Genomic DNA, 57,671 nt, shown 5'->3' on the forward strand with positions numbered 1-57,671 from the left:
TATCTTCCTGCCTTTCCCTTAAGGCCGGTATCTGAATTTCCACCGTATTGATCCTGTAATATAAATCCTGACGGAAACGGTTTTCAGCAACAGCTTTTTTAAGATTTTCATTGGTCGCAAAAATAAACCGGACATCCAGCATCCGTTCTTTTGACTCTCCCAGTCTTGAGAGCTTTCTGTTTTGAATCAGGCTCAATAATTTGGTCTGGAGCTGAAGAGGCAGGTTTCCGATTTCATCAAGAAAGACGGTTCCATTCTGGGCATTTTCAATTTTACCGGCATAATCCTGATACAGCGTCTGTGAAGGCCCCTTTTTTATATCCGAACAATTCAGATTCAAAAAGACTTTCCGAAATACTTCCGAGGTCAATATGTACAAAAGGCTGGTTTTTCCTTTCCGATTGTTCATGAATAGATTCTGCCAGTACATATTTTCCCGTACCATTTTCTCCCAACAACAGGACATTGGCATCTGTAGGAGCTACCTTTTTAATTTGTTCAAGCACTTGCTGCATTCGTGGCGAATGGCTTTCCAGCTGGTATTGTTTGCTTTTCTGGCTCACATTTTCCCACTGGTTGAGCTTTCTGTTTTTCCGGGAGATATCTACAGCCAGATTCACGGAAGCATACAATTTTTCATTATTCCACGGCTTAAGGATAAAGTCTGAGGCTCCTGTCTTTAAGGCTTCCACTGCCAGTTCCACTTCGCCATAAGCCGTCATCAGAATAATGGGAAGTTGGGGCTCCAGTGTTTTGATTTCGTGCATCCAGTACAAGCCGTCCTGTCCGCTCTCAAACCCTTTTCTGAAGTTCATGTCCAAAACGACGGCGTCTACCTGATGTCTTGCCATGAATTGTAGTATTTCAGAAGGTTTGCTCAGGCAACTGACCTCCGTAAAGAACTTTTTCAGCCACACTCTTGCGGAGAACAAAATATCTTCATCATCATCAACAATCAGGATATGGGCTTCTTTTTTTTCGCATGCTAGTCTATTGAATGTATTAAAAGTGTCCGTTTTCGTACAAAAAGTGTCCGATAATGAACAGTTACTTGCTTATTGATAAAAACATTATTCCAGATTTTCAAGGACTTACAGATTTATATTTTCCTGGCATCTGTCTTGTGTAATCTATTGTAACAAAATGAGTTATCTTTAATATGGATACGAAAATAGTAAAAAAGAAATCGAAATTAAAATTTGTTTTAGCCGGATTAATCCTATTGTTGGTTATATGGGTTTTCGGCCTGTATTTTACCCGACAGAAAAAAACGTATAATGTTTCTTCTGAGAGCATCCAGATTGATGAGGTGACGCAAGGAAAATTTGAAGATATGCTGATGATGACGGCCCAGACTCAATCTCTTAATTCTTCACTGGTGAATGTTTTGGAAGGTGGAGTCGTCAAGGAGGTTTTTGCAGAAGACGGACAAATGCTCACTAAGGGAGTGCCCATCGCAAGGGTATACAATCCTAACACAGAGTTCAGCTATATGAATCAGGAAACAGGAATTATGCAACAGATCAGCCAGATGAGAACCACACTTCTGGAGCTCAAAAACCAGGAACTGATCCAGGACAAGGATTTGCTGCAGGCGCAGAATGATTACAATACGGCACTTCAGAATTTTAATCTTCAAAAAAGACTTTATGATGCAGAGATCGGAAAAAAGACAGAGTATGATATCAGTGTGCAGAACCTTGCCTATCAGAAACAGCGGAAATCCATCATCGAAAAAGGTTTTTCAACAGAAAAAAATTCACGCGCTTCCCAAATGTCAGTGATCAACAGTTCAATAGGGCAGATGGAGAAAAGTCTGCAGATTTTACGTTCCAACAAAAACAATTTCCTGATTATGGCGCCGGCTTCGGGAAGGCTTTCATCATTTGCCATTTCATTAGGTGAAAACCTGACGACCGGACAAAGTATTGGGAAAATAGATCTGATGGGCGGGTACAAACTGGTCGCAAAAGTAGATGAATATTATATCAATAAACTTCTGAACGGAATCAAAGGAACCCTTGATAATGAACAAAAGCATTATGAAGTGGTCATTACCAAAATTTTGCCGGAAGTGAAGGACGGGCAGTTTCTGATAGAACTTAATTTTACCGGAGAAAAGCCGGAGAACCTGAAGATAGGAATGACTTTCGGCCTGAAATTAAAACTCTCTGCAGATACACAAAGTAGGATGATTCCCAAAGGAAATTTTTTCAAAGAAACCAATGGAAAATGGATCTTTGTAGTCAATGCAAATAAAGCCGGGAAACGAAACATCAGCCTTGGAAGAGAAAATCCGTTGTATTATGAAGTCGTTTCAGGATTAAAGACCGGAGAAAAAGTGATTACATCAGACTATTCTGACCTGAAGAAATATGAAATTCTTGATATTAAAAAGTAAAAAGATGAATATTTTTAACCTTTTATTATTACCATAAAAAGTATAATCAATGATAACATTCAATAGATATTACCATGATCAATATAGATAAACTTTCAAAAATTTATACAGCAGAAGATGTGCAGACGCACGCACTGCATGAAGTCAGTCTGAGCATTAAAGAAGGAGAGTTCCTGGCCATAATGGGGCCTTCAGGTTGCGGAAAATCCACTTTTCTTAATATTCTGGGACTGCTGGATACCGCTTCAATGGGATCATATCAATTTGAAGAAACCCAAATGATAGGATTAAGTGAAAAAGGAAATCGGAAATCCGAAAAAAGTATATCGGATTTATTTTTCAGAACTTTAATCTGATTGATGAATTAACCGTTTATGAAAATATTGAACTTCCCCTGATTTACAACGGAATTTCTTCTTCGGAAAGAAAAAGAAGAGTAGGAGAAATCATGGAAAAGATCAATATTGCTCACCGGGCCAAACATTATCCTCAACAACTGTCAGGAGGACAGCAGCAAAGAGCAGCGGTTGCAAGAGCTTTAGTGACAAAACCCAGGCTGATCCTTGCCGATGAACCGACAGGAAATCTGGACAGTTCCAATGGGAATGAAGTCATGAATCTCCTGGCAGAGCTTCACAGAGAAGGTTCCACGATTGTGATGGTGACCCATTCCTCGTACGACGCAGGCTTTGCATCAAGGATTATCAATATGAAAGACGGACAAATTTTTAATGAAGAATATGCTTCCCAGCGAAAAGATGTATTTGCAAAAGCCGATGCGGGAGCATTTGAATAGTTCTGCATCGTTTCGTTACCTATCATTAACTGTAATACTACCATTATGCTGACCAACTGGCTTACAATCGCCTTCATCAATTATAAAAAGAACGGGTTGTCTACCCTGATCAATCTGTTCGGGCTTACCATAGGCCTTACAGGATTTATGCTGATCCTGATGCATTGGAATGATGAGGAATCTTATGAAAAATGGAATCCGAAAAAAGATCAGATCTATGCTTTTCAGTCCTTTTATAAAAGAACAAACTTTTACGGGGATAATATCTCTTACCCACTTGCCTTTAATGCATTGAAGACCATTCCGGAAGTGCAGGATTTTGTTATTTTTAACGGTTCGGACATAGGCGTCAAGATGACCACAAAATATACGACAACCTTTCAGCAGGGAGGTTTTACTTCATCAGAAAGTTTCCTTACCTTCTTTCCTTTTAAAATTATCTCAGGACGTGCAAAAGATGCCTTGAAATCAGATACCTCCATTATCATTTCCAGACAGGCTGCGATGAAATTATTCGGAACAACCAACGCTGTCGGTGAGTCGTTAAAATTTGATGATAAAAATTATATCGTTACCGCGGTCTATGAACTCCCTGAAGGTAACAGTCAGATTAAGCCTCAATTTGTTTTCAAGCCTGTGGAAGGGTTCAAACATGATAAAGAGCAATGGAATAACTTCAACTACGGATGTTTTTTCATGCTTAAAAAGGAGCTGCCCCTGCGAATTTTGAAAATAAATTTAAGGATATCCTTATGCTGAGATCAAGTATAGATGCCAGGGGAACGGGAATGACTACAGCTCAGTTTTCTGATCTTCACGGGCCGAATAGTGTACAGCTGATCCCATTGGATCAACTTAAGCTTCATGCAAAAGCATCATGGTTTGGGGCAGGAGATTTCAGAACGATTATGATCCTATTTTCCCTGTCTGTCCTGATTGTTATCCTGTCTGCCATTAATTTTATCAACCTGAAAACGGCTGAAGCTTCACAGAGAGCAAAAGAAGTTGGCGTTAGAAAAGCGATCGGAGGAACAAAACTGTCCCTGATGCTTCAGTTTTTTCTGGAGACGTTTATCATTTGTTTATTGTCCTACTTCCTGTCTCTGGCACTTACAGAACTTTTACTTCCTGCTTTTAATCAATTTTTCAACAAAGAAATAGAGCTGAAAGATTGGCATATTTATCTGTATTCTTTGACCATGGTCATTGTAGTTACTTTATTATCCGGGTTAATTCCTGCTTTCTATCTTTCAAATTTTAAAACCATCGAAACGCTGAAAGGCAATTTCTCCCGAAGCAAACACGGTGTCTGGCTCAGAAACGGAATTCTTACGCTACAGCTCGTTATTTCCTCATTTTTCATCATTGGAGGTCTCATTGTACATACGCAGGTAAAATATATGATGAACAAGGACCTTGGGTTTAACGGAAATCAGATCATGATGATTAATTTCAATGAATCCACTCCAAAAGCCTGGCTGAAATATGAAAGGCTTAAAACTGAAATTTTGAAAATCAATGGAGTAGAAGACGTTTCTTTCGGGGAATCGGTTGCAGGAACCGGACAGAAGCAGTTCAAATATGGATTATGAACAACAGAGCATCAATGCAGAAAATAGCGCTATGGATTATAACTACCTCCAGTTTCTGGATGTGAAGTTACTGAAAGGACGCTGGCTCAATCCTCATTTGGCATCAGATACAATGAATACAGTTATTGTCAATGAGGCATTTGTTAAAAAGTTTGGATGGACTGATGAACAGATGTTTCAGCGTGAAATAAAGCCCGGATTTGATGAAGGAAAAAAATATAAGGTTGTGGGAATTGTTAAAGATTTTAATCTAAGAAGTCTTAAATACCAGGTAGAACCTATCATGTTTTTTCATTACAAACAATCTTCCTGGAAGAGATTTAATGTATACAATATTCAGGTTAAAATAAAGGCTGATGATATCGAAGGAACAGTGGCAAAGCTAAAAAAATTCTGGCAGACTTCCGCCGAGCCGGGATATCCTATTGATTACTATTTTCTCAATCAGAAGTTTGCAAAGACTTTTGAAATGTACCAAAAACAACAGACTTTGTTTACTATTCTGAATGCCATGGTATTGATGGTGGCTTTATTGGGACTTTTTGCCCTTTCTTCTCTGATGATCGAGCAAAAGCTGAAAGATGTAGCTATTCGAAAAACATTAGGCGCTTCAGATCGTATTCTTGTTTTCGGGCTGACCCGCCAGTTTCTTTGGATCGCTGTAATCGCTGTTTTGATAAGTATCCCGATCAGTTATTTCCTGATGAACGAATGGCTGAAAGATTTTGCCTACAGAATTGATATGCCGGCCTGGCCTTTTGTCATAAGCTTTGTGTTATTACTGGTATTGACATTTGCGGTTGTAAGCATCAAAGCGTATAAAGCCACAAAAGTAGATCTTGTGAAATATCTGAAGTACGAGTAATCGTATTCTTCGTAATAAGTATGTTTAAATTTACCTACCAAAATCACAAAGTCTTTGTTTTCTAAACACTTTATCGGTGTATCTCTTTTATGTTTTTATAAGAAGGTTATACAGCAATAATGTAAAATTTTTTAAATCAGAACGTATTCATGAAAAATTTAATTTTTCTGTTGTTTGTTGGCTTCTTTCCGGCCCAGCAAACATGGAACCTGCAACAATGTCTGGACTACGCATCAACCCATCATCCGTTGATTAAACAGGCAACAGTGACCGTTACAAAAAATGATCAGATGGTCAAAAGCTCAAAAGGAATGCTATTGCCTTCCGCAGAAGCAGGAGTGAGACGTGACTACAGTTTCGGATCTTCCATCAACCAGACCAGTAATCAGAGGGAAGCTTTGAATACACAATATGACCAGTTCTATGCCCAGGCAGATTGGGGGCTTTTCAACTGGAAGAATATCCTGAATATTTCGCTTTCAAGACTGAATAAAGAAACCAGTGCCTATCAGCTTAAACAGGCTCGGAATAAGGTGAAACTAGATGTTGTTCAGAAATTTTTTGCCTACCAGAACAGCAAAAGTTTACTTGAAGTACTGGAAACCCAGATTTCCGGGATAAAGGATCAGATCCTGAGAACCGAAAAGGAAGTAGAGATCGGAAATCGTCCTAAAAGCGATGTATATGATATTAAAGCCAATCTCGGGACATTGCAGGAGCAGTGGGTGTCGGCTAAAAATCAACGTGACCAGACGAAAATTAATCTGATCAACGCGTTGTCAGTTACCCATGATTCTCTGGATTTTATCATGAATGATGAAAGTCTTTCCGACGCAGAATTCAATGATCCTGATTTTACTCAAAAATTACTGCATAAAAATCCTGCATATCAGGCAGCAATAGCGGAAATGAAGGCACAGGAAAAAAGAGAAGATATTGCAAAAGCAGGCTATCTACCAACCTTAGACGGCAGATACAGATGGTCGACCTTTTATAATAAAGTACTTGGAAAAGACAATGTATCAGACAAAAGCTTCTCGGATCAGTTTGCCCAGAACAAAAATCATTTTTTGTCTTTAGGGATAAGTATTCCTGTTTTTAATAAGCTGCAGGTGAAAACCAATGTGGAAATAGCAAAACTGAATGTTATCAGTTCCCGGTATGACAGGGATCTGATCATAAATGACCTTACGCAAAGTATCAATTCGATCAGGGCACAGTTTTTAAATGCCCGGGAAAAATATAATCTGCTGGATTCCAATTTTGAGAATCAGAGACTCTCATTTCAGAAATCTGAGGAAAAATACAGGGAAGGGCTTATTGATGCCTATGCCTTTTTTGTAGTCCGGAACGGCTGGCTTCAGGCCAATTATAATCTGATCAGCAGCAAAAATGATCTGATCCAGCAGAAAGAACTCCTGAAAATACTGGAATCAGGATTGTAAAGTCAATTTATTCGTACAACTCCAGTGAGTCGTCTTCATTCCGGTGAAGGCGGCTTTTTTATGCTCTGAAACACTACACGGTTTATCCATAAAAAAGGTTATTTCGGAAAATCCAAAATAACCTTGTATCGTATAGCTTCTACTTTTTTATTGAATCACAAAGCTTTGTACGCTCTGTGTATGAGCCGAGAAATATCCCAAAGCCCCATTGCTGATATTGCTGGGAGGGTTGGCAGGAGTAACCCCACCTCCAGGACCCGACATATCCAACAGAGCACTGTAAAAAGTGAAAATATTATTATCAATGCTTTGCATCTCAACATGGATAGTATCTCCGGCCTTCACTTCATGATCTGCATCGTCATTATCATCATTGGGAAGGATGAGAGGACGCTGGTTAAGCATTCCGTTATTAAGGTTGTCTGAAAACACGTTAATATATTTTTTCGACAAATTATTGATCGTGTAAGAAAACAGATAACGGTTCCCTAATACCGCCGGGTCAGTAAAAATAGGCAAAAGGGTATAACTCGTTTTACTTCCGAACTGGAAAGAATCCTGTGCAAGGCCTTCAAAATCTACAGGCTGTGGCATAGTGCTCTGAGCGGTGTACTGCTGGCCTTCGGCTTGTACTTTCAATGTATAGGTTCTTCCTGCTGCTCCTACAAATGTTGTAGTTTGATACCGGCCATTTCCCATATACTGTAAAATCTCGGTCTGGCCGGTATTATCACTTAAAATAACCTGTGCCCCTTCCACGGCAGGATACTGATTCTGTTGTGTAAATGCTACGGATTTGGTAATTCTGACGATGTAAGGACCTGCCTGATCCGTTACATTTCCTTCAATCACTATTTTTCCGCTCTGATCATCAAGATCGAGGTCGATTTCTTTCTGGCATGAGGTCATTAAAAACAGCGATAATATAATATAAAAAGTATTTTTCATGATTTAAAATTTGAAATTGTAAGTGATGTTTGGTACCCAACGGAATAATGAAGTCTGCATAGCACGTGTAGTTCCCGGATTGTTCGGGTTATCTTCGAAAGTAATGGTGTAGGCATTTTCACGGCCATACAGATTGTAAATTCCGAAAGTCCATGATCCGCGGAAGCGCTTATTGGAAGAAGGTTCGTAGGTAGCACTTAGATCCATTCTGTGGTAAGCCGGCATCCTGTCTGCATTTCGGGTGCTGTATTGGAAAACAGTTTGTCCGTTTAACTGATACTTTCCGGTAGGGAAGGTTACAGCATTTCCTGTACTGTAAACAAATAATCCTGAGAAAGACCATTTGGGATTCAGCTGATAAGTAGCAACAATAGAGAGATCATGGGTTTTGTCCATTCTTGCATTATACCATTGGTTATCATTAATTCCGTTTATTTTTCGCTCAGTTTTGGATAAGGTATAAGAAATCCAGCCGGTTAATTTTCCGCTTTTCTTTTTAGCAATAAGTTCCAGTCCGTAGGCTCTTCCTTTCCCGAAAAGCAATTCACTTTCTACATCTGCAGCCGTATCAAAGGTAATCTGGGCTCCGTTTTTGAAATCAATCTGATTTTGCATTGATTTATAATAGACCTCAGCATTCACCTCATAATTGTTGTTGTTGAAATTTCTGCTGAACCCCAGACTCACCTGGTCGGCGATCTCAGGCTTTACCGTTAAGCTGCTGCCAATCCACTGATCAGTAGGGTTTCCACTGCTTGAGTTGCTCAAAAGATGCAGGTTTTGAGTATTACGGGAATATCCTGCTTTGATGCTGCTTACTTCATTGATTCTGTAGTTGGCGGTAATTCTCGGCTCAATATTCACATAGGTTTTTCCAAATTTTCCTTTTTCAATATACCGGCTGTCGGTAAGAACTCCGTTGTTATAGGTGTTGAAAGTGTCACCACCTAAAATACTAAACATTGAAAGCCTCGCTCCATAATTCACGGTCAGCTTTTCCGTCGCTTTAAAATCATCATTAATATACAGGGCATTTTCCCATGATTTTCTGGTATTTCTAGGAAAACTGCTCACGCTGGTTCCTGATGCGCTGCTTGGTGTAATCGTATGATAAATAGATTGCAGACCAAAACGAACGGAATGTTTATTTCCTGCAAACCATGTGAAATCCTGCTTAAGGTTCCAGTCCTGTATTTTTGAATTTAAACCGAAATTATTGTCATTACTTTTCAGACTGACTTTGTAATCGTAGTTGCTGTAAATAAATGAAGTGTTGGAAAACAACTTACTGTTGATAATACTGTTCCATCTCAGAGTGGCTGTTGTATTTCCCCAGTCTGTTGAGAAAGTATTCCCCAATCCCAGTACGTCCCTTCCGAAATATCCTGACAGGTAAAGGCGGTTATTTTCATTGAGCTGGTAATTGGCCTTCAGGTTCAGGTCATAAAAATATAATTTGTTGTCTTTATAATCATTGGAAGTCTTTAAGAACAAGTCAGCATACGTTCTTCTCCCTGAAACAATGAAAGAAGATTTTTCCTTTTGAATAGGACCTTCCACACTTAGCCTGCTGCTGATAAGACCGATTCCTCCATTGATGTTATAATCCTGATTATTTCCGTCTTTCATCTTTACATCCAGTACAGAGGAAAGACGCCCTCCGTATTGGGCAGGGCTGTTTCCCTTGATGATACTGACATCCTTTAAAGCATCACTGTTGAACGTGCTGAAGAAACCAAGCAAATGAGAAGCATTATATACAGGAGCTTCATCCAGTAAGATCAGGTTCTGATCGGTGGCACCACCTCTTACACTGAAGCCGCTGCTTCCCTCACCATTACTTTTAATACCCGGTAAAAGCTGAATCGTCTTCATCACATCTTTTTCTCCGAATAAAACAGGAAGTTTTTCAATATTTTTAATGCTTAATGTCTCTGTTCCCATTTGGGCAGAGGTTAAATTTTTATCCTTTTTAATGCCGGTTATCACCACTTCATCAATAGATTTTGAAATCTGCTCCTGTGGCAGAAGCGGAAGGTCCATTTTTATATTCTGATCAACTTTGATCTGCTGTTCAAAATCTTTATAACCAGGATTGGAAATGATCAGGGTATAATTGCCTTCCGGCAATGACAAAGAATAAAATCCATATTCATTGGCAACGACATTAATCGAGGGATCTTCACTTACTTTTACAGCAACCCCGATCAGGAGCTCGCCATTTTTTTTATCTTTTATGGTTCCGCTTACAGAATAGGTTTGCTGGGCAAGCACAAAAGTACTGAAACAGAGCGCAGCAGTGGCTGCGGTGATTTTTAAAAAGGATGTTTGCATTAGTTTTGTTTAAAGTAGTAGATCTCTTTTATAATAATTGTAGATTTTATTATCGGATTAGTTGGAAGGATGAGTGATTAGTTACATTAAAAAGCCTTAATAATGAAATAAATAAATGGAATGATTTTTAATAATGGAAAATATTCTTCAAACTTCAGGAAGCAAAGATAATAGAACTTATGCTAATCATATTACTTATTTAGAATATTTGTTCTAAAAATAAATAAAATATTAAAATAGCCTCTTTGATTCCTTATTAAGTTATATTTTTGATCCATTAAATTTCAAACCATGAAAGCTACAGCTCGTTTATATATTGCCATGACCTTAGGAATGGCCGGAAATTTTACTTTCGGCCAGTATAATGTGGAAATAACCAAAGAAATTTCCCGGGTGGAATCAGGATTAATGCCCGTTACCCGTTTTGAAGGCAATCCCCTCTGGACCTTAGAGTCGCGGATGAAACATTATAATATTCCCGGATTAAGCATTGCTGTAATTAAAAACTCGAAAATAATCTGGAGTAAAGCGTATGGGGTGGCAGATGTAGAATCTAAAACTCCTGTAAACACAAAAACTTTGTTTCAGGCTGCCTCGATGAGCAAACCCGTGAGTGCCTACGCTGCACTAAAAGAAGTGGAGAACGGAAAAATAAATCCGGATGCTGATGTAAATTCTTATCTGACTTCCTGGAAGATTCCTGAAAACTCATTAACCCAAGAGAAAAAAATCGGGCTTTACAATATACTCAGCCATACTGCGGGCTTTACGGTACACGGATTTGGTGGTTATGAAGCAGGCAAATCACTTCCCACACTGATTCAGGTGCTGAAGGGAGAAGCTCCTGCCAATTCTTCTCCGGTTGTGGTTGACCAGCTTCCGGGAACTTCATTACGCTATTCCGGTGGTGGATATTCTGTGATGCAGCAGATGCTGATCGATATTGAAAGAAAAAGCTTTCCTGCCATCATGCAGGAAAAAGTGCTCGGACCTCTGGATATGAAAAACAGTACTTTTGCGCAACCTTTACCGGAAAATCAATCACAATGGGCAGCTACAGCCTATACTATGGGCGGAGAAAGAGTGAAGGGGAAGTATCATATCTATCCCGAAATGGCCGCAGCCGGATTATGGACGACCGCGGAAGATCTGTCTAAATTTGTAATTGATATTCAAAATACTTTAAGCAATAAAAGTCATAGAGTCATCAGTCAAAAAATGGCAGAAAAATTTACAACCTCTTTTATTGATCCGTCAGTAGGACTGGGTATTTTCCTGGAAAAAAAAGGAGAACAGGTTTATTTTAGTCATAACGGGTGGAATGAAGGCTTTTCCAGCAGATTTATTGGCAATAAGACCAACGGCGACGGAATTGTCGTTTTGATCAATACCAATAAACCTGAATTTATTGAAGAACTGATCAGGTCTGTAGCATTGGTCTACCAATGGCCGGATTACGTAGGGCCTGCCTTTAAGACATTACCCATGACGGAAGAAGATTTCAGCAACAGTGTAGGGAGATATCAGTTCAATCAGTATGGATTAAATAGAATTTACCGTAAAGATGGTAAACTTTGGTTGACAATTAATGATTTAGACGGACCCATGGAACTTTTGAAGGTTGGAAAAAATACATATGCTTCGGAAAACTGGAGTTTTACATCGGAAATTGTAAAAGATCCTCAAACCGGAAAATCTGAAATGGTCAATCTTTTACCGGACAAAACCATCCGGTCAAAAAACCCAAGGATGAGCGATGAAGAAAAAATACCTTTGGAAATGATTTTAGAAGGTAGTTTTGATCAGGGATTAGAAGCATTCCGTAGTGCAAAACGCAAAAATCCGGACCATTATTTTCTTTCGGAAGATTATCTGAACAATGCCGGGTATTCTTTACTTGGACAAAATAAACTGAACCAGTCGATAGATATTTTCAGAGTGAACAGCCTTTTATATCCGGATAGCCAGAATGTATATGACAGTTTAGGAGAAGCTTATCTGAAAGCAGGACAAAAGGATAAAGCCAGATATTATTATCAGAAAGCACTGGAGATCAATCCGGCCAATGCAGATGCCCTAAGGATTTTAAAAATATTACAATAAAAGCAATAGATTTCATTAGATAAATTTAAAAAAATGATTGATCATGTTGTTGAGAATATGGACGATTGAAGAAATTGAAACTGAAATTTTAAAAGCAAAAAAGGGAAGACAAAATTTTCCAAGAACCCTTGAATTCCCTTTTTCTGAACGCTATAAAAATATAGTAACCCAGATTAAAAGCACAGAAATTTCTTCTGAAACGATTATATATGATTCAGTGGAAGCTGCCAATGAAAATAAAGACTTTCATTGGCCGGATCATTGGTGTTTTGCAGAAAACGGGCAGGGTGACCGTTGGCTTTTGAATGGCAGTAACTTTGTGTTTTTTTATAACCACGATGATGATGAACGCTTAGAGCCTATGTACATCACTTTTGAACAATGGTTACAGATGGCCTTTGTTATCCGTCAGCTGGATGAATATTGTAATGAATCTGAAACTTTAGAAGAGTCTGTCAAACAAAGATTTTATGAAGTGTTACATACTATCCATCCTCGACTAAGTGAAAATTTTCCGTTTTCAGTATCATAAGTCTTTAAAGCTTGTAAAGTCTTCTGAAATGGACTATTTTTGAAGAAACAGCACATTTTAAAACCAAATACTATTTCTCTTTCATCCCGGAATACAGAATGGAACTTTTACAGAAGTTTTCTACGATAAAAAGAGGAAAGGCTACATTTGTTCAGAACGTAATAGATAAAATGATCATGAATTTAGAAGAACTGGAACAGAAATATAATTTTAAATATCCCGACCTCTACAAACGTCTGCATAATGATAATATGCTGGATTGGGGAGAATCCTGTCCGGATTGGTATCTGACCGCATTACCAACACTGAAGAAAAAACCACCTTTACTCTTATTCGGAAACGATATTGAAATCTGGAAGGATCAACAATTTGTTGAAGCCGCCATACAGGAGATGTCGGAGGAGGATGATTACAGAAACATTCATGAAAATTATAAATTTGTCCCGTTTGCCAAAAATGGAGCAGGGGATTTATATGTTTTTCAGTATGATTTGGAAGATAATGGTGAAGTGCCGGTAAGTTTTATTCCTCACGATGAAGAAGAAGGTGAGGTGCTGGCCAAGAACTTTCAGGATTTTATTTTTCGTCAGCTTCTGGAAGCTGTGACAGAAATTGATGAAGATTCTATGTTTTATGAAGAGGAAGAAGAAGAGCTGAAACAGAATTTATTCAGTCAGTTAAAAACTCACGAGCCTTACCTTAGTTCCGGACAGATAGAGATACTGCATACGATTTATCAGCGTGATATCTTCGAATATACTTACAAAGTTCCGAATGGACATATTTTCGAGGCAGAAGGATTGGTGACTTTTGATGAGGTGGACGATATTATAAACCGTGAAATGGCTTTTGATTATCAGAATAAGAAGTTTAATTATACGACATGCTGGATCAGTTAAGAGCTCATATTGAAAAAATTGTTCCCCTGGACGATCAGGAGTTTGAACTCATGACTGCTTTTTTTACGTATAAAAAGTTTAAAAAACATCAGTTTTTAACACAGGAAGGAGAACCTGTAACCTACAATTATTTTGTGGTGAAAGGTCTTTTAAAGCTCGTCTATACAGATGATATGGGAAAAGAACATATTGTAGCCTTTGCGATGGAAGACTGGTGGGAAACAGATTTTCCGGCCTTTTATCAGCAAACCAAGGCAACAATGTCACTGCTGGCAGTAGAGGATACCGAAGTATTATGCATTTCTCTGCAGGATTATAAAAAATTGTGTGCAGCCCTTCCCAAAATTGAACATTTTTTCCTGGAGAAAGCATATATGGGATTTATTGCTGCGCAACAACGTATCATTTCAACGATGACGACGGGAATTAAAGAAAGATACGAACAGCTGCTTCAAAAATATCCTTCTTTAATTCAACGGGTTCCTAAAACCCTTCTTGCTGCTTACCTCGGAGTTTCAAGAGAAACATTGAGCCGTTTATCCCTGTAAATAGTGACTCCAGTCACTCCATAATCGTGACCCGGATCACATGGGTTTGTTATCCCTGTTCTGCAACTTTGCAGTCTAATGTATAACAAATTCAATACAATGGAAAAAAGAACCATCAACCCATGGCAATGGCAAAATGAGCGAAGTTATTCTCAGGCTGTTGAAGTGAGAAATGTAGAAAGTACCTTATACTGTTCAGGGCAGGCGGCCATTGATCCTGACGGAACCTCAAGCGATAAGGATATGAAGTCTCAGCTGCAACAGGCTATTGCTAACCTTGAAGAAGTAGTCATTACTTCAGGATATGAATGCAAAGGAATTGTACGGCTCAATATCTATACAACCTCAACTCAGGAGCTGTGGCCTCATTTCCCGATTCTTCAGGAATGGATAAAAAACATCAGATGACACAGGCCGTCACCATGCTTGAAGTAAAAAGTTTATTTGAAACCTTAACGGTAGAATTGGAAGCAACGGTTGTAAAATAAACGGCAGATTCAATAGATAAAAAACCTCCAAATTCCTGGAGGTTTTTTTTATTGCTAAGAATAAATCGATTATTTTGATTTTTATTTAAATTGTTATTTTAACATAATTGCTTCAATATCTATTGTTTTTTAATTTATTAATAAGTAAATTTATTTTTTTTAATCATTTTTATTGTATTTATTGATTGGTTGTTGCTTATTTTTAATTTTTTATAAATAAATATTTTAATTTACAATAAATTAATTCAGTTTATAGTGAATTTTATTATATTTGTTAATACATAAATAATTATTTCAAGTCAAATGATGAGCATTATTGAAATAATTTAAGCAAAATGCATTTTTATTTTTATGAAATTTCACCAAATTTATTATTATGAAGAGAACTCTTACCTATTTTTTAATGCTTGTAACAGGCAATTTTTTTCTTTCGAACGCGCAAGTTGGTATTCAGACTTCTAACCCTCAGGGAGTCTTTAATATTGATGCAGCCAAAGACAATCCTGCTACCGGAGCACCTTCAGCTGCGCAACAGGCCAATGATGTAGCGGTTACCGCTACAGGAAACATGGGAATTGGTACCACAGTTCCCACCAACAAGCTTCATGTCAATGGTACCGATCCTTTACGTTTACAGGGGGTTGGCACCGGAAATACTACAACAGACCCTCTTGTGGTAATTGATGGTACCGGTGTGATAAAAAGTATTGGAACCTTAGGTGCTCTTTCTATTCCCAATCCTGCTGTATTCCGATTAGAAACTGCACAGGCCAATTTCTTACAGGCACAAGGTGCCGGGGGATCACAGGTCGTACCTATGTCTGTCGTTAAAAATAGTATTCCGGGAATGACTTATAATGCTGTTACAAGTACTATTACTTTTCCGGCAGGAACCTACCAGATTACTTTTGTTTATGAAGCAATTCATAATATAACAGGATGTACCATCAGTTCTTATTTTATAGATTTCCCTCTTAATGCTACGACTACCAGAATTCACAATACAGCGTCACATTCGGAAGGAGCACTTTCTAATCATGGTGGAACAATTACCTACGCCACAACTCTTCCTGCCAACAGGGCCTGGACGATCACTCTTGGAAGAGGGCAATCCGGTAACTGCGGAGGAGCAGGGATGAACCTGGCTGCTATTTCTACCCAATTACTGGTTTTCCGGATCGGAGATTAATTGTATTTAACTTTACTTATCAGGCATTTTCATATCTCATCTCAACGAGAAATTCTAATAACACAAATAGTATCAAAACACCGGCATCCGTCGGTGTTTTATGATATATCAATAGCATCGATTGTATTATTCTAAAGAGAAACCTTTTTCAGCATTATGGGTTTTCCTACATTTATACTGATTAATTTGTAATGATTACATCAATGAATATTCAACTTTTTTCAAAAAATGCGCTGGTAGGAGGAGCTACCCAGGGAATAGGTGCCGGAATTGCCATTGAGCTGGCAAAATGCGGAGCGAATGTTACCGTCATGTCCCGTAACGAAGCTAAGCTTAAGAACTTTACTGCTGAACTTCCCGTTATTCATCCGGAGCAGAAACACAAATACCTTGTGGTCGATTTTTCGGACTTTGACAACTATAAAAAAATTATAAAGGAGTACTTTGAAAGTCATCCGGTTGATATTCTGGTCAACAATACCAATGGCCCCGAACCTGGATTGGCAACAGAAAAAGATGTGGAGGATTATCAAAAAGCATTTGATCTTCTTTTTAAAACCGTGTGCGAAACTACTTTACTGGCCTTACCTCACATGATGGAACAGAATAACGGAAGAATTATCAACGTTTCTTCATTGTCAGTAAAAGAACCTATCAACAACCTGGCGTTGTCAAACTCCATCCGGTCAGCTGTAATGGCCTGGGCAAAAACTTTATCGAATGAAGTAGCAAAACATAATATTACCGTCAATAATATTTTAACCGGATATTTTGATACGGACCGCATCAAAAAATTAGTGAGTAATGAATCACAGCAGACAGGTACTTCCGAGGAAGATATCAGGAAAGCCAGAGAAAATAAAATTCCGATGAAGCGATTGGGAAAACCTGAAGAATACGGTCATCTGGTGGCCTTTCTGGCCTCAGAATATTCATCCTATCTTACAGGAGCAAGTATTCCGCTGGATGGTGGATTGAATAATACGTACTAAAAGATTCATTGTATTTAAAAGGCTCCCGAATTTCGCCGGGAGCTTTGTCATTTCTTGTACAATTAAGATATTTTATTGTCTTCATGTAATAACTCCGGTCCGTCAGTTGTCTTACGAGTACTATTGGAAAATATTATATGAAAAAATGGTCTTTTAAAAAATGGAACACTGTACTTGGGTGGTTCCTCTTTTTCATTGCTTTGATTACCTATTTCTCTACCATAGAACATTCACTGAGTTTCTGGGATTGTGGAGAGTATATTTCTTCGGCTGTAAAGCTTGAGGTTACGCATGCTCCGGGAGCTGCTTTGTTTCAGATTGTGGGTGCCGCAGCAAGTATCCTTGCGCTGGGAAACAGCGGCAATCATGCCATAGTGATTAATGCGATGTCAGCCCTTTTCAGTGCGTTGACTGTTGTCTTTTTGTTTTGGACGATCACTCATTTTTTAAGGAGGATTTTACATAAGGATTTTGAGGAGCTTACCCGGCAGCAGGAGATTTCAATTCTGTTGGCAGGAGTCATCGGTTCTTTATGCTTTACTTTTTCCGATACTTTCTGGTTCTCAGCAGTAGAAGGAGAGGTGTATTCCATGGCATCCCTGTTTATTGCTATTTTATTATGGCTGATTACCAAATGGGAAAATGAATATCAAGCGGTGGATAATGAAAGATGGATTATTTTAATTTTCTTTATCATCGGGCTTTCTGTAGGGGTGCATATGATGTGTATGCTGGCGATTCCTGCCGTATGTCTGGTGTATTATGCCCGTAAATATCAGTTTTCATGGAAGTCTTTTATGTGGGCCAATGTGATTACCCTTGGTATATTGGCACTGGTATTTAAAATAATTTTCCCTTTGATCATGACAATGTTCGGGAATCTGGAAATCTTCTTTGTGAACGGATTGGGACTGCCTTTTCATTCAGGAACCATGATGGCGTTTGTACTGATGGCTGTCATTTCCTTCCTTTTGATCAGATATGCGGGAAAAACCAAAAGAAATATTTATCAAACTGTCGTTTTATCAGTGGTATACATGATGATAGGTTTTTCGTGCTGGATGGTGATTCCTATCCGGGCTAATGCCAATCCGCCCATGAATCTTAATGATCCTGATACGGCAATCGGTATGAGAGATTATTACAATAGAGTGCAATATGGAGACTGGCCAACAATCTACGGACAGAATTATACTGCATCCCTTGATGCCAAAGGAATTGAGAAAAATGAAGACGGAAGTTATAAGACAGAGAAAACAGTGGATATGTACGAAAAGGATGAAAAAACGGGAACGTACAGAAAGACAGGAGAAAGCTTTAACTATATATTCAATAAATCTCACATAAGCTTTATGCCCAGGATGTTCAATGAAGATAAAGAGGTGATGGCTAATTATATTGCAATGTACGGAGCTCCTGATTTTACCTTCAATTATGATAACCAGGAAGTGGCGGATAATCCTGAGGCTCAAAAAATATTTAATGAATTAAGGGCAAAGTATGAAGATGATTCTATTACGGTAGCAGATTATCTTAAAGTAAAGCCCTACGATCTGATCAATGTCCAGAAACCTTCGTTCCGTCAGAATATGGATTATTTTATCTCATTCCAGAACGGATATTATTTTGTAAGGTACCTGATGTGGAACTTTGTCGGAAGGCAAAATGATCTTCAGGGCCATATGGAAAACACGCAAGGGAACTGGATTTCCGGATTTTCTTTTATTGATAACGCTTTGTGGGGAAACCAGGAAACTATGCCGTCTAAATTTAAAAACGAAAGTACGGTGAAATTCTTCTTCCTCCCTCTGATTCTGGGACTGATCGGATTCTTTTTCCAATTGAACAGGGATTTTGGAAGATTTTATGCTTTGCTTTCTCTTTTTATTGTAACCAGTGTAGGCATTGTTTTTTATACAGGGGTAAAACCTTTTGAAGTAAGAGAAAGGGATTACGCAATGGTGGGTTCATTTTATGCCTTTGCCATTTGGATCGGTTTGGGTGCAGGAGCCATCCTATGGTTTCTTCAGTCTACAATAAAATCAAATGCAGCCTCCGTCATTTTAGGGCTTGTGCTATTAGGAATTCCCTTTATGATGGGATTCCAGAATTATACTTCACATGACAGAAGCCGTAAGACTGCAGCGTATGATTATGCTTATTCAGTGCTGAAATCTTTACCAAAAAATGATATTATTTTTATTTATGGAGATAACGATACCTTTCCGGTGTGGGGAATCCAGGAGACAGAAAGATTCCGGGATGATGTAAAAACAGTTAATTTTACCTTACTGGCAATGCCCTGGAGTATCGATCAGGTAAAAAGGAGAACGTACAATGCACATGGCATTCCGGGAGAGCTGACCCATGAAGATTACAGAGATGGAATCAATGAGCAGGTGTATTTAATGAAAAAAGAAGATTGGGAAGGTCTTTTTGCAATGGTAAAAGATCAGGGAGCACCCGACACTTCTTTTCAGGACTTCAGGAAATTCCTGACGCAGGATTCTTTAACGCTGAAGGAAGCAATGGATTTTATAAAATTAAAATCTCCTGAGAAAGATGAGTTGCTGAAAATGTACTTCGGAGAAGAAAAATATGAAAGATTTAATATTCTTCCGGTCAGTAAATTTGTACTGCCTGTCAATAAAGAAAATGCTGTAAAGTCAGGGATCATCAGCAGAGCAGACCTTTCGAAGGCTGTAGATCATATCACCATTTCATACAAAGGAAACAGGTTTCTCAAAAATAACCTTATGATGATGGATATGTTGGCTAATTTTGACTGGAAACGTCCTGTCAGTTTTTCGTCCGGTGGCATGTATGAAGGTGAAAATACCTTTTACCTTGATGAATATCTGCAATTCGACGGTTTCAGCTACAGGCTCGTTCCCATCCATACTCCTCAGGCTCCGGACGGTGACAGGGGAAGGGTAGATGCAAACTCCCTTTATCAGATCGTTAAAAATTTCAGATGGGGCAATTTTAAGGATCAGACTATTTACTATGATGAAACGGCAACATCCAATATCATAGGCTACAGGATGTCTGCGAGCAGAGCTGCTTCAGCATTGGTTGCCAACGGACAGAAAGATAAAGCTGTTGAATTGCTGGATCTTGTGGACAGAGAAATTCCTGCTGAAAAATACAACGATCCGCGCTCATTAAGCATGATTGTTTCCGGATATATTCTGGCGGGTAAGGAGCAAAAGGGGCTTCAGCTGGCAGAAGTTCTTAAAAAGAGATTTTTAAAGAATATGATTATTATATAATGCTTTCACCTCAATATCAGAAGGCTGCCCGAAAACAGATAAGAACATTACCTATGGAATATGCCCTGGTTGTTTCCGCTGTTACTGACTCATATAATAAACTGAATCAAAAAGAGAAAGCCTATACGTATCTTGTGCAATCCATAGAACCGATCGATAAAAAATTCAATGTTTTTGTGAAAGGCCTCCAGCAGATGGGAAAAGAGAAAGCCATGGAAGAATCTGAAAATGTGCAGAAAATTGCACCTTTTTATCAGTATTTATTTGATATTATGGAGCCTTTTGATTCTACCTATTCAAGGCAGAAAGAAAATGAGATCACAACCGCCATTATAAAAGCTACACAATGATGGAGTAGTGTTTGTATTAAAAATAAAAAGGTCTTCAGGTATTTGTCTGAAGACCTTTTTCGTATACATCATTTCCAGAATTCATCATCATAAGTATCCGTTTCTTCGGTATGAATGTGGCTGAGCTCTTTTCCGATCCTGCTTAAAGTTTCATGACTTAGTTTTTCCTCCAAATGAGGAAACCAATGGCGTTCTTCAAAACGGATGTGCTGATCAAGAAGATCTGCAAAATCTGAAAAGAGGTTCAGGTCTTCCGAGCTTTCAATCTGAGAAACCAATACTTTCAGTTGGGTATGTTCCGATTGGATCCGGGAAGAGTATTCGTCTTTCAGATAGGGAAAGAGAATTTGCTCTTCCTCCCTGAAATGCTCTTCCAGATGGTTTTTCCAAAAGTAAACGATATAATTTTTAATCCTGTCCGGTTTTACTTTGTTCCTGATTCCCTGCCTGATTTTCCAGCTGCAAAGCAACCCGAAGTGGTGATCACGGGAAAGCAGGACTATATTTTCGTTGCGTTTCATGATTTTATGATTTAAAAATTAAAATAGCAAAGCTTTTGAAGAATCAGTAAACCTTACAGCTTCTGAAAATCTGTAAGGCTTACAATGATGGGTTACCGTTTTTCTTTTAAAGACCATCCCAACTTCAGTCCGATGATAAAGATGACCAGAAGTAATTCTCCGGCGGCTAGTAAAATATCTCCCGGTACCCGCATCCATCTTAAGAAATGCATAATGTCTGTTTGCATAAATTCAGCAGAACGCGCGTACCAATATCCTTCTTTAATAGAGGCAACAGATTGCATAATGCCTATGGGAAGAAGGCTTATAGTGACCATCACCAGTAAACCGATATTAATAAGCCAGAAAGCCCATCCGATAAGTCTGTCATTCCATTGACGGTCAGGATATAATCCCCTTAAAACAAACAGCATCAGTCCGATTCCTAAAATGCCATAGACCCCGAATAAAGCGGCATGGCCATGCACAGCAGTAGTGTTCAGTCCCTGAATATAATATAAGGCAATAGGAGGGTTGATGGCAAATCCGAAGATTCCTGCACCCAGAAAATTCCAGAAACACATTGCAATAAAGCAGTAAATGGGCCATTTATATGCCTGAATCCATTTTGTAGATTTACTAAGCTGATAATTCTGGTAAGCCTCATATCCAATCAAAACAAGCGGAACAATTTCCAACGCACTGAAGGTTGCACCCAATGCCAGTACAGCGGTGGGGGTGGCGCTGAAATACAAATGATGGAACGTTCCTAAAATACCTCCGCCCAGAAAAATGATCGTAGAGAAAAGAACAGCATGCGTAGCCGATTTTAATCTTAATAATCCTAATCTGGTAAATAAGAAGGCTGCCACTACCGTTGCAAAAACTTCAAAGAAGCCCTCTACCCAAAGGTGAACAACCCACCATCTCCAGTATTCAGCAATCGCCATGTGTGTTTGTCTTCCATACATCAGGCCTGCGCCGTAAAACATCGCAATAGCAACGGAAGAAAGTGTGAACAGGAGAAGTAAATGACGGTCACCATCTCTGCGCTTTAAAGCAGGAAGAAGAGCTCTGACCATTAAAACCAGCCAGATAACCAGTCCGATAAGCAATAGAATCTGCCAGATTCTCCCCAGTTCCACATATTCATATCCCTGATGTCCCCAAAGGAAATTGTCTACAAGTCCCAGCTTTTGCATTACACCCAGCCACTGGCCCGTCAAAGATCCTAAGACAACAATCAATAAGGCACCGAATAATATATTGACACCGAGCTTCTGGTATTTCGGCTCATATCCTGACACTGCAGGGGCAATGTATAAACCTGTTGCCAGCCATGAAGTGGCGATCCAGAATATAGCCAGCTGCACGTGCCAGCTTCGGGAAACCGATTGCGGAAGAAACTCATCCAAAGGAATTCCGTAAAACCCGCTTCCTTCCACTCCGTAATGTGCCGTGACCACACCGGCCATCATCTGAACCAGGATCAGTAAAGCAACGACCCAGACGTATTTCAGAGTCGCTTTCATCGAAGGAGTAGGTTTCATATTCCGTAACGGGTCTTCAAGGGGAAGTACCTCACTGATTTCTTCTTCTTTATTTCTTGCATGGTAAAAAACCAGAAGGCCAACGCTGGCAAGCAGCAAAAGTATACTGAATCCGGACCATATGTGAAGAGACGGAGGCGGAACATTACCGACAGATTCATCATGAGGCCAGTTATTGGTATAGGTTACATCATCCCCCGGCCGTTCTGTACTACATACCCAGGTGCTCCACGCAAAAAATGCATTCATTTTAACCATCCTTTCCGGATCTTTAATCGTATTCCCGGGAATTGCATACTGATCACGAAGTTCAGCCATGGATGGATCATTCATGAAGAGTTTTGCGTAATATTGAGACAGCTGCTTCTGTACTTCGGCCCTTTCAGGGGAAAACACGATTTCATTATTGCTTTCATTGAAAGTATTGGTACGAAGCTCTCTTTTCAGCAGTACCTGATATTTTGCCTGTTCTTCATCGGGAAGATCCCGGTATATCTTACCCTCTTTTTTGCCAGTTCCTGAAGCAGAAGAACAGATTCGCGGTGGAGGTAATCTGCAGTCCAGTCAGGTGCAATATAGGCGCCGTGGCCCCATATACTTCCTACGGTTTGCCCTCCGATCGATTGCCATACATTCTGGCCATCTTTTATATCCTGTCCGGTAGCAAGCAGAGTACCGTCAGTACTTACGATTTTTGCGGGGATAGGAGGAACTTTTCTGTAGATTTCAGTGCCATAGAATATAAGGACTGCAAAAGAGCCGATCATGACTACTGCCAGCCATATCCAAAGTTTTTTAGGTGTCATTCTGATCATTTTTTAGGATTCAACAGCCAATTCTTTTTCCAGTCGGATCGCTTTTGGGAACAGGATATTATTCTCAAGATGAATGTGTTTGTGAAGGTCATTTTCAAAATCCTGAAGCATGGCAAAAGCAACTTTGTAGGTGTTGCAGGCGTCTGCAGGAGGAAGATATTCATTGGTGATTTCTGCAATTTTTCTGAAGCGGTCTCCTTCTACGGTATGATCATGTTCCATCATATGAACCGGATTTTCCACTGTTCCGAAAACCGGATGCGGCAAGGGTTGTCCTGATATTTTTGCCGTCACCATATTTTTAATGAAAGGAAACAGGATGAGTTCTTCTTTTTTCATATGGGCAGCCAGATCACGGGCAGATTCATCAAATAAATTTTTAACTTCAAATAATTCAGGATGCCTGCCTCCGTGAACTTTACACAATTTATCCAGAAAAGCCTGTAAAACAGAGGTTTTTTCTTCCACATAACGGTGATGTGTTTTCTCGATATAATCTGTCAGCAGATCCAGCGGCCAGCTGTTGAAGTCTATGAAAGAGCCTTCGTTTTTCGGAAGGGCTTCCAGTTCTTCATAGATTTTTTCAGGATCGGTTTTTTTGTTGTGGCATGCCTCTTCTATTGTTCTTCCGCCTTTACAGCAGAAATCTATACCATGTTTCTTAAAAATAGCAGCGGATCTGAAATCTTCAGCTACCATATTTCCGATAAAGTCTGTTTTTGTGTTCATAATATAATACTTTTTTGTCTTTTATTATTTTAAATTTTTTTATTTACTTTTTAAGTGAAAGAATATATTTTACCATTTGTTGAGCATCGTCTTTACTTAATCCTTCGTGAGGAGTCATGGGAATATCACCCCAATTTCCTTTTCCTCCTTCAATAATTTTTTGTGCCAGCCGTTCAATATCTGCCTTTGTATATTTTGAAGCTACATCCTGATAAGAAGGTCCGATTAATTTGGAATCTATTTTATGACAGGCAAGACAGTCGGCTCCTTCGATGAGCTTGAAACCCGGATCATTAGAAGCATTTGTCGTAACAATAGGCTCAAGAAGAGGAGCGGGTTGTTTGACAGGTTGCTCTGTAGAAGGTAGCGGGATGGGAATAGGTGTTGTTTCATTTTTGCCGGAACATGATAAAGCCATCGTCAATACTCCCAATATCATTGCTGTATTTATAAGTTGTGTTTTCATAAGGAATGCAGTTAATGAGTTATATTTTTCGTGTAAGAATGGTTATTTTCAGTATCCGCTATATGTTTTTTGAATTGTGAAATAATAGCAATGAGCACGAGAGCAGTCTTTGCTGATTCTGCATAAATAAAATAATCATGAACGGGAGTGGGCGGCAGAGCCCTGCCTGAGGAAAGCAAATCAACCCGGTTACCAAGTACGGGCAGCATCCAATACTGTTGTAACGAAAGGAGAATCAGGAATACAATAATGATCAGAAAATCAAATTTTGTATAATTTTTATAGCTGATCATCATAAAAGCTAATATTAAAAACAAAAAGAGGTTCTGTATTTTTGTAGAAACTCCGAACATCAGTTTTCCCAGTCCCAAAGCTGTTGTAAGGGCCATTCCCTGCACCTGAAATTTCAACGGTGTTTCTAAAAAACTAACCGTCATCAACATCCCGGCCATGAGGCTTAGCAAGCAAAGGACAATAGGATTTTTGAGAGATAATTTCATTTTTATTTATTTAATATATTAAGACCTTTTTATCTTTTATTTGATCAAATTTTTTTAACGCTTCAAATAGGTCAGCTGTAAATCAAGATTATCGACAAATTCCTGAATTTTTGAATTTTCCAACATTTCACGAAGATTATCCCTGATGCTTTTAAACTGATCATGAAGAGGGCACGGGTGGGTTTCAGAGCATTGTTCCAGCCCCAGGCCGCAACCTGAAAATAATTTGTCCCCGTCAACTTCCCTTACAATGTCAGCAATCGATACATTCAGATTGTTCTGATCCATATAAAATCCGCCATTGGGCCCTTTAGCAGACTGTACAAATCCTTTTCTGCTTAAATCCTGTAAAATTTTTGCAATGAAATATTCAGGAGAGCTGATACTTTTTGAAATGTCTTTGATTCCCACTCTGCTGCCGTTTTTAGATTGCTGGGCGATATAAATCAAGGCTCTTAACGCGTATTCGCAAGTTTTGGAAAACATTTTCTATTTATTTAACATGACAAATATATAAACTTTTTTTTAATAAAAGATAAAAAACTCTTTTATTTTTTTTGATCTTTGATAAACGTCATATAATAGTTCTGTTCACTGATTTAGTTAACACCGCTATTCTTAAATGCCTTACTGCTTTTCCTCAGATCTGATGGCCTCGACTGGGTAAACTGGCTAAAGGTATCACTGAAAGCACTGATAGAACTATATCCTACGTCATCAGCAATTTCATTGATTGATTTGTCTGTATTTAACAATAGTTCAATAGCTTTTATAATTCTCAATGTTTTTAAATACTGGAGGAAAGAAATATCCATATCAGATTTGAATAAACGGGACAGGGACCTTTCACTTAAACCGAACCTGGCGCTTACATTAGCCAGTGTGTGGATCTCTCCGATATTCCATTCCAGATAAGATACGATTTTCATCATCTGCTTATTGTGGGTGGCAGGAAGAATAATTGGCAGAGGTTGTTGGTGGGTTTTGGGAAGAATTTTCTTTAAAGCAACTAAAAATTCAAAATTTTCATCTTCTGCAGTCACATGTTTTTCATCCCATATTTCTGTATATTTTATCATTTGAATGAGGAGTTCTGAGGCAGGATAAATTCCGAGTCTGCTGTAAAACGGGTCAGAAATATCATCATATGCATAGAAATACAAAGACCTAAGGACGGTTGCAGAATGACCTATTTCCAGAATATGCTCCATTCCCTGTGGAATCCAGAAAAAATGCCTGGCAGGAACTACATAGGTTCGGTTATCAATCGTAATATAAGCGATACCGCCTTCTACATAGCTTAGCTGCCCCTTCGTATGCTTATGAAAAGGAATGAGTTTTTCTGATTTTTCGTGCATGACAAAGACACTTTTATCATGCTGGTCAATATGTGGAAGTGCAGCAATTAATCCCATACAATCATTAAAAATATTACCGGATTGCAAAGATAATCATTTGGCCGGAATCATGTAAAACTTGACTATTTTAGATAAATATATTTTCGGGATTGAGGATAAATTTGCAGTGCAATAATTCGAAAAATTCAGATGAAAATTTATCTCACCGGACTGCTGCTGCTGGGCACAACCTATAGCATATCAGCTCAGACAGGCAGTCTCCGAAATGATACCATTCGACTCTCCCTAAAAGACGCATGGCAAAGAGCTGAAGAAAACAGCCGTCATATTAAAATCAAAATATTCAGTGCAGACATCGCAGAAGCCGAAGTAAAAGACGCAAAAAGGGAAAGACTGCCGGAAATCGGTGTGAAAGGATCCATAGAGAAAGCTTCCAATATCCCGATTTATGAAAACGGAATTTTTTCCAAGCCGGTACAGCACGAGGTCATCCACACCCTTTACAGAGCAGGAGCAGATTTTTACCTGAATATTTATGAAGGGAATAAATTAAATCTTAAAATCAAAGAAAACCAGACCCTGGAAAAAATTAAGACCATTCAAAAAGAGCAATCGGTTTCGGACATTCACTACAAAACAGCAAGCCTATATCTTGAATTGCAGAAAACTTTAATTTTCAGGAACCTTATTCAACAGGATATTGCCGATCAGAAAACGCAGCTCAAGGAAATACAGGCTTTATATAAAAATGGGGTAGTCCTGAAGACCGATGTTTTGAGGGTGGAACTTGAACTTTCTAAACGGAAAATGGCACTGACCACCATTGAAAATGATATTCTCATCGCCATGCAGAAACTGAATATTATCCTGGGGATTCCGGATGATGAAATCGTTATTCCCGAAGCTCCTTATGATCAGTGGGATGAGAATATAACCTATAAAGACTATCTTAAACTGGCTTTGGAACATTCTTTCGATTACCATGTTTCTGAGCAGCAGACCGCGTTGAGTAAAATCAAACTGAAACAGGTGAAGGCAAATGTAAGTCCTAAAATCGGCTTATATGGTGAATTTTACTATGCCAATCCACAAATCTTCCTGTATCCTTATAATCCGGATTGGTATTCGCTGGGAATCGTGGGACTGAAAGCTTCCTTTTCTATATCCTCACTGTATCACAATACTCAAAAAGTAAAAGCTGCTGCTTTAGAGTTTGAAAAAGAAGAAGAAACTCATAAAGATACTGAGGATAAAGTGAGACAACAGGTGAAGGAAGCGTATCTGCGATACCGCGAAGCACTTGAGCAGATTAAAGTTGCGGAAACCAATGTAGCCCAGGCTAAAGAAAATGCCCGCATCACAAAAAATACCTACTTCAGCCAGACTTCTTTGATTACCGATTTATTGGATGCTGATATACAGCTTCTCCAGACAAAATTTGAATTGGAAGCCGCCAGGATCATGGCTCAAAACAACTATTATTTATTACAGAACATAACAGGTACTTTATAAAACAATGAAAAAAAAATATACTCCAACCGATCGGTTAATTACCAAAATTACAGGATGGATCTCAGTTCTTATCGTTGCTGCATTGGCAGTCTGGGGCGGTTTTAGCCTTAAAAATTATTCAAAATATGAGCAAACCAATGATGCGCAGGTTCAGGAATACGTAAATCCGATCATCTCAAGAGCCGGAGGATTCATTGTGGAGGTTAAATTTGAAGAAAATCAGGAAGTAAAAAAAGGAGATACTCTTTTGATTATTGATAACCGTGAATATGTTCTTCAGCAGAAGCAAACGCAGGCGGCCCTTCAGAAAGCCCGTGCAGAACTAAAAGTCCTGGAAAGTACTACCGGTACTACCGAGAAGCAAGCGGCTTCAGCACAGGCTCAGGTAGCAGCTAATAAAGCAAAGGTCTGGAAACAAAAGCTTGATTATGACAGGTATGAGAAATTATATAATGAAGAATCAGCAACCAAACAAAGACTTGAAGATGTAAAAGCCACATTGGATGTGAACGAGAGTGATTATAGATCTTCCCAGGATACGTACGCAGCATCGGTCTCTAAAATACATGATATACAGGCTGAAAAAACGGTTGTAATGGCTGAAATAGCCAGATTGGAAGCGTTGTTGGACCGTCATAAACTCGATGTAAGTTATACCGCTGTCACGGCAGCATATGATGGAAGAATGGGAAGAAGAACAGTGGAAGTGGGGCAGATGATTGAAGCGGGCGAGACCCTTGCTTTTATCGTGAACAATGAGACGGATAAATGGGTGGTTGCCAATTATAAGGAGACGCAAATCAAAGATATGCATATTGGGGATCGTGTAAAAATTATAGCTGATTCTTACCCGGACAAAGAGTTTCAGGGAACAATTATTTCGCTGTCACCGGCAACAGGATCAAGTTTCTCCTTACTTCCACCTGATAATTCTACCGGAAATTATGTAAAGATTGTACAGCGTATCCCGGTAAGAATAAGGGTAGACGGGAAAAGAAATGAAATTGATGTTCTGAAAGTGGGCATGAATGTCAATGTATATGCGAATAAAAAGCATTCCAATGGCTAGAAAACTTCCGATCTTTAAACGATGGGTTCCTGAGTGGCTGGTCAAGATCATTCTTTTTTCCATGACCTTACCCGGGATTATAATTTTTTCCTGCCGCTTTCCAATATGAATGCTGCTGCAGGATATTATGGATGTGAACCTGCTGATATTCAGTTTGCAGTAGCATTATTCTATGCAGGTTATGTGGGATTCTACAGCCTGGAAAGAAGATTTTTTAGTTTTCTTGCGGCTAAAGAATATTTTCTCATTTTTACAACGCTCCAGATTGTAGCATGTCTGATCTGTTATTATACCAGCGAAATCTACATCCTTTTTCCTGTACGTTTTCTTCAGGGAATACTGTTTGCAGGGAATGTCAACCTTTCCCTCACACTCATGTTTACGCGGCTAAGCAGTGAAAGGGGACGGGAGATAAGTTTTTCAGTATTCTTCGGGATTCTGCTTTGTGCATTGCCTTTTAATAACCTGATTACAGCAGACCTTATCGATTCGTTTAATTTTAATATTGTATATAAGACCGCTATTTTTTCCTATTTGCCGGGGCTTATTTTTCTTATGCTTACCATGAGTAACTACAGGCCCCATGCAAGATTTCCGCTTTATAAACTGGACTGGCAAAGTTTTGTGCTCTATGGTATTATGTTAGTTTTGGTGGGGTACATTACGATTTTTGGACAGGAATATTATTGGTTGGAAGATGTCCGGATTCAGGGGAGCGTGGTCGCGATAATTGTATTGAGTGCTATTTCAGTCATTCGCCAGTATGCACATAAGAGGCCTTATATTGATCTGCGTGTTTTCAGGTACCGGAATTTTAAAGTTGGATTACTGATCCTTTTTATCATGTATATATGTCGTTTTGCTTCAGGAATTACCAATAATTACTTTGCTGGCGAATTGCATCTGGATCCTTTCCATATTTCATATATCAATATTTTTAATATTTCAGGGCTTGTGCTTGGAGTAATTGTAGCCTGTTGTATGGTATTACAAAAGAAGAAGATACAATATATCTGGGTGCCGGGGTTTTTAATGCTGCTTGCATTCCATGCTTTGATGTATTATTCTTTTGATATTCAGGCTAATGAGTTTAATTATTATATTCCGCTATTCGTTCAGGGACTGGGAGTAGGCTTACTTATGGTTCCTACCATTATTTTTATTATTTCATCGGTTCCGGCATCGATCGGACCCTCAGCGGCAGCTACAGCTTTGGCTATACGGTATCTGGGTTTCTGTATCAGTATTGCTCTTATCAATTATTATGAGCTTTTTGAAAAAAGCCGTCACTATAATGCCTTTCAGGATCACCTGACTGCGGCAGATCCGGAAGTAAAAAATTTTCTTCATCAGCAAACCGCGAAACTAATGGCCAAAGGAATGTCTGAAGATCACGCCGTAAAAGCGGCCCATAAAATTTTGGTAGCAAAGATTAATATTCAGGATCATGTACGTTTTGCCATGGATTATTATGAAATGATGGTCTGGCTTCTTTTTGCCTCTCTCTTGCTGATTATTATTTTTCCGTATCTGAATCGGACAGTTCTTTATTTGAAGTCCAGAAGGTTATCTCCTGCGTAAATTGACTGTACAAAAAGTACAATCATGATACTTACAAACAAAATTAAAAAGTATAGCTGATTCAGCTTGTTTTATAGTTAGAGTGGTGGGGCTGCTTCAGAAGGCAGCCTCTTTTTTTGCTCAGCTATAACAGCAATAATAGAGTTTCAACAATCTTCGTAGAACACAGATTGGAATTCATTCGTTTGTCATCGGAAAAGGGTAGCTTTTAACCTGATGTTCATAACGATCCTGGCCGAAATAGTATAATTTTTGTCATTGCGGACAAATCGCTTTCTCAGTACATTTGTACTTATATGAATCAGGTTATGAAGAATACTGAAAAGAATATGGGTAAGAGAAATATAGTCCTTCTTGTATTGCCTCAGGTACAATTGCTGGATATTGCAGGACCATGTGATGTGTTTACTTCTGCCACCCGTTTTCTTGGTAATGATCAGGCCGGATATAATGTTTTTATGGTATCGGGTACTTCTGAGAAAATACTGTATTCTAGCTCAGGAATGCCCCTACACTGCAGTCATTCCATCTATGATATCGATTTTCCCATCGATACCTTGTTAGTAGGAGGTACAACCCTTGATATATTGGATGAAATACATACTGATCTTTATAATTACCTGCAAAATACTGTAACAGCAGTACGACGTATAGGATCTGTATGCGTCGGGGCTTTTATTCTGGCTAAAGCAGGATTGTTACATGGCAAACAGGTGACTACCCACTGGAAATATGCAGATGCTCTGCAGAAATCTTATCCCGAGCTGGATGTTAATATTAATCCTTTTTTTATTAAAGATCAGAATACATATACTTCGGGAGGAGTATCTTCAGGTATAGACCTGGCCCTGGCATTAGTAAAAGAAGATTTTGGAATATCCCTGGCTTCTGAAATTGGCCGCCATCTTGTTTTACACTTGAAGAGACCGGGGTTACAATCCCAGTTTGGTCATCTTTTACCTGATTACGAGATGATGACTTCCTTTACCAGAGAAATCAGGGATCTGCTCAAAGATAAACTCAGCCGGACAATTACGATAGAATACATGGCACAGGCAGTGCATATGAGTGTCCGGAATTTTTCCCGGGTATTTTTAAAAGAATCCGGAATGACACCGGGTAAGTTTCTTGAAAAAATGCGACTGGATCAGGCGAAAGACCTGCTGGAATACACAGATATGGGAATCGATATGATCGCAGGTAAGTGTGGATTGGGAAGTGCCGTTTCCCTTCGACGTCTGTTTTTAAAGCACCTTTCAGTTTCCCCGGCACAATATCGGAAAGCCTTTAACGGAACAGACTAATTACTTTCCCCTTTGACGGACGTTAAAATTGCTGATCATCAATTATCAGCACGGAAAAGTATGGCCTTATACCAGAATTATAAACTTAATAATATAATATATCATGATGAAACACACAGAGAGTAAACAAACAATGAACGTGGCTTTTTTAATTTATAACCAGGTTGAAGTTCTTGATCTGAATGGACCCCTCGATGTTTTTGTGAAAGCAAATGTATTGTATCCGGACTGTTATACCTGTTATACGGTAGGAAAAACCAAAGATCCTGTTTATGCAGAAGGAAATACGATGTCTATTATCCCTGGTTACGATATAGAATCATCCCCCAGGCCTGATATGGTCGTCATTCCGGGAACTAATCCTGAGCAGGTAATGCAATATCTTCAGGATGATGATTTTCAAAATACGGTTTTGAAGTGGGTGAAAGACCAGTACAATGCAGGAACTGTTGTTTTCACTGTCTGTACGGGAAGTATGCTGCTGTCAAAAACAGGAATTCTCAATAATTATGATATTACAACCCATAGTATGCTTCTGGATGCCCTGGAAGAGCACAATCCTCAGACTCATGTTCAAAGAGGTGTCCGGTATGTGGATCAGGGACAATTAATTACAACGGCGGGTATTACAGCGGGAATAGATGCTGCTCTTTATTTAATCGGAAAGCACCATGGACAGCAGGTCGCAGATAAAATTGTGGAACTTTTTGAATATCGGCAAGCGTAGATAGGAGGTCTTGACCGCAAGAATCTAGATAATCTGTTGCTCCTGATATATTGTTTCCGGCGGCTGAAAGCCGCCGGAAACAATTATTTTCTGAAATATTACATTACACCATTTTCAAGAATAGAAAAAGACTGATCAACGCAGTTGATTTCTGCTAATTTTCCATAGGGAAGTGTAAAAGTAGGACAGGTATGGCCAAAATCCATGCGGGTAATGACGGGCAGATCATACAATCCTTCCTCATCGAGTACTTTTAAAATTTCCTTTTCATACTCATCTGCATACAAGTTGTCATAAGGTCTTCCGAAAATAATTCCTTTTGCATTTTTGAGAATGCCTGTTGCAGCATAATTTCGGAGCCAATATCTTACAAAATCCGGTTGCGGCTTTCCTTCCGATGTTTCAAAAAAGAGAATACAACCTTTCCAGATTTCCGGGTCCGGCCAATATTCCGTTCCTTTCAGCATTTCCAGAACCTCCATACATCCTCCGATTAACGGACCCTGCACAATTGAGGTCCCTCTGAGAAAACGCCATCCTGTAGGTGGAGTTAATCTTCTTTTTACTTCCTGTAGCGAAGGGTCGAACCAATCAAGAAATTCAGTTGTCCATCCTTCCTGATTCGGTTGAATCAGTCCAATTACAGAAGATGAAAAAAGTGTCCTTTTAATGTCACTGATCTGATAATCATGCATTGACACATTCTCTGCAAACCCTACTAACAGGGAAGTACCATAAAAAGAGCTTAAGCCTGCTTTTAAACAAATAAAATGAGTAATGGTACTATCAGAAAAGCCCAGAAATATTTTAGGATTATTTCTGATAATATCAAGATCAATATAGGGAAGCATCCGGATGCTGTCATCACCGCCAATATTTGAAATAATTGCTTTTACAGAAGGGTCCGAAAAGGCTTCCATAAGGTCGTTAGCCCTGGCTTCGGGATTATTATATATCCACTGGGCGGGTTGTAAGGCATGTTGGGTTTCGGTAACTTCAAGATTAAAAATCTTATTCAGTCTCTCTTTACCCTTCTGGTATCTGTAGGGTAAATCACCGGCAGCTCCCCAGGACATGGAAATAGTAGCAACTTTATCACCGGATGATAATTTTTTTGGAGTTATAAGCTTCATGTGAACAGAAATGGAAAAATTATAATTAAACTGCTGAAATACTACATCGTGCAAAGTATTTAAGCACCCTTTTTCAAAAATAGAACATCTTCTGAAAAAATACAATGTTTAATCAATAAAAAGCAAAAATAAATCACCTCCGTTACACTGTAAAAGTCTTTATAGAAGGGAGAAATTAAAGAATAGCGTTCTTAGAAAAAAAAATATGAAATGTAATTAATTTATAAACAGGCTTTTGCTGGTTTTGTCGTAAAAAATATGATAAAAAAGCCCCGGAAAACTTGGAATTAAAGATGGTTTTACTATCTTTGCAATGCCTTAAACAAAGGGATTTACTTGAAAAAGTAAGTGGCCGACTCGGTAGCTCAGCTGGTAGAGCAATACACTTTTAATGTATGGGTCCTGGGTTCGAATCCCAGCCGGGTCACAGACCAAAAGAATCACTGTAACAGTGGTTCTTTTTTTGTTTTATACCGACTTTTTTAATGCTGTAGTGGTAGGAAAAGCCAGAAAGTCGCTGATAAGACCTATCCTCTAAAATGCAGAAGACAAATACAGCAAAGGATTTTTATTCCGGAATATTAACAACAGTCCTGTATATTTGTCTATCAGATATGAAAATTGAGTTTCCCATGAAGTTTGTACACCAGATTGACCCTCTGAAGTTTGTCTTATTTAATCTTGAAAATTGTCCGGACCATTACTTTCAAAATGCTGAAAGGTCAGGTTTTTTTGAGATCATATGGTTTAAAGATACAAAGGAAGATGGTGAAAATGATTCTATGTATCTCATACCTTTGTATCGGCGGGAAACATTGGAAATTAAGAATAAACAAGGCTGTCTGATTGCTTTTAAAAGAGAGTATCTTGAAGAGGATGATAAAGAATTTGCGTTGGATGTGTTTAACCTCTTTAATATACACGGTCAATCTACTCATTTCCGGATAGCAAATGAAGTAGCAGACTCACTCCGGCATATACAAATATTGATGGAGAAGGAATATAATAATACCAAAGGGACTTATCTGATCCTTAAATCACTCTTGAAAGTCTTTCTGTTAAATCTCATTCGGATGAACCAAAACTATTTTCTTCATCAGGATATTAATCAGAAACGGGTGTATCAGTTTATTATGTTGATGGACGAATATTATACAACAGAACGGAAGGCAAGCTTTTACTCTTCTAAAATGGGAATCAGTGAAAAGAGAATCAACCAGATACTCAAGGAAAAAATGCATAAAACAATTACCCAGTTATTGCATGACCGTCTTATTTTAGAGGTTGACAGGATGTTGATGGCCGGCAATATGACCATCAAAGAAATTGCTTTTCGCCTTAATTTTGATGATCCTGCCTATTTTTCCCGTTTTTATAAAAAACAAACAGGACAGACTCCTGAAGACTTTAAAAAACAAATTGCTAATTAACAGCCTATACCTTTACCCGTAAACATTTCCGGATTGTCCAGATCGATTAGCAGATAGTACAACTAAAATGGAAAAGAGGTCATTTAAATTTGTATCAGGATTTATAGACAGATAGCAGGAAATAGAGAGATTAATCTCAAATATTTTTCCTATCGGCCTTTACTTTAAATCCTACAGATAAATAAATGACTCATTATGGAATTGACAAAGGAAATTGAAAAACTGATGTTTAAGGATATAGATGACCTTCTATCCCCTAAACCAATATCTCTTGAAACAGGTATTAAAAGATTAGACAACGGAATGCTGCACGTTGCGATGAGAAATCTCATGCATCAGTGCAATGGAAAAATGCTCGATTGGTGGTTTACCTACTTTGAAACAACGGCAGATTTAAAACTGTGGCATCCCCGTGATCATATAGAACATGGAGGTTGGGACAGCAAATGGATCAAAAACAAAAATTATGTAGGAGCCACAATACATGCCACGGAATCTCTCGGAGATATTCCTCCCGTACCTGCAACGATAAAATTTCATCACCCTGCAGAAATCTTTGATCCTGTTGTTTTAGAACAGGCATTTATTAATGAAAGTGTAAGCGCGGTTGTGTATGCAAGAATTGGTTTTGGCGAAAACACACCGACAGATCATAATGGTGATCCTCTGGACGGATACATGTTTCACGTCATGAGAGATACCCCACACGGAGGAGTACTGAGAAGCCATTTCTTTCTTGGAGCTCTAACCGCAGGTACTGATCAGCAGCTGCCCGATGAAGTTGGATTTGGATTAATGGAACATTGCTATAGTGAGTTTACCTATCTCTCCCAAATCCTTCCTTCACTTTATTACGCAGAAAACCAAAATGGAGATCAAGCACCTCTTGTCTGGTAATTTTCTTCCTGATTCATTTTTAAATTGAATGTAACGGTACGCAGACTAATTTGCATACCGTTTTTTAGGAAAATATTTCATAAACAGATACTTAAATATTGCAAAATTGCAAGCTTCCAAATAAAACAGGATAACAGCTTTCTATTCCTCTATAAATAAAGTGGAAAATTTTAAATAAAAATGGAGAAAAAACTTGGAATTAAAAGAATAATTTCTATCTTTGCAGTCCCTTAAACAAAGGGATTTGCTAGAAAAAGTAAGTGGCCGACTCGGTAGCTCAGCTGGTAGAGCAATACACTTTTAATGTATGGGTCCTGGGTTCGAATCCCAGCCGGGTCACAGACAAAAAGAATCACTGTTATAGTGATTCTTTTTTTGTTTGTAATAGAATGTAAAGAGGACATAGATCTGTATTTCTGATGTGATAACGTCTTAAAATGTATCCTCTTTTGAATATTGCATCAAAATACCGGTGGAAGAGTCTTTTTTCATAACTTCTTCAAATCCGGTTTTTTTGTAAAAATGATACGCTCTTTCATTATCAGGAGTAACTTCCAGAAAAATAACAATATTATTACATCGCTTTCTGGCCTCTTTGATTGTAGAATGAATCAATTCATATGCAACATTTTTGCCCTGAAATTCTTTTTTAACATACATCTGATAAATTCCTCCGGTATGATCTTTATTCTTAACAAATGTGCATATCCCAATAAGGTGGCGGACTGAAAAGGCTCCGTAAACAAATCTGTCGGTTGTCTGCGTTTCAATATCGTTTTCCAATCTGAATTTTTTGGTTTCCAAGGCTTCCTGATAAGTGGCCCCAAAAGCTTCCGGAAATGTTTTCAGACTTTCCAGACGGATTTCTCTATAGATTTTACTTTCAGTAGGTAAAAGATGGCGATATTGAAGACTTGCGATCATAATGTTGCGTATACAAAGATTTGACTTTTGATTGAGATAGAAGTATTTGTATGAAAAATTTATATAAGACTAATGCCATAAATTAATTTTATTAATGCTTTATCTCATAAAGTGGATGTATTGTATTTTTTAAATATTAATACTGTTTTATATCTAATGAGTGCCATATTTATGTATATTTATAACATAAATTATCGGAAAATGTAATTTATTTGGAGATTGTTTTACCAAAAGAATGTCCAGTTTGAGATGGAACAGTACAATGTGACAATTAGTGAAAATAAATATATCAATGCAAGGATCATTAAAAAAATTACAATCTATACACTATCTATAGGATTGTTCTTATTAGTGATCTCCTGCAATGAAAAATCTCAGGATAAAGAAAGAGAGAGTTTTGATCGTTCTTTAATGAAACAGAGCTCAGATCTGCAGCTTTCGGGGAAATACGAAGAATTTATTCGTCTTAATACCAGATACCTGAAAAAAGCAGTTACAATGAAATATCCGGAGGGAAAGGCTCTTTGTTATCTCAATATAGCCGCAGTAAATGCCTCAACAGGAAATTATGAAAAAGCTTTATTTCTTTTTAATAAGGCCGAAAACGATCTTGTCAATTCAGAAAGCAGGTATCATCGATCCATATTTTTCAACAAATACAGTCTCTATTATTTTCACCTTAAAGCTTATGATAAAGCTATACAATACAATGATAAGGCATTTCATTATTTAGAACAGGCTAAAAAAACTCCGCTTACAACACAACTCCTTCCAAAACTTTACCTCACTAAAGGCTTTTGTTTTACCAAGAAAGGCTGGAGAGGGACTGCCCTGAAAAGCTTTCTTACAGGCAATGCGCTGGAAAACTCTGCATACACCAATTCCACGGTTGCTCAATATTACCTTTTTACCCATCAGCCGGAACTCGCCGGAACGTACATTTCCATAGCAGCTAAAAAATGCTCGAACAGAAAACATCTGATGTAGAATCTCTGTGGGTATACTTTACCATGGGATGTTATTATAAGGAAGTTAATAAGCTTGATGAAGCAGAAAAAGCTCTCAAAAAGGCATTGGAAATCAATATAAAAACAAGACGTACTTACTCATCCCATACAAGTGGAGTATTTAGAGCATTATCTGATTTGTATAAAAAGAAAAATGACGACAGCCGGGCCTATTACTATCTGAAGAAATATATGGAAGAGGAGAGTAGGCTTGATAATGAGCGATTTGTTACGATGAATAAAAGTACCGAAGATTTTATTTCAGAAACAAAAAAGGAATCGGACTGGCATAAAAATGAATTGCCGCTATTGGTAGCCTTATCTATTTCTGTTCTTACTTTTTCAGGTATATACGTTCAGAAGATCATAAAAAATCTCAGAACGAAAAAAAGAAGTTTAAAAATAGAAACCGAAGTTTTGAAGAACCATGTATTCAATAAAAAGGTAGAAGAGCTTACTGAATTGGGCAGAAAAAATGATTCTTCATTTTTAAAGCAATTTAAAGAAGTATACCCGGATTTCATCAACAGTCTTTTGAATATCAATCCTGGCCTTGAAAACTCAGAGCTTGCTTTTTGTGCTATGCTGAAGCTGGGATTTACTTCAAAGGAAATAGCAGACTATACTTTTGTACAGCATAAATCTGTGCAGCAGAAAAAATACAGGATCAGAAAAAGATTAAATATACAGGGAGAGAAAGATATTTATGTGTTTTTTAATAATATACAAGAACAAAATAATGACTGACCCTCTGCGTATTAAAGAAAGATAATAAAGAGAAAATCAAGTATTATATATGGGTATGACTTTGCAATGTTTAGTATGATAACTTATAATGATAATTTTGTAGATTAAATATAGAAAGCACTATGATACGTATTTTTCTTTCTATGATGGTTGTTATTTTAATCTCGTGTAACCAGGGTTCCACGAAATATCAAGATACATTTGATGTTCCTTTGCTGACACAGAATGAGAAGTTCCGCCTTTCCGGTGAGTATGATTCCCTTGTACATCTTAATAAAAGATATTATAAGAAAGCGGAACAGTTAAACTATCAGGATGGTAAAGCACTTTGCTACATCAATTTGGCAGAGTTGAACATTTCATCGGAAAATTATCAGAAATCACAGTTTCTCTTCGATAATGCAAAAGAAATCTTGGATGATTCAGAGAATAATATTCATAAAGCAAGGTTCTATAATGTATATGGCCGTTTTAACGCAGAACTCAAAAAGATGGATAAAGCTTTTGAATACAATGATGAAGCCCTGAGCCTTGTTAAAAAAAGTCATCCGTCCGAACTGACGACAAGCTTGCTTTTTAATATCTACCTTCGACAGGCTACTTATCTGATTGAAAGAAAAAACTATAAAGAAGCATTACAGAATTTTCAGAAAGCAGGAAAACTTGATACCACAGGATACATCGATTGTGCCATAAGTGATTACATTTATATGTATAAAAATATGGATTCAGCTTACGCTTATATATCAAAAGCATATAGCAAGATGGAAAGGCGGAAAAAAGAAGACGGGATTGCTCTCTATATCAGTACAATCCTTGGTGAATATTATCTTGCTGACGGACAATATGATAAAGCTGAAGAAGCATTTAAAAGATCTTTGGAAATAGATAAAAAGACCAGACGTATCTTTGTGTATTATACAAAATATATATATAATGACCTGAGATCGGTCTATGAGAAGAAAGGACAAAAAGAAAAAGCTTATTTCTATTTAAAAGCGTACACTGAAGCAAAAAATAAAACCAATACCGCATTACTGAACACCATCAATCAGGATATGGAGTCTTTTATTTCAGAAACAAAACAAGACGCAGAAAATCATAAGACTAAAATGCAGTGGGTAATCTTTTTATCTCTTGCCACCTTCTCACTGTTAGGAATATACTCATGGAGCATTATCAGCCGGTTAAGAAAAAGGAAGAGAGACCTTAGAATAGAGTCTCAGGAATTGAAAAATAAAATGAATGACAATACTCACGGAACTCTTATGGAACTGGCCAGAAAAAATGATCCCCAGTTCCTCATATACTTTAAAAAGACACACCCGGATTTTATACGGAAACTTTTGAATATCAATCCCAGCCTTGAAGATTCTGAGTTAACTTTCTGTGCGCTGTTAAGATTGCATTTTACCTCCAAGGAAATTGCCAGCTATACCCTGATCCAGCACAAGACTGTTCAGCAAAAAAAATACAGGCTCAGAAAGAAATTAAACATTCCTACGGAAGTTGATATTTATCAGTTTTTAGACAGCCTGGATTGAAGCAAAAAAAACTGTCTGACTCATCAGGTCAGACAGTGTTTCGAAATATTCTCTTTTCACCACTCGTTTTTTGGTGGCCTTTTGTCAAATTTGAAAAAAAATACTTAAAACAGAAAAAAAACTGTACGACACGGGTACTACAGGGCTTATTTATTTTTGTAATAGATTGTTTATCAGCGTTTTGGTTTTTGTTTTTTTATTTGCGGGATTTTTTACATACCTCGATATATATGTCTTAGTTTAATCTTTATTTTGATCATCTTAAACAATTAATTCTATTTTTTTATACTATTTCTCTATAATGTATTTTGATTGGCCCATCATTTACCAAATTGGTAATAAAGTATTTTTAAAACAGATGTATTGATTTTGTATTGAATTTTTAACGTTAATTCTGTTTGTTTTTTATTGTGATTATTTTTTGCTTTTCAATATGTTGTATTAATGTTGTACATGTGTAGTATGTTCTTTTTACTTTTATTCAATTTAAAATATGAATGGATATCTCAATTTTGAGACCGTTTTTTTATTAAGGGGAATCAGATAAAAGATCAGGAATGTCCACTGAAAAAATCAAGCATATTTTCCAGTGCATATTCTGAATGCATTCTTTCTCCATTCTCAAGTGATTCCTGAATGGCTGTATCCGCTTGCTTACGCATATTTGTCTCGTAAGCGGCAATCGCTTCTTTTAGTGTATTGTATTGACTATTTGTGAGATATTCACTCAGTTTCAAAGCGTCGAGCATTGCCATATTGGCTCCTTCGCCGGCAAACGGAGGCATTACATGGGCTGCATCACCTATTAAAGTCAGGTTAGGTTGGGTCTCCCAAGCCTGATCTAAAGGCATATAATAAATCGGACGAGGAATAAAGGGAGTATAAGCATGTTCAAATAATTCATCCCAAATATTACTCCATTCTGAATACTGTTCTTTAAACCATCGTAGAACTTCGGTAGTATCGGAAAAATCAAGATTACTTGTTTCCGGCCAATTTTCATCTGCTTTAAAACTGGCATAAAATCCGAGATCACCATTTCCTTTCTGTCCTATCAATATATTTTGAGCATTTCCAAAAGCCATGATTTTACCACTGTTAATTAAGGCATCAATTTGTGGAGCTGCTGTCTTTGAAACGTTTCCTTCCAGCATCAATACTCCTGAATAAACAGGTTTGATGTCTGTAAGGTAAGGACGGATCTTTGAACGGGCTCCATCCGAAGCAATGACAAGATCGGCATAAGCTGAAATTCCGTTTTTAAAGTGAAGTATCCAACCTTCATTCTGTGGTTCCATGGAAATAAAGTGACTGTCCCATAGTACCGTATCGGGCTGTAAAGACTTCAGCAACATTGTTCTTAAAGGACCGCGATCTATTTCGGGCCGAAAATGTTCATGACCAAAATTTTCTTCGGGTTTTGTTTCATGGTCACTGTAAAGCACTTCTGTTTGTGGATTGAGGATGAGTGTTTTATCGGCTCCGGGGCGGAAGGTCTTTTTAAATTCTTCCATGAGATCGGCCTTCCTTAAAGCAGCCAATCCCGAATCTTCATGCAAGTCAAGAGGGGAACCCTGAACACGGGCATGTTGGTTTATATCTCTTTCGTATACCTTTACATTGGCATTTTTCAATTGTAAAAGTCTGGCCAGGGTAAGTCCCGCAGGACCACCACCTACAATCGCTATCGATTTATGATCTGTCAGCATGTTAATTTAAATTTTACAATGCAAATTTATTCCCCTTTCAATACGGATAATAGTACAAATCGGTCGTTTTTATTTTTGGATAATTCTTTGGGAGCCACTCCCGAAAACTTTTTGATTTCTTTGATGAAATGATTCTGATCGGTATAATTAAGTTCGGGAAAGAGCTTACCGTGGGCAATATGTTCCAATGATGCTCTGAAGCGTAAAATAGTACAGTAAGCTTTTAAAGACAATCCCAGCTGTTTGGTGAAATAACGGTTGATCTGACGGCTGCTCCAGCCCACTTGTTCCGAGAGTTCCTGCACGCTCATTTCACCATTTGATAAATACATCAGCTCAAAAAGCCTCAGTTTTCTTTCATCGGTTTTCACCGGTAACAATTCTTTAATTATTTCTGTCGCTTTTTGAGAACAAAGTTCAAAACTTTGAATGTCATCTGCTGTGAAACCCCAGAAATCGGGAGGAAGTTCTTTTCCTGTGTTTAATAGATCGGCAATAGAAGCTTGTAAAATATATTCAACAGCAATCGGTTTAAAACTTATGATAAAAGCTGTTGTTTTTGGTGGGATCTGTCTTTGTTCGGGATAGGTTTCCAATCCTAAAAGTGTAATGTGAAAAGGTTCCGTGGGAGATTGAGACAAAAACAGATCAATTCTTCCATCGGGAATCACAACAACTTCTTTAGGTTCATTTGAAGCATTATGAAAAGTGCCCAGATTTTCTACAAAATCAGCAATAATATGGTCGGGCTTGATAAATTTGTATTGAAAGTCATTATCCATAGGTAGCAAATTGCAGGAATTATTTCAGCTAATGAAGATACGAAAAATGAAAAGGTATAGAGTAAAAGCAATATTTTAGTAGAGAAAATTTTGAGCACATTAGCAGATTTCCTTGTTAAGATCTGTCTGACTTGCAAAATCTGTAAGATTTGCGGAAGAAGAGAGTTGAGTAAACGATAATTCTATAAAAGATAAAATCCCGGAGCCCTAAATGAGAACAATCTTAAGTCTTCTCAGCTCCATTGCATTTTTCAACAATAATTTTAAAAATAAAAAAACCCGGACTATCAATGACAGCCCGGGTTTTAACAAGATTAAAAAAATTTAGAATGAATACCCTAAAGAAACCATTACGTTTCTTGGAGCGCCCGGGAACGCTCGGGTATAATCAAAACCTCCCAGGAAATAATATTTGTTGAAAACGTTGTTGACATTTACTGCCATTTTCATTTTTCCGATGTGATAATAAACCGCTGCATTTACAGTGGTATAAGAAGGCCATTCTCCCCACAGCGCATTTCCGGTACTGTCTTTTCCAATGCTGTTATCCATACGTCTGGTGTCTACATAATACACTCCCGCTCCAAATCCCAAACCTTTCAAAGCTGAGGTTGAGAAAACATATTTCAGCCACATGCTGGCCATATTTTGGGGAGCTCCCGGTAAAGCTTGATCCACTTCTGAAGCAATAGAAGAGGATTTAACCTCTGTTTGGTTCCAGGTATAATTGGCCATCACCTGAAATTCTTTGGTCAGCTGGCCGCGGATATCAATCTCAACCCCTTTTGACACTGCCTGTCCGGATTGCCTGTAAACCGGAAATCCTGTAGTACTGATTTCACCTGTGGCAATCAACATATTTTTACGTTCAATCCGGAATAAAGACAAATCCATTTGCAATTGGTTCTTAAAAAATCCTGTTTTAAGACCTGTCTCAATCTGGAAACTATGTTCTGCTGTGAAAGGTTTATCAGCTCCATAATCATGATAGTTCTGAATGAAATTGGCACCAACAGGGGCGAATCCCTGTGAGTAGCTTGCGAAATAATTAATCTGATCATTAATCTGGTAGGTCAGTCCAACACGGGGTAGCCATGCATTTTGCGTGGCATGAAAACGATCCGCGGCACTTACGGTTTCTGAATAATAATGCTCATGACGTAATCCGACCACCAATTTTAACCGGTCCGCAAAAGAAATCTGATCCTGTACGTAGATTCCGGTTGTTTTATAAGGACTCAGGAAAGGATAGTTACCTTGTGGCAGCCATACATAATTGCTGAGATCATGAGTGGTATACGTAGGATTGTTGAGGTCAAAGGTCAACGGGACAATCTTTCCGTCTATTTTTTGTTGTCTGGCTTCTCTTTGCCGGTTGTTGCTGTCTCCTTCATACTGGGCATAATCGACTCCCGCAATGATATGATGTTCTGTTTTATGCCCGGTAAGATCCCATTTCAGATAGACTACGGAATTATCTGTGTAGTCTTTTCCGTGACGGTCAAAGAAACGCATATTCATAATCGTATTGGCAGGAGCATTAGCATAACTGTTCAGCGTGCGGTGTTCATTGACATCCTCCTGGTAGATCGATTTCATATAACTGGCATTCAATGACAAATTATGAGTAAGCCGCTGGCTCAGCCTCGCACTGAATGATAATGTTTTCGTATTATAAAAATCAGAAGGTTGACTTAAAGTAAAAGAACGTGGTAAGGCGTAGAAGTCATTATTTCTCAACCCCATTCCCCGGTCAAGATAGCCGTGAAACTGATCATATACCCAATCAATATCCACCTGTGTCCCATCAAAAGGTTTAAAAGTAAATGACGGAGCCACCATAAAGTTTTTCTGTTGATTGACATTACGGAAGGTTTTGCTGTCTTCATAACCGGCATTCAGTCGGTACAGAATTTTCTTTTCTTTGTCTAAAGGGCCTCCAAGATCAATATTGGTACGGAAAGTCTGAAAGCTTCCCACGGAGAAATTAACAGATCCTTTTTGTGTTTCCAATGGTTTTTTAGTCACCATATTAATAGTACCTCCCGGTGTAATATCACCAAATAAAGAAGCTCCCGGTCCTTTTAAAACGGAAACGCTTTCTAAATTAATGGTCAATGGAGAACGATAATAACTATTACCATAGCTATATCCTGAGCGCAGACCATTCACCAGACGAATCCCGGTCTCATAGCCACTTTTGAAACCACGGATAATAAGATCATCATACGAAGAAGCTGTGGTAACTCCTGCCAGATCCTGTGCCACTTCACGGGTCGTATAGGCTTGTTTATCCTCCATGAACTCACTGCTGACGATAGAAACAGATTGAGGAAGATCTTTTAAGTTTCCTGAAAATTTTCCGCCTAATTCAAGAGTATTGGTAAGATAAGAATTGTTTCTTCTCGCGGTAATCAAGACCTCCTGAATATTTGTCTGATTTTCGGCAAGGCGAATGGTGATCCCGTTTTTATCATCATAAGAAAGAGAATCTATAGTGATATGGGATTCTGAATATCCTTTGGCGTCAATCATCAGCTGGGCCGGATACTGAACGGGTGTTTTAAATATAAAACTTCCGTCTTTGCTCGTTGTTGTGGGCGTTCCATGATTGATGGAAACAGTAGCATTCGAAATAATTTTACCTTCCTGATTTAAAACTTTTCCAAAAACAGGATGGGTTTCCTGTGCTGATAAGGCAAAAGGAAGTAGGAGCATTATACCATTGATGTACAATACTTTTTTGGCTGTGTGCTTCATTGTATCTTTCTACGTTGTAGTGTATTTATTGTCCTGAAATCATTAATTCCATGTGTAATGTAGGATAGCTGGCTTCGTAACAGGATTTCAGCAGTATAAAACCCTGTTTGAGCCAATATTCATATGCTCCCTGCAGGAAAGGGTGGGTATGCAGGTAGAGCCGTTTTATATTTTTTTGCTGTGCCCTCTTTACCAGTTCCTGAAATAATAAGGTGGCAACACCATTTCTCCGATGTTCTGGGTTTACAAATAACCTTGCAACTTCCACGGTCGTTTCGTCGCCGATATTCAGGTGAGGAAACCGGTAATCATAAGGCATCATTCCAATAACCCCTATCAGTTTTCCGTTGGTTGTGCGGGCCTGTAAAAAAGCTCCGGAATCGGAATGGATGTAATTTTGTTCAAAATTTACCAGATCTTTTGGAACAATCAACGGATCCAGTAACGGATATAGCTGACGTCTGAATTCCATAACATAAGGCAGTACTTCAAACACTTGATAGTCTTCCACCTTCGAAATGGTTATTTCTTCATGATTTTTCATATATTTTATTTTAATTGAGGTGCAAACATGGGAGTTCCCTGATTATCCAACACGTGTAAAGGAACCTGGTAAGTGTCTTCCAGAAGCTGTTTCAATTCATCTTTTTCCAGAGATTGAACAGGAACCAGCTCATTCTGACGCATGACAAAAAAATCATCGCCAAACTGAAAAGCAAGGTTAGGATCATGCATAACGCATAAAACCGTAGTGCCTTCATTCACCAGCTGGCGGATGACTTCCAGCACGGCAACCTGATAGTGCAGATCCAGATGATTGGTAGGTTCATCCAGCATTAAAATATCAGGTTTCTGAACCAAAACACGGCATAAGAGTACCAGTTGTCTTTCTCCGCCGGAAAGGGAAGTGTAAGATTTATCTTTTAAATGGGTTAAATTGAATTTTTGAAGGATATCTTCTACCGCTTCATAATCTGTTGATTGAGGAGAGAATCTTGAAAAAGAAGCCCGTCCGGTCAATACCACATCCATGACTTTAAACGGAAAAGTAGTCTGATGGAATTGAGTTAAAAAACCAAGACGGACCGGAGACTTTGTTCCTGTTTTTATTTTTCGACGCTCTTTACCGGCAATCCTGATGTTTCCTTTGTAATTTTTTTCAAGACCGGCTATGATTTTAAACAAAGTGGATTTACCGCTGCCGTTCCTGCCAAGGATCACAGAGAGTTTCCCTTTCTGAAATCCTGCATTTACATTTTTTAATACCTTATCTTTTCCGTAATCAAAAGAAAGCTGTTCTATACTAATCAGATGGGTCATGAGTTCCAGTTTATAGCTTTTTTTCGCATGAGATACATAAAAATCGGGGCACCGATGATCATCGTGAATACACCGATGGGAATTTCAAAAGGCATTACAGTTCGTGAGAAGTCATCAATCAGCAGTAAGAATGTTCCACCAATGCTGATATTAGCCCAAACTGTAATCGAATTATCAGGTCCGAAAATCATTCTGCTGATATGAGGAACAATCAACCCAAACAAACTGATCACTCCAACAGCTGCTACGGACGAAGCTGTAATCATAGTGGTAACGGCCATCAGGATTAGTTTCAAAAGGGTAGGATTCACCCCTACTGCCATCGCCTCATGATCTCCCAATGCCAGAAGGTTCAGCTTCCACCGAAGAATTACAATCACCAATAAACCAATGATAACAGGAAATATCGCAGTTTGGACTTTCTGCCAGGAGGCCGTATGCAGGTTTCCCATTGTCCATTGTACAATAGCCTGCAGTTTGTAAGGATCACTGAGATATTGCAATACCGTCAGCAATGCCGTAAATACTCCTGAAACGATCATCCCTGCCAGAACCATACTGACAATAGAAGTTTTAGCCCCCGCATAAGAAACCAGATAGGTGATGGCAACCGCAGCTACTCCGAAAATGAAGGCTGAAGCATTAACCGCCAAAACAGGGAATAACATCGCCAATGCAGCTCCAAAAGCTGAACCTGAGGAAATGCCCAACGTAAAAGGATCAACGATAGGATTTCTGAATACCGCCTGAAGAACACCTCCGGAGGAAGCCAGCGAAGCACCCACCAGAAAAGTAAGAACAATCCGCGGTAAGCGTACCTGCCATAAAATAGTAGGCAAACTTCCCTGCAAAACAGTTGTATCTTTGGACATTCCCAATTCTAAGGCTATGTGATGAAACAATTCCCCAAAACCTATATTCTGGCTGGAACCTATTACAAGGGAAATGCATACCAGAAGAACAGGAAACAGAATCAGTAATATGATATTTTTACTATATCGCTTCATCAGATCAATCCTTTTTGCCGTAGATGACTTCAAAGGCTTTTTTAACATCCTGATCAAGCTGTTCTTGTGTGTATTCAGGCATGCACCAGTGACGGAGCTGCTTGGCAAACAACATAAATTTCACCGTGTGCGGATCATACGGAAAGGAAGGAGACATCGCAAATACCTGTTTGTTTTTAACAGCCGGAAGAGCAGCCAGTTCCTTAAGATCATACACATCAGATAATCTGGAATTCCATAAAATAATTAAGTCAGGGTTCCATTTATACATGGTTTCTGCACTGATATTAGGTGCTTCTATCGGAACGGGACAGACATTCTGGGCCCCCGATAAGGTAATCGCCATATCGATCAGGCTTCCTTTCCCTGATGTGGACATGATGCGTCCTTTTGACCACGCATAGTAGATTTTTTTAGGAGATGATTCTTGGGAAGCTCTCATTTTTTTGACTTCTTCAGAAACATATCCTGTGATTTCTTCTGCACGTTTTTCTTTACCTAACAGTTTTCCTACATTTTTCAACTCATCAAGAATCTTCGCATCATTTAGAGATGAAAACGTAAATACTGGAATTCCCAGGTTTTCAAGCTGATTGATGTTATCCTGATCGGTATTAAAGGTGAGAACTAAGTCCGGTTTTAAACCGACAATACTTTCTGCATTGCTGGATTGTCCTCCAAAAGTGGGGGTGGCAATAGTTTTATTTTTGATGCGGTCATCCAGTTTTGAAAGAAAACTGTAGGTATCTTCCATTTCATAGATCTGCTGCGGGATCCCTACAATTTTTTTTCCTGCCTGAAGCATATACACATCATCCACCAACGCGTTGTACAATACGACAATCCGTATCGCTTCATGGGGAAGAGTAATGGCCTTGCCCCTGCTGTCCGTAGCAGTGACTTGTTGATCTGAAGATGCTGTATAGACAGAGTCTTTCGTTTTTTGACAGCTTTGTAAAAGGAGTATCACTGCAAAAAGAGATGTGATCAGGCTGTTTTTAATGTTCATATGCTTTATTTTTTGCCAGATGGCGTAGAGATTGGGTGGATAATAACTGCGAGTCTTTAAGCTCAATACGACCGCCATATCTTGTGGAGAGTTGTTCATAGAGACGTCCGTCGTAAGGAACGGCAAATTGTTGACCTGAGACGAGAAATACAGGCAGATGCTGATTTCCTATAAAATAACAGAAGTCTGCAGCTTCTCTATCATTTCTTACCGGAAAACATATAGTAAGACATGTTTTGATCGTAATAGCAGCCGTTAATTGACCATTACTATATAAAGCATCTCCTTGCTGCCATTCTTTTTTGAGCGGCAATCTCAGCTCTAAAACCAACCCGGACCTGGTAGCCCGGGTGAGTTTTTGTTTTTGAGTTTCAAACCATTCGATTTCCAGAACGTCAGGGTGTTGAGCGATGAGGTCAAGTCCTGTTTTTACTTCATCGATTACGACTGGTTGCACTGTATTCATATTAAGCTTCTTTAGCCGCATTTTCCTTTTTCAGTTGTACCTTTTCTTTCAGCCACTCGCACCATTGATCAATTCCCTCGCCGTTTAAAGTGCTGATCGTCATTACTTCTAAGTTTGGATTCACCTCATGAGCATCTTTTGTTACTGCCTCTACAGAGAACGGAACATAAGGAAGGAGGTCTGCTTTGGAAACGAGCATCAATTCACTGGTTAAGAACATACGAGGGTATTTTTTAGGCTTGTCATCACCTTCTGTGGAGGCAAGGAGTGTTACACGGTAATCTTCACCCAGATCAAAGGCAGAAGGGCAAAGCAGGTTTCCTACGTTTTCAATAAATAATAAATCTACCCCTTCCAGATCAATGTGATCCAAAGCCTGCAGAATCATCTGAGCTTCGATATGACACATTCCGCCGGTTACAATTTGCAGTGCGTTAATCCCCACTTCACGCATACGGATAGCGTCACGCTCTGTCTCAGGATCTCCCACCAGGATTGAAATATTAAGATCTCTGGCAAGACGTTTTCCTGTTTCCTGCATTAAAGTTGTTTTTCCTGATCCAGGAGAAGAGCACACATTGATGACACAAATACTATTTAAACGCTCTCTGATAGCTTTAGCTACAAAATCATTGGCTTTTAATAAATGAAGGGTTGTATTATCACATTGAACCGACCCTACGCGGTTTCCTAGACTTTTTGGATTCGCTGTTGACATATTAATGGTCTTTTTGTTTAAAAATTACTTTTGAGATAAAGAGTTCATTTCCCTGAACAATATGGGCGGACGGCGTGCCACAGTCCTGACATACAAACTTGTGATACCGGACAGGAAAGTCTTTATGACACTGCTCACAACGGGCGATAATATCATTGACAAAAACTTCCAGTTCCATTTCCCGGTACACAGGATGGTCGGTAATAAATGCATCAAATGCATTCTGAATCAGGACGGGCTGTACATTGGACAGGAGTCCTGCCGTTACCTGAACTTGTTGAATATCTTCAACTTTGGCGTTATAATGCTCTTCCAAGGTGTCAAAAATATCCTTCACTATACTTAATTCATGCATAGCTTATAGGTTTATAGGTGAGGTGACTATCCGAAATATTCGGATAATAAAATTCAAAATTGTTCGTAGGAAATCCCTTTGAATAAGGGTTTCAGAGATAAGTTAAAGAGAAAATCCTAAAATTCGGATCTTTAAATTATGAAACAAAAGATATCTGGGAAGATGATAGGGATGTGTATGCTGTGAAGCAGAGCTTATAATAGCCCCTGATCCCGATTGTAATCCACTGAAAAGAATATTTTTTACCAATAGAATAAAAGGCAGATCAAAAAAAGCTTTGTCAAGGTCAATATCATTTTCAGCCATGGAAGCCAGAAATAAGATATCGTGCTGTTGAATATCGGAAGCTTTTAAACCCATCTGATCCTGAGAAGAACTTACATGAATACTTTTTCTGTTATTTGTGAATCCTGTTATAGCCGTTAGAAACAGGATCAGTAGAAAGGTAAGTGATATGTAGAAAGACTTCTTCATCGATACTGCAAATTTAGACCTTTTGTGTGCCTTCATTCTTACCAAAAACCTTTTAAAAATGTTCAAAATCAGGATTAAAATTTAATGCCAAAGAATGAATGTAAAGGCTGTATTTCGTTATGTTTTAATTTGTACTTTAATGATATTCAGGTTGTTGTTTGTAATGTTTGATCTTTCTTTACCCTTTTTACATTCGCTGTAAATGTTGAAAAAAATGACTTTTGTAATCAGGTAAAGAATGTATTTAATAGATCCAGGGTATAATTATTTTCATCCCTTTTCATGAAAACAGCTAGTCTTTCCATTATTCATGATCACAAACTTACTATATTTGAATGCTAACGCATTGTAAATGTTTTATAATGCCAATGAAAAAGATAATATTATGCAAGAACAGAACATTGATTTTTTACATCATAATGAATCTGCCTGGAACCAACAGGCAACGGAGCAAAACGAATGGTCTCAACCCGTAAGTGCAGAGCTTATTAAAGAGGCTAAAGAAGGAAAATGGGAGGTACATCTTACTCCTAAGCCTTTGAATAAAGAATGGTTGGGTGATGTGAAAGGCAAGAAAATCCTCTGCCTGGCTTCAGCCGGGGGACAGCAGGCTCCGGTACTTGCAGCAGCGGGAGCTTCTGTGGTCGTTTATGATATTTCGGAAGAACAACTAAAGCAGGACCAAAAGGTTGCGGAACGTGACGGTTTATCTTTAAAAACCGTGCAAGGGGATATGAGAGATTTGAGCGTTTTCGAAGATGAATCTTTTGATCTTATTTTTCATCCTATTTCCAATCATTATGTGGAAAATGTAAATCCAGTATGGGAGGAAGCCTACAGAGTTTTAAAGAAAGGAGGAACACTATTAGCCAGTTTTTTTAATCCTGTGGTTTTCGTAGCCGATAGGAATCCTCAGGATATGGCAGAAGGAATTATCAGGCCTAAATATACTGTACCTTATGCTGATATCAAAGATCTTAGTCAGGAGCAGATAGCAAAAAAGCTTAAAAATAATGAAGCTCTGGTTTTTGGACATAGTCTTTCAGATCTTATCGGCGGACAATTGAAAGCAGGTTTTTTAATGGAGGATTTTGTAGAAGAAATGCAACCGCATCCGAGATTTCTAATTGATAAATACCTGCCCACCTTTCTGGCTACAAAAGCTGTAAAATTGGAATAGAAGATCATGATAATGTCAAGTCCCCACAAAGACTACAACTAATGTTAGCATAATTCCCCTCTCCGGAGGGGTGTCAAATCTTTGATTTGACGGGGTGGTTTTATGTTCACAAAAATAACTTTATGTCCTAATCTCTATGCTTAACGTATTATTTTTATCTTTGGCCACAGAGACCTTACATTAAGGATTTATTGATATGGACAAATCATCGATAAACAATTATTTTCATTCTTTATTCACCATTAAAGACGAGGTGGTGGAAAAGATTACCAGAACGTTCACTTCTTTTGAATTGAAAGCCAATGATATATTGCTGAATCAGAATGTTATCAGTACAAAGACCTATTTTCTGGAGAAAGGCTATGTGCGCTCTTATATTCTGAATGAAGATAATGAAGAAATTACCACCAATATTTATTCAGCACCTTGTTTTGTGAATGACTTTCTTTCGTTTTTCAGGCAACAGCCAACGAAAGAAATATATCAAACCGTGACGGATTGTGTGTTTTGGGAAACGGGGCTGGAAAATGTACAGGATAACTTTCATAATATCCCGGAATTCAGAGAGTTCAGCAGGCTTTTGTTTGTTTTGAATTATTACAATATTCACGACAGGTTAATAGAAATGGCCAGTCAGAAAGCCTTAACCCGTTATTCCAATCTGATGAAAAAAGATCCCGATATTTTTCAGCATGTACCTTTGAAAATCATTGCTTCTTACCTGGGAATTAAGGACAGTTCGTTGAGCAGAATCAGAAGAGAGATTAATAAATAACAGGCTTCCATACTATTTGTTATTTCTTTTCATTTGTCAAGTGATCAATTCAATCCTGTCGCTGATCTTTGCTAAAAAATAATTTCATGAATAAAAAACATATTGTCGTTGTAGGATTGGGAGGAGTAGGCGGATATTTTGGGTTTAAAATCAACCAGGCGAATGAAACCTCCGGAAAATATAAAGTGTCTTTTATCGCTCGTGGACAAACCTATGAGAAGGTTAAAGAGGACGGACTCGTTCTTTTGTCTTCCGAACATCCCAATAACAGAACTTATCCTAATGGTATTGAAGAGCACATCAGTGAAATTAAAAATCCTGACCTGGTTTTAATTGCAGTAAAAGAGTATGACCTTGAGAATGTGTGCCGACAACTTTTACCCGTTATTCATCAGAATACCATACTGCTTCCGATGATGAACGGAGCTGATATTTACGACAGAATAAAAAAGATCATTCCTGATCATATTATATTACCAACGTGCATTTATGTTGCTTCTCATATTAAAGAAAGAGGAACAGTAGAGCACAAAGGGAAAGCAGGAAAAATGATTGTCGGAAGAGATCCGGATCATTTTTCAGCTGATATAAACTGGATTTCGGATTTGCTCGCAGAAAGTAAAATTGATTTTGATTGTAAAGAGAATGCAATAACGGATATCTGGACGAAATTCTTCTTTATTGCAAGTTTCGGATTGGTAACAGCTAAGCACAATTCATCAATAGGAGCCGTTTGCAGTGATGGTGAACAGAAGAAAGAAGCCACTGAAATCATGAAGGAAATGAAGCAGATTACAGATCGGAAAGGCATTGAACTTCCGGAAGATAGTATTGAAAAAACATATGAAAAAGCTGCAACTTTTCCTTATGAAACACCCACTTCTTTGCAGCTGGACGTACATTCCGGGAAAAAAGAGAATGAACTGGAATTGTTTGCCGGAGCAATCCTTCAATATGGCAGGGAATTGAATATTGAAACACCTTTTACTCAAAAAATATACAATGAGATAAAAGCAAAACAGCTCAACTAATGGATCAACCACATAGATTCATAGAAATTTATCAGTGTTTTAAAAACTATGCGTCGATGTGGTTGATTTAAAAAATTAAGAATGTATAATTTGTATTGAATGGATTAATCTCCATGCATGAATTTCTGACGGTCCAGCAAAACTTCCTCAGTCTCCCGGTGATCAGGATCATCAATACAACAGTCTACGGGGCACACAGCTTTACATTGTGGCTCCTCATGAAAGCCTTTACATTCCGTACATTTTCCGGATACAATATAATAAACTTCATCTGAATACGCTTCCTGATAGGCGCCTGCGTCGGCTTCTGTTCCATCCGGAAAAGTCACTTTCCCTGAAAGCTTTGTTTTATCCTGCCAACGCCAGTCGATGGCACCTTCATAAATGGCTGAATTGGGACATTCGGGTTCACAGGCCCCGCAGTTGATGCAGTCATCAGTTATTTTAATAGCCATATTGTTTTAGTTTTTTTGGTTTGAAAAAGGGATTCCCTCAACATGGTTTCGGAAATCCCTGCTCAACTTAATTAAAGCAGTTCAAACAATTTATACATCATAAACTGTGCAAACTTTTATTTTAAATCTGTTAATCTGCTGGAATCTCTACCGCAAGTCCATCCATTTGGGCGGTCAGATAAATCTGGCAGGCTAATCTGCTGGTTGCCTGGGTGTTCAATAGCTCTGAAAGAAGGGCGTCTTCAATATCACTTTTTTCAGGCAGAGTTATCGTTTCACTTAGAATAAAACAATGGCAGGTCGCACACATGGCCATGCCACCGCACATGGCCTCCATAGGAAGTTCATAGGCTTTACAGATATCTTTAAGACTAAGTCCCATATCAAGTGGACAGATCAGGGTATGTTTGGTACCTTCCTGATCTGTCACGGTAATTGTAATATCTTCTTTCATAGGAATTAGTCAATAGTGGCTACTACCTGCTTTTCGGCCTGTTTTTTAGTGCCGTCAAAACCTTCAATACCGCTTACCGTAGTATATTTTAATATAAATTTTTTCCCCGGATTAAGACGTTGATAGATGCTTTGGCAGGCAATTGAAGCTTCATGGAATCCGCATAAGATCAACTTCATTTTATAAGGATATGTATTGATATCTCCCACAGCATACACCCCCGGAATATTGGTTTGAAAATCTGTGCTGTTATCTACTTTTATAGCATTTTTTTCTAGTTCCAGTCCCCAATCGGCAAGTGGCCCGAGTTTAGGAACCAGCCCAAATAAAGGAATGAAATAATCTGTTTCTATAGTTTGAAGTACACCTTCTTTTTCAACAATAATCTTCTCCAGGCGGTCGTTTCCTTCAAGGGCAATGACTTCCGCTGGGGTAATCAGGTTGATTTTTCCTTCCTGTTTTAGCTTTTTCACCTTTTCAACTGAATCCAATGCCCCTCTGAATTCATTTCTCCTATGGATCAAAGTCAGTGAAGAGGTTATTTCAGCAAGATGCACCGTCCAATCCAGCGCCGAATCGCCACCACCGGCTATGACGACTTGTTTTCCCGTATAGTCTTCAGGATGTTTTACAAAATAGTTAACTTCACCATCCTCGAAATGGGCAATGTTTTCAATAGGAGGTTTTTTAGGTTCAAAACTTCCGAGACCTCCGGCAATAATAACTGCTTTAGCTCTGTATTTGGTTCCTTTATCTGTAATGACTTCAAAGAGGTTTTCCTCTAATTTAAGAAGATGGATGGCGGTTTCGTTAAACGTAAAGCCCGGTTCAAACTGCCTGATCTGCTCATAAAGATTGTCTATAAGCTCTCCTGCAAGAATACTTGGAAATCCGGGAATATCAAAAATGGGCTTCTTCGGATATAATTCTGATAACTGGCCTCCCATCTGCGGCAATGCATCAATAATATGGCACCGCATTTTGAGAAGGCCGGCTTCAAATACCGTAAATAACCCTGCAGGGCCGGCACCAATGATCAGTATATCTGTTTCTATCATGTTATGATTGATTTATAATGGTTTTTTCAATTTTTTTTGTTGTGGCAATGTTGATTAATTTATCAAACTTACCGGAGTAGAGCTCTGAAATTTCTGTAGGTTGCTCACCATCAAATAAAGCCGATCTCACAATAGGTACACTGAAAGGAAGTGGCCATGCCCGCAATGATTTGGCAATGGCGTCCATCGCATTGATTCCCTGCATGGCCTGCAACCCGTCAGCCCAACACACCAATCCTACAGTTTTGTCTGTAAGATAGGGCTCATACCTGTTGGCCGTGACCTCCAGCCAATCCAGACAGTTTTTCATCACCCCCGGAATGCTTCCGTGGTAGAGTGGTGCCAGCCAGATATGCAGATCAGCGTCCGTAAACATCTGGGTCATACGCTCTACGGCTAAAGGAGTTTTGGTAAGTGTCACATCGAATAACGGAATTCCGGAATCGGCAAGGGTAAAAATATCAGTGCGGATACCCGCTGTTGTAAGACGTTCAGCAAAGTAGCCGGAGATAAATCCCGAGGTAGACTCAGCTCTTCTTTCCAGTGATCCGTTGAATATGATTGCTTTCATTATATTATTGTTTGAAAATTACTTTGGGTAAACCTATTTCTCCATACATCAGGGTCTTGACCAACGGTTTCAGAAGCCCCGCTGCCAATAAGTAAAGAGCGGGATCATGACTTGCCTGTGCCCTGATCACTACTTTCTGATTTTTATAGCATCTCAGATCTGCATAGGTAAGGCGACGTTTCCATAAGTCTAGTAGTATGTTTTCTGCGTTATTTAAGTCAACATGCACAGCATAAGGGGATAATTTTTCCATGAGGAGCATATAAGCCCATGGCGGGATAATGGCATCGGTAGAGCAAACAATTCCTACTGCTTTATCTTTGTACACGGAAAAATCCACCGCGGCAATAGATTCTTTAAAATCCTTCTCCTTCACAATCATTCCCATAAAAAGATGGTCCTTGATATCCAGTTCTACAATTTCTGTAGTAGGCTTATAGTCTAAAAGGTCAAGGGCAATAATGCCTGAAGCTTTTGCTTTATTAATGAACGTTTCCTGATTCATCATAATTTAATCAATGTTTTTATCTGATTTTTGAAAGAGCTTCTTCATAATTTCTTTCCACTACAGACCAGTCCAGAACCGACCAGAAAGAATCTAAGTAATCTGCTCTTTTATTTTGGTAAGCCAGATAATAAGCGTGTTCCCAAACATCGATTCCAAGGATAGGAAAACCTCTGTTCATCGTAAGAACATCCATCATAGGATTGTCCTGGTTAGGAGTTGAACTAATGGCAATCGAACCGTTGAATTTGACAAACAACCAAACCCATCCGGAACCAAATTGTCCCAGGCCTGCCTTTTTCATTTCCGCTTTTAGATTTTCAAGGCTTCCAAAAGTAGTGTTGATAGCATCATGTAATTGACCTTCAGGGGTCAGTTTAGGTTGTGGCGATAAAATTTCCCAGAATAATGAGTGGTTAAAGTGACCACCTCCGTTATTTCTCACAGCCGGACTGTATTCGCTTATTCTTTGCAGTAATGAATCCAGGTCAGGAT

47 protein-coding genes, 2 tRNA genes and 7 pseudogenes (2 of these 56 running past the window's edge) are annotated in these 57,671 nt (G+C 38.5%); 27 read left to right on the forward strand and 29 right to left on the reverse strand.

Features of this window, described 5'->3' with window-relative positions; genetic code table 11:
* Positions 1 to 962: pseudogene (locus H3Z85_16160) on the reverse strand (sigma-54-dependent Fis family transcriptional regulator); it reaches 362 nt to the left of the window's first position.
* Positions 963 to 1,159: 197 nt separating this feature from the next.
* Between H3Z85_16160 and H3Z85_16165 the strand changes: the two are divergent.
* The 4 genes and pseudogenes from H3Z85_16165 to H3Z85_16180 all read left to right on the forward strand — a co-directional run bounded on the left by H3Z85_16165 (position 1,160) and on the right by H3Z85_16180 (position 7,099).
* Positions 1,160 to 2,401 (forward strand): efflux RND transporter periplasmic adaptor subunit, encoded by a 1,242-nt coding sequence (locus tag H3Z85_16165; protein ID QPQ50905.1) that lies wholly within the window; start codon positions 1,160 to 1,162, stop codon positions 2,399 to 2,401.
* Between the two features lie 74 nt (positions 2,402 to 2,475).
* Positions 2,476 to 3,197, forward strand: a pseudogene (locus tag H3Z85_16170) (ABC transporter ATP-binding protein).
* Positions 3,198 to 3,242: 45 nt separating this feature from the next.
* Positions 3,243 to 5,654 (forward strand): annotated as a pseudogene (locus H3Z85_16175) (ABC transporter permease).
* A 149-nt stretch (positions 5,655 to 5,803) separates the two neighbouring features.
* Positions 5,804 to 7,099: a TolC family protein gene (locus tag H3Z85_16180; protein QPQ50906.1), complete on the forward strand. Its 1,296-nt coding sequence runs from the start codon at positions 5,804 to 5,806 to the stop codon at positions 7,097 to 7,099.
* A 147-nt stretch (positions 7,100 to 7,246) separates the two neighbouring features.
* Here H3Z85_16180 and H3Z85_16185 read toward each other — a convergent pair whose 3' ends face one another.
* A complete protein-coding gene (locus H3Z85_16185) occupies positions 7,247 to 8,047 on the reverse strand; it encodes a DUF4249 domain-containing protein (GenBank protein QPQ50907.1) in 801 nt (266 codons plus the stop codon).
* 3 nt (positions 8,048 to 8,050) lie between these two features.
* Positions 8,051 to 10,381, reverse strand: a complete 2,331-nt coding sequence (locus H3Z85_16190; GenBank protein ID QPQ50908.1) for a TonB-dependent receptor — start codon at positions 10,379 to 10,381, stop codon at positions 8,051 to 8,053.
* A gap of 291 nt (positions 10,382 to 10,672) precedes the next feature.
* Between H3Z85_16190 and H3Z85_16195 the strand changes: the two genes are divergently transcribed.
* From H3Z85_16195 to H3Z85_16230, 8 genes and pseudogenes are all read left to right on the forward strand, one after another.
* Positions 10,673 to 12,484, forward strand: coding sequence for a serine hydrolase (locus H3Z85_16195; GenBank protein QPQ50909.1), 1,812 nt, complete (start codon positions 10,673 to 10,675; stop codon positions 12,482 to 12,484).
* 43 nt (positions 12,485 to 12,527) lie between these two features.
* Entirely contained in the window at positions 12,528 to 13,016 is a 489-nt protein-coding gene (locus H3Z85_16200) for an SMI1/KNR4 family protein (protein QPQ50910.1), read from the forward strand.
* 176 nt (positions 13,017 to 13,192) lie between these two features.
* A complete protein-coding gene (locus tag H3Z85_16205) occupies positions 13,193 to 13,915 on the forward strand; it encodes an SMI1/KNR4 family protein (protein QPQ53922.1) in 723 nt (240 codons plus the stop codon).
* Positions 13,900 to 14,463 carry a Crp/Fnr family transcriptional regulator gene (locus tag H3Z85_16210; protein ID QPQ50911.1) on the forward strand — a complete coding sequence of 188 codons (564 nt, stop codon included), beginning with the start codon at positions 13,900 to 13,902 and terminating at the stop codon, positions 14,461 to 14,463. The genes H3Z85_16205 and H3Z85_16210 overlap by 16 nt, the downstream gene beginning before the upstream one ends.
* Before the next feature lie 99 nt (positions 14,464 to 14,562).
* Positions 14,563 to 14,951, forward strand: a pseudogene (locus tag H3Z85_16215) (RidA family protein).
* A gap of 376 nt (positions 14,952 to 15,327) precedes the next feature.
* Complete coding sequence (locus tag H3Z85_16220) at positions 15,328 to 16,140, forward strand: hypothetical protein (protein ID QPQ50912.1); 813 nt, start codon at positions 15,328 to 15,330, stop codon at positions 16,138 to 16,140.
* A 203-nt stretch (positions 16,141 to 16,343) separates the two neighbouring features.
* A complete protein-coding gene (locus tag H3Z85_16225; protein ID QPQ50913.1) occupies positions 16,344 to 17,132 on the forward strand; it encodes an SDR family oxidoreductase in 789 nt (262 codons plus the stop codon).
* 137 nt (positions 17,133 to 17,269) lie between these two features.
* A pseudogene (locus tag H3Z85_16230) lies at positions 17,270 to 20,754 on the forward strand (DUF2723 domain-containing protein).
* A gap of 68 nt (positions 20,755 to 20,822) precedes the next feature.
* Here H3Z85_16230 and H3Z85_16235 read toward each other — a convergent pair.
* The 7 genes and pseudogenes from H3Z85_16235 to H3Z85_16265 all read right to left on the reverse strand — a co-directional run bounded on the left by H3Z85_16235 (position 20,823) and on the right by H3Z85_16265 (position 26,729).
* On the reverse strand, positions 20,823 to 21,275 hold the full coding sequence (locus H3Z85_16235; protein QPQ50914.1) for a hemerythrin domain-containing protein: 453 nt from the start codon (positions 21,273 to 21,275) through the stop codon (positions 20,823 to 20,825).
* A 92-nt stretch (positions 21,276 to 21,367) separates the two neighbouring features.
* Positions 21,368 to 23,610 (reverse strand): annotated as a pseudogene (locus H3Z85_16240) (nitric-oxide reductase large subunit).
* A gap of 12 nt (positions 23,611 to 23,622) precedes the next feature.
* Entirely contained in the window at positions 23,623 to 24,348 is a 726-nt protein-coding gene (gene ric, locus H3Z85_16245) for an iron-sulfur cluster repair di-iron protein (GenBank protein QPQ50915.1), read from the reverse strand.
* 43 nt (positions 24,349 to 24,391) lie between these two features.
* Complete coding sequence (locus H3Z85_16250) at positions 24,392 to 24,814, reverse strand: c-type cytochrome (protein ID QPQ50916.1); 423 nt, start codon at positions 24,812 to 24,814, stop codon at positions 24,392 to 24,394.
* Between the two features lie 11 nt (positions 24,815 to 24,825).
* Complete coding sequence (locus tag H3Z85_16255; GenBank protein ID QPQ53923.1) at positions 24,826 to 25,254, reverse strand: hypothetical protein; 429 nt, start codon at positions 25,252 to 25,254, stop codon at positions 24,826 to 24,828.
* A 114-nt stretch (positions 25,255 to 25,368) separates the two neighbouring features.
* Positions 25,369 to 25,800, reverse strand: coding sequence for an Rrf2 family transcriptional regulator (locus tag H3Z85_16260; GenBank protein ID QPQ50917.1), 432 nt, complete (start codon positions 25,798 to 25,800; stop codon positions 25,369 to 25,371).
* Positions 25,801 to 25,913: 113 nt separating this feature from the next.
* Positions 25,914 to 26,729 (reverse strand): helix-turn-helix transcriptional regulator, encoded by an 816-nt coding sequence (locus tag H3Z85_16265; protein ID QPQ50918.1) that lies wholly within the window; start codon positions 26,727 to 26,729, stop codon positions 25,914 to 25,916.
* A gap of 132 nt (positions 26,730 to 26,861) precedes the next feature.
* Between H3Z85_16265 and H3Z85_16270 the strand changes: the two genes are divergently transcribed.
* From H3Z85_16270 to H3Z85_16290, 5 genes and pseudogenes are all read left to right on the forward strand, one after another.
* Positions 26,862 to 28,184 carry a TolC family protein gene (locus tag H3Z85_16270; protein ID QPQ50919.1) on the forward strand — a complete coding sequence of 441 codons (1,323 nt, stop codon included), beginning with the start codon at positions 26,862 to 26,864 and terminating at the stop codon, positions 28,182 to 28,184.
* A 4-nt stretch (positions 28,185 to 28,188) separates the two neighbouring features.
* Positions 28,189 to 29,253 (forward strand): HlyD family secretion protein, encoded by a 1,065-nt coding sequence (locus tag H3Z85_16275; protein QPQ50920.1) that lies wholly within the window; start codon positions 28,189 to 28,191, stop codon positions 29,251 to 29,253.
* A pseudogene (locus H3Z85_16280) lies at positions 29,219 to 30,834 on the forward strand (beta-carotene 15,15'-monooxygenase). The gene H3Z85_16275 and the pseudogene H3Z85_16280 overlap by 35 nt, the downstream one beginning before the upstream one ends.
* Before the next feature lie 308 nt (positions 30,835 to 31,142).
* Positions 31,143 to 32,138 (forward strand): DJ-1/PfpI family protein, encoded by a 996-nt coding sequence (locus H3Z85_16285; protein ID QPQ50921.1) that lies wholly within the window; start codon positions 31,143 to 31,145, stop codon positions 32,136 to 32,138.
* A 106-nt stretch (positions 32,139 to 32,244) separates the two neighbouring features.
* Positions 32,245 to 32,865: a DJ-1/PfpI family protein gene (locus H3Z85_16290; GenBank protein QPQ53924.1), complete on the forward strand. Its 621-nt coding sequence runs from the start codon at positions 32,245 to 32,247 to the stop codon at positions 32,863 to 32,865.
* A 98-nt stretch (positions 32,866 to 32,963) separates the two neighbouring features.
* Here H3Z85_16290 and H3Z85_16295 read toward each other — a convergent pair whose 3' ends face one another.
* On the reverse strand, positions 32,964 to 33,998 hold the full coding sequence (locus tag H3Z85_16295; GenBank protein QPQ50922.1) for an LD-carboxypeptidase: 1,035 nt from the start codon (positions 33,996 to 33,998) through the stop codon (positions 32,964 to 32,966).
* A 354-nt stretch (positions 33,999 to 34,352) separates the two neighbouring features.
* On the opposite strand from H3Z85_16295, the gene H3Z85_16300 reads away from it, so the two are divergent.
* The 4 genes from H3Z85_16300 (at position 34,353) to H3Z85_16315 (ending at position 36,664) form a co-directional block, all read left to right on the forward strand.
* Positions 34,353 to 34,425: transfer RNA gene (locus tag H3Z85_16300), tRNA-Lys, on the forward strand.
* A 205-nt stretch (positions 34,426 to 34,630) separates the two neighbouring features.
* Complete coding sequence (locus tag H3Z85_16305; GenBank protein ID QPQ50923.1) at positions 34,631 to 35,428, forward strand: AraC family transcriptional regulator; 798 nt, start codon at positions 34,631 to 34,633, stop codon at positions 35,426 to 35,428.
* A gap of 225 nt (positions 35,429 to 35,653) precedes the next feature.
* Positions 35,654 to 36,325 (forward strand): hydrolase, encoded by a 672-nt coding sequence (locus H3Z85_16310; protein QPQ53925.1) that lies wholly within the window; start codon positions 35,654 to 35,656, stop codon positions 36,323 to 36,325.
* 266 nt (positions 36,326 to 36,591) lie between these two features.
* A tRNA-Lys gene (locus H3Z85_16315) sits at positions 36,592 to 36,664 on the forward strand.
* Positions 36,665 to 36,757: 93 nt separating this feature from the next.
* Here the strand turns inward: H3Z85_16315 and H3Z85_16320 are convergent.
* Positions 36,758 to 37,249, reverse strand: coding sequence for a GNAT family N-acetyltransferase (locus tag H3Z85_16320; GenBank protein ID QPQ50924.1), 492 nt, complete (start codon positions 37,247 to 37,249; stop codon positions 36,758 to 36,760).
* Positions 37,250 to 37,498: 249 nt separating this feature from the next.
* Here H3Z85_16320 and H3Z85_16325 point away from each other — a divergent pair, with 249 nt between their 5' ends.
* The 3 genes from H3Z85_16325 to H3Z85_16335 all read left to right on the forward strand — a co-directional run bounded on the left by H3Z85_16325 (position 37,499) and on the right by H3Z85_16335 (position 40,547).
* Positions 37,499 to 38,236 carry a hypothetical protein gene (locus tag H3Z85_16325; protein QPQ50925.1) on the forward strand — a complete coding sequence of 246 codons (738 nt, stop codon included), beginning with the start codon at positions 37,499 to 37,501 and terminating at the stop codon, positions 38,234 to 38,236.
* Complete coding sequence (locus H3Z85_16330; GenBank protein ID QPQ50926.1) at positions 38,209 to 39,003, forward strand: hypothetical protein; 795 nt, start codon at positions 38,209 to 38,211, stop codon at positions 39,001 to 39,003. The genes H3Z85_16325 and H3Z85_16330 overlap by 28 nt, the downstream gene beginning before the upstream one ends.
* 122 nt (positions 39,004 to 39,125) lie before the next feature.
* Entirely contained in the window at positions 39,126 to 40,547 is a 1,422-nt protein-coding gene (locus tag H3Z85_16335) for a tetratricopeptide repeat protein (protein QPQ50927.1), read from the forward strand.
* A 551-nt stretch (positions 40,548 to 41,098) separates the two neighbouring features.
* On the opposite strand, the gene H3Z85_16340 is transcribed toward H3Z85_16335, so the two are convergent.
* The 11 genes from H3Z85_16340 to H3Z85_16390 form a co-directional block, all read right to left on the reverse strand.
* On the reverse strand, positions 41,099 to 42,256 hold the full coding sequence (locus H3Z85_16340) for an FAD-dependent monooxygenase (protein ID QPQ50928.1): 1,158 nt from the start codon (positions 42,254 to 42,256) through the stop codon (positions 41,099 to 41,101).
* Between the two features lie 26 nt (positions 42,257 to 42,282).
* On the reverse strand, positions 42,283 to 43,038 hold the full coding sequence (locus H3Z85_16345) for a helix-turn-helix transcriptional regulator (GenBank protein QPQ50929.1): 756 nt from the start codon (positions 43,036 to 43,038) through the stop codon (positions 42,283 to 42,285).
* A gap of 324 nt (positions 43,039 to 43,362) precedes the next feature.
* Positions 43,363 to 45,798, reverse strand: a complete 2,436-nt coding sequence (locus tag H3Z85_16350; GenBank protein QPQ50930.1) for a TonB-dependent siderophore receptor — start codon at positions 45,796 to 45,798, stop codon at positions 43,363 to 43,365.
* A gap of 25 nt (positions 45,799 to 45,823) precedes the next feature.
* Positions 45,824 to 46,342, reverse strand: coding sequence for a GNAT family N-acetyltransferase (locus H3Z85_16355; GenBank protein QPQ50931.1), 519 nt, complete (start codon positions 46,340 to 46,342; stop codon positions 45,824 to 45,826).
* Positions 46,343 to 46,347: 5 nt separating this feature from the next.
* Entirely contained in the window at positions 46,348 to 47,118 is a 771-nt protein-coding gene (locus H3Z85_16360; protein ID QPQ50932.1) for an ABC transporter ATP-binding protein, read from the reverse strand.
* A complete protein-coding gene (locus tag H3Z85_16365; GenBank protein QPQ53926.1) occupies positions 47,115 to 48,125 on the reverse strand; it encodes an iron ABC transporter permease in 1,011 nt (336 codons plus the stop codon). Before H3Z85_16365 ends, H3Z85_16360 begins: the two co-directional genes overlap by 4 nt.
* Positions 48,126 to 48,129: 4 nt before the next feature.
* Positions 48,130 to 49,134, reverse strand: a complete 1,005-nt coding sequence (locus tag H3Z85_16370; protein ID QPQ50933.1) for an ABC transporter substrate-binding protein — start codon at positions 49,132 to 49,134, stop codon at positions 48,130 to 48,132.
* On the reverse strand, positions 49,124 to 49,600 hold the full coding sequence (locus H3Z85_16375) for an urease accessory protein UreE (protein QPQ50934.1): 477 nt from the start codon (positions 49,598 to 49,600) through the stop codon (positions 49,124 to 49,126). The genes H3Z85_16370 and H3Z85_16375 overlap by 11 nt, the downstream gene beginning before the upstream one ends.
* 1 nt (position 49,601) lies before the next feature.
* Positions 49,602 to 50,318 (reverse strand): hydrogenase nickel incorporation protein HypB, encoded by a 717-nt coding sequence (gene hypB / locus H3Z85_16380; protein QPQ50935.1) that lies wholly within the window; start codon positions 50,316 to 50,318, stop codon positions 49,602 to 49,604.
* A gap of 1 nt (position 50,319) precedes the next feature.
* Complete coding sequence (locus H3Z85_16385) at positions 50,320 to 50,673, reverse strand: hydrogenase maturation nickel metallochaperone HypA (protein QPQ50936.1); 354 nt, start codon at positions 50,671 to 50,673, stop codon at positions 50,320 to 50,322.
* A 102-nt stretch (positions 50,674 to 50,775) separates the two neighbouring features.
* Positions 50,776 to 51,183 carry a hypothetical protein gene (locus tag H3Z85_16390; protein ID QPQ50937.1) on the reverse strand — a complete coding sequence of 136 codons (408 nt, stop codon included), beginning with the start codon at positions 51,181 to 51,183 and terminating at the stop codon, positions 50,776 to 50,778.
* Positions 51,184 to 51,532: 349 nt separating this feature from the next.
* On the opposite strand from H3Z85_16390, the gene H3Z85_16395 reads away from it, so the two are divergent.
* From H3Z85_16395 to H3Z85_16405, 3 genes are all read left to right on the forward strand, one after another.
* Entirely contained in the window at positions 51,533 to 52,327 is a 795-nt protein-coding gene (locus H3Z85_16395; GenBank protein ID QPQ50938.1) for a class I SAM-dependent methyltransferase, read from the forward strand.
* 196 nt (positions 52,328 to 52,523) lie between these two features.
* Entirely contained in the window at positions 52,524 to 53,102 is a 579-nt protein-coding gene (locus H3Z85_16400; GenBank protein QPQ50939.1) for a Crp/Fnr family transcriptional regulator, read from the forward strand.
* An 86-nt stretch (positions 53,103 to 53,188) separates the two neighbouring features.
* Positions 53,189 to 54,133: a 2-dehydropantoate 2-reductase gene (locus tag H3Z85_16405; protein QPQ50940.1), complete on the forward strand. Its 945-nt coding sequence runs from the start codon at positions 53,189 to 53,191 to the stop codon at positions 54,131 to 54,133.
* Positions 54,134 to 54,237: 104 nt separating this feature from the next.
* Here H3Z85_16405 and H3Z85_16410 read toward each other — a convergent pair whose 3' ends face one another.
* From H3Z85_16410 to H3Z85_16435, 6 genes are all read right to left on the reverse strand, one after another.
* The gene (locus tag H3Z85_16410; GenBank protein QPQ50941.1) at positions 54,238 to 54,588 is read right to left on the reverse strand and encodes a 4Fe-4S dicluster domain-containing protein; all 351 of its coding nucleotides are present in this window, start codon (positions 54,586 to 54,588) and stop codon (positions 54,238 to 54,240) included.
* 130 nt (positions 54,589 to 54,718) lie between these two features.
* Positions 54,719 to 55,042: a 2Fe-2S iron-sulfur cluster binding domain-containing protein gene (locus tag H3Z85_16415; protein QPQ50942.1), complete on the reverse strand. Its 324-nt coding sequence runs from the start codon at positions 55,040 to 55,042 to the stop codon at positions 54,719 to 54,721.
* Between the two features lie 5 nt (positions 55,043 to 55,047).
* Positions 55,048 to 56,100, reverse strand: coding sequence for an NAD(P)/FAD-dependent oxidoreductase (locus tag H3Z85_16420; protein QPQ50943.1), 1,053 nt, complete (start codon positions 56,098 to 56,100; stop codon positions 55,048 to 55,050).
* Position 56,101: 1 nt separating this feature from the next.
* Positions 56,102 to 56,671, reverse strand: a complete 570-nt coding sequence (locus tag H3Z85_16425; protein ID QPQ50944.1) for an NAD(P)H-dependent oxidoreductase — start codon at positions 56,669 to 56,671, stop codon at positions 56,102 to 56,104.
* Between the two features lie 4 nt (positions 56,672 to 56,675).
* Complete coding sequence (locus H3Z85_16430) at positions 56,676 to 57,176, reverse strand: DUF2480 family protein (GenBank protein ID QPQ53927.1); 501 nt, start codon at positions 57,174 to 57,176, stop codon at positions 56,676 to 56,678.
* A 19-nt stretch (positions 57,177 to 57,195) separates the two neighbouring features.
* Positions 57,196 to 57,671, reverse strand: partial view of a superoxide dismutase gene (locus tag H3Z85_16435; protein ID QPQ50945.1) — the 3' portion only. 151 nt of this gene lie beyond the right edge of the window; the window shows 476 of its 627 coding nt (coding positions 152–627); its start codon lies beyond the right edge, outside the window — the gene reads right to left on this strand; its stop codon occupies positions 57,196 to 57,198.

The organism is Chryseobacterium indologenes (assembly GCA_016025055.1).
GTDB classification, from domain to species: Bacteria; Bacteroidota; Bacteroidia; order Flavobacteriales; family Weeksellaceae; genus Chryseobacterium; species Chryseobacterium indologenes.

Bases quoted from the DNA above. Each gene is read 5' to 3' on its own strand.
- H3Z85_16165 (QPQ50905.1), top strand. From the start codon at position 1,160: ATGGATACGAAAATAGTAAAAAAGAAATCGAAATTAAAATTTGTTTTA.
- H3Z85_16180 (QPQ50906.1), top strand. From the start codon at position 5,804: ATGAAAAATTTAATTTTTCTGTTGTTTGTTGGCTTCTTTCCGGCCCAG.
- H3Z85_16185 (QPQ50907.1), bottom strand. From the start codon at position 8,047: ATGAAAAATACTTTTTATATTATATTATCGCTGTTTTTAATGACCTCA.
- H3Z85_16190 (QPQ50908.1), bottom strand. From the start codon at position 10,381: ATGCAAACATCCTTTTTAAAAATCACCGCAGCCACTGCTGCGCTCTGT.
- H3Z85_16195 (QPQ50909.1), top strand. From the start codon at position 10,673: ATGAAAGCTACAGCTCGTTTATATATTGCCATGACCTTAGGAATGGCC.
- H3Z85_16200 (QPQ50910.1), top strand. From the start codon at position 12,528: ATGTTGTTGAGAATATGGACGATTGAAGAAATTGAAACTGAAATTTTA.
- H3Z85_16205 (QPQ53922.1), top strand. From the start codon at position 13,193: ATGAATTTAGAAGAACTGGAACAGAAATATAATTTTAAATATCCCGAC.
- H3Z85_16210 (QPQ50911.1), top strand. From the start codon at position 13,900: ATGCTGGATCAGTTAAGAGCTCATATTGAAAAAATTGTTCCCCTGGAC.
- H3Z85_16220 (QPQ50912.1), top strand. From the start codon at position 15,328: ATGAAGAGAACTCTTACCTATTTTTTAATGCTTGTAACAGGCAATTTT.
- H3Z85_16225 (QPQ50913.1), top strand. From the start codon at position 16,344: ATGAATATTCAACTTTTTTCAAAAAATGCGCTGGTAGGAGGAGCTACC.
- H3Z85_16235 (QPQ50914.1), bottom strand. From the start codon at position 21,275: ATGAAACGCAACGAAAATATAGTCCTGCTTTCCCGTGATCACCACTTC.
- ric (QPQ50915.1), bottom strand. From the start codon at position 24,348: ATGAACACAAAAACAGACTTTATCGGAAATATGGTAGCTGAAGATTTC.
- H3Z85_16250 (QPQ50916.1), bottom strand. From the start codon at position 24,814: ATGAAAACACAACTTATAAATACAGCAATGATATTGGGAGTATTGACG.
- H3Z85_16260 (QPQ50917.1), bottom strand. From the start codon at position 25,800: ATGTTTTCCAAAACTTGCGAATACGCGTTAAGAGCCTTGATTTATATC.
- H3Z85_16265 (QPQ50918.1), bottom strand. From the start codon at position 26,729: ATGGGATTAATTGCTGCACTTCCACATATTGACCAGCATGATAAAAGT.
- H3Z85_16270 (QPQ50919.1), top strand. From the start codon at position 26,862: ATGAAAATTTATCTCACCGGACTGCTGCTGCTGGGCACAACCTATAGC.
- H3Z85_16275 (QPQ50920.1), top strand. From the start codon at position 28,189: ATGAAAAAAAAATATACTCCAACCGATCGGTTAATTACCAAAATTACA.
- H3Z85_16285 (QPQ50921.1), top strand. From the start codon at position 31,143: ATGAAGAATACTGAAAAGAATATGGGTAAGAGAAATATAGTCCTTCTT.
- H3Z85_16290 (QPQ53924.1), top strand. From the start codon at position 32,245: ATGAAACACACAGAGAGTAAACAAACAATGAACGTGGCTTTTTTAATT.
- H3Z85_16295 (QPQ50922.1), bottom strand. From the start codon at position 33,998: ATGAAGCTTATAACTCCAAAAAAATTATCATCCGGTGATAAAGTTGCT.
- H3Z85_16305 (QPQ50923.1), top strand. From the start codon at position 34,631: ATGAAGTTTGTACACCAGATTGACCCTCTGAAGTTTGTCTTATTTAAT.
- H3Z85_16310 (QPQ53925.1), top strand. From the start codon at position 35,654: ATGTTTAAGGATATAGATGACCTTCTATCCCCTAAACCAATATCTCTT.
- H3Z85_16320 (QPQ50924.1), bottom strand. From the start codon at position 37,249: ATGATCGCAAGTCTTCAATATCGCCATCTTTTACCTACTGAAAGTAAA.
- H3Z85_16325 (QPQ50925.1), top strand. From the start codon at position 37,499: ATGGAACAGTACAATGTGACAATTAGTGAAAATAAATATATCAATGCA.
- H3Z85_16330 (QPQ50926.1), top strand. From the start codon at position 38,209: ATGCTCGAACAGAAAACATCTGATGTAGAATCTCTGTGGGTATACTTT.
- H3Z85_16335 (QPQ50927.1), top strand. From the start codon at position 39,126: ATGATACGTATTTTTCTTTCTATGATGGTTGTTATTTTAATCTCGTGT.
- H3Z85_16340 (QPQ50928.1), bottom strand. From the start codon at position 42,256: ATGCTGACAGATCATAAATCGATAGCGATTGTAGGTGGTGGTCCTGCG.
- H3Z85_16345 (QPQ50929.1), bottom strand. From the start codon at position 43,038: ATGGATAATGACTTTCAATACAAATTTATCAAGCCCGACCATATTATT.
- H3Z85_16350 (QPQ50930.1), bottom strand. From the start codon at position 45,798: ATGAAGCACACAGCCAAAAAAGTATTGTACATCAATGGTATAATGCTC.
- H3Z85_16355 (QPQ50931.1), bottom strand. From the start codon at position 46,342: ATGAAAAATCATGAAGAAATAACCATTTCGAAGGTGGAAGACTATCAA.
- H3Z85_16360 (QPQ50932.1), bottom strand. From the start codon at position 47,118: ATGACCCATCTGATTAGTATAGAACAGCTTTCTTTTGATTACGGAAAA.
- H3Z85_16365 (QPQ53926.1), bottom strand. From the start codon at position 48,125: ATGAAGCGATATAGTAAAAATATCATATTACTGATTCTGTTTCCTGTT.
- H3Z85_16370 (QPQ50933.1), bottom strand. From the start codon at position 49,134: ATGAACATTAAAAACAGCCTGATCACATCTCTTTTTGCAGTGATACTC.
- H3Z85_16375 (QPQ50934.1), bottom strand. From the start codon at position 49,600: ATGAATACAGTGCAACCAGTCGTAATCGATGAAGTAAAAACAGGACTT.
- hypB (QPQ50935.1), bottom strand. From the start codon at position 50,318: ATGTCAACAGCGAATCCAAAAAGTCTAGGAAACCGCGTAGGGTCGGTT.
- H3Z85_16385 (QPQ50936.1), bottom strand. From the start codon at position 50,673: ATGCATGAATTAAGTATAGTGAAGGATATTTTTGACACCTTGGAAGAG.
- H3Z85_16390 (QPQ50937.1), bottom strand. From the start codon at position 51,183: ATGAAGGCACACAAAAGGTCTAAATTTGCAGTATCGATGAAGAAGTCT.
- H3Z85_16395 (QPQ50938.1), top strand. From the start codon at position 51,533: ATGCAAGAACAGAACATTGATTTTTTACATCATAATGAATCTGCCTGG.
- H3Z85_16400 (QPQ50939.1), top strand. From the start codon at position 52,524: ATGGACAAATCATCGATAAACAATTATTTTCATTCTTTATTCACCATT.
- H3Z85_16405 (QPQ50940.1), top strand. From the start codon at position 53,189: ATGAATAAAAAACATATTGTCGTTGTAGGATTGGGAGGAGTAGGCGGA.
- H3Z85_16410 (QPQ50941.1), bottom strand. From the start codon at position 54,588: ATGGCTATTAAAATAACTGATGACTGCATCAACTGCGGGGCCTGTGAA.
- H3Z85_16415 (QPQ50942.1), bottom strand. From the start codon at position 55,042: ATGAAAGAAGATATTACAATTACCGTGACAGATCAGGAAGGTACCAAA.
- H3Z85_16420 (QPQ50943.1), bottom strand. From the start codon at position 56,100: ATGATAGAAACAGATATACTGATCATTGGTGCCGGCCCTGCAGGGTTA.
- H3Z85_16425 (QPQ50944.1), bottom strand. From the start codon at position 56,671: ATGAAAGCAATCATATTCAACGGATCACTGGAAAGAAGAGCTGAGTCT.
- H3Z85_16430 (QPQ53927.1), bottom strand. From the start codon at position 57,176: ATGAATCAGGAAACGTTCATTAATAAAGCAAAAGCTTCAGGCATTATT.